This is a genomic window from Caballeronia sordidicola (genome assembly GCF_001544455.2).
In the GTDB taxonomy this organism is placed as follows: domain Bacteria; phylum Pseudomonadota; class Gammaproteobacteria; order Burkholderiales; family Burkholderiaceae; genus Caballeronia; species Caballeronia sordidicola.
Map to the genome: position 1 here is coordinate 574,387 of NZ_FCOC02000002.1, position 57,091 is coordinate 631,477.

General features: G+C 61.0%; 51 protein-coding genes, 1 tRNA gene and 3 riboswitches (2 of these 55 running past the window's edge). Of the genes, 27 read left to right on the forward strand and 25 right to left on the reverse strand.

Annotated elements, in window-relative coordinates:
• On the forward strand, positions 1–1,393 hold the 3' portion of the coding sequence (gene flhA / locus AWB64_RS05780) for a flagellar biosynthesis protein FlhA (RefSeq protein WP_060817628.1). The gene continues 704 nt to the left of window position 1, outside the view; the window shows 1,393 of its 2,097 coding nt (coding positions 705–2,097); its start codon lies beyond the left edge, outside the window; its stop codon occupies positions 1,391–1,393.
• A gap of 73 nt (positions 1,394–1,466) precedes the next feature.
• On the opposite strand, the gene AWB64_RS05785 is transcribed toward flhA, so the two are convergent.
• The 7 genes from AWB64_RS05785 to AWB64_RS05815 form a co-directional block, all read right to left on the reverse strand.
• Positions 1,467–2,699 (reverse strand): cytosine permease, encoded by a 1,233-nt coding sequence (locus AWB64_RS05785; protein WP_060817629.1) that lies wholly within the window; start codon positions 2,697–2,699, stop codon positions 1,467–1,469.
• 30 nt (positions 2,700–2,729) lie between these two features.
• Complete coding sequence (locus tag AWB64_RS05790; protein ID WP_060817630.1) at positions 2,730–3,119, reverse strand: allophanate hydrolase-related protein; 390 nt, start codon at positions 3,117–3,119, stop codon at positions 2,730–2,732.
• 68 nt (positions 3,120–3,187) lie between these two features.
• A complete protein-coding gene (arcC, locus tag AWB64_RS05795) occupies positions 3,188–4,147 on the reverse strand; it encodes a carbamate kinase (RefSeq protein WP_060817631.1) in 960 nt (319 codons plus the stop codon).
• Positions 4,148–4,165: 18 nt separating this feature from the next.
• Complete coding sequence (locus AWB64_RS05800; protein ID WP_060817632.1) at positions 4,166–5,569, reverse strand: YlbE family protein; 1,404 nt, start codon at positions 5,567–5,569, stop codon at positions 4,166–4,168.
• A gap of 10 nt (positions 5,570–5,579) precedes the next feature.
• A complete protein-coding gene (gene fdrA / locus AWB64_RS05805) occupies positions 5,580–7,136 on the reverse strand; it encodes an acyl-CoA synthetase FdrA (RefSeq protein ID WP_060817633.1) in 1,557 nt (518 codons plus the stop codon).
• 127 nt (positions 7,137–7,263) lie between these two features.
• Positions 7,264–8,151: an oxamate carbamoyltransferase subunit AllH family protein gene (locus AWB64_RS05810; RefSeq protein WP_060817634.1), complete on the reverse strand. Its 888-nt coding sequence runs from the start codon at positions 8,149–8,151 to the stop codon at positions 7,264–7,266.
• A gap of 29 nt (positions 8,152–8,180) precedes the next feature.
• A complete protein-coding gene (locus AWB64_RS05815; protein WP_060817635.1) occupies positions 8,181–8,849 on the reverse strand; it encodes a cysteine hydrolase family protein in 669 nt (222 codons plus the stop codon).
• Positions 8,850–9,379: 530 nt separating this feature from the next.
• On the opposite strand from AWB64_RS05815, the gene flhF reads away from it, so the two are divergent.
• From flhF to AWB64_RS05830, 3 genes are read left to right on the forward strand one after another with little or no spacing between them, the layout of a single operon-like run.
• A complete protein-coding gene (gene flhF, locus AWB64_RS05820) occupies positions 9,380–11,110 on the forward strand; it encodes a flagellar biosynthesis GTPase FlhF (protein ID WP_060817636.1) in 1,731 nt (576 codons plus the stop codon).
• Positions 11,091–12,038 carry a MinD/ParA family ATP-binding protein gene (locus tag AWB64_RS05825; protein WP_244163939.1) on the forward strand — a complete coding sequence of 316 codons (948 nt, stop codon included), beginning with the start codon at positions 11,091–11,093 and terminating at the stop codon, positions 12,036–12,038. The genes flhF and AWB64_RS05825 overlap by 20 nt, the downstream gene beginning before the upstream one ends.
• 31 nt (positions 12,039–12,069) lie before the next feature.
• Complete coding sequence (locus AWB64_RS05830) at positions 12,070–12,801, forward strand: RNA polymerase sigma factor FliA (RefSeq protein WP_060817637.1); 732 nt, start codon at positions 12,070–12,072, stop codon at positions 12,799–12,801.
• Between the two features lie 170 nt (positions 12,802–12,971).
• On the opposite strand, the gene AWB64_RS05835 is transcribed toward AWB64_RS05830, so the two are convergent.
• A tRNA-Arg gene (locus tag AWB64_RS05835) sits at positions 12,972–13,047 on the reverse strand.
• Positions 13,048–13,371: 324 nt separating this feature from the next.
• Here AWB64_RS05835 and AWB64_RS05840 point away from each other — a divergent pair.
• Positions 13,372–14,292, forward strand: coding sequence for a c-type cytochrome (locus AWB64_RS05840; protein ID WP_060817638.1), 921 nt, complete (start codon positions 13,372–13,374; stop codon positions 14,290–14,292).
• Positions 14,293–14,367: 75 nt separating this feature from the next.
• Here AWB64_RS05840 and AWB64_RS05845 read toward each other — a convergent pair whose 3' ends face one another.
• Positions 14,368–16,464 (reverse strand): UvrD-helicase domain-containing protein, encoded by a 2,097-nt coding sequence (locus AWB64_RS05845; RefSeq protein ID WP_060817796.1) that lies wholly within the window; start codon positions 16,462–16,464, stop codon positions 14,368–14,370.
• A 273-nt stretch (positions 16,465–16,737) separates the two neighbouring features.
• Between AWB64_RS05845 and AWB64_RS05850 the strand changes: the two genes are divergently transcribed.
• From AWB64_RS05850 to AWB64_RS05880, 7 genes are all read left to right on the forward strand, one after another.
• Positions 16,738–17,784 (forward strand): oxidoreductase, encoded by a 1,047-nt coding sequence (locus tag AWB64_RS05850; protein WP_060817639.1) that lies wholly within the window; start codon positions 16,738–16,740, stop codon positions 17,782–17,784.
• Positions 17,785–17,929: 145 nt separating this feature from the next.
• Complete coding sequence (locus tag AWB64_RS05855; protein WP_060817640.1) at positions 17,930–18,307, forward strand: hypothetical protein; 378 nt, start codon at positions 17,930–17,932, stop codon at positions 18,305–18,307.
• A gap of 107 nt (positions 18,308–18,414) precedes the next feature.
• A riboswitch (glycine riboswitch) is annotated at positions 18,415–18,529 on the forward strand.
• A gap of 43 nt (positions 18,530–18,572) precedes the next feature.
• A riboswitch (glycine riboswitch) is annotated at positions 18,573–18,706 on the forward strand.
• A 107-nt stretch (positions 18,707–18,813) separates the two neighbouring features.
• Complete coding sequence (gcvT, locus tag AWB64_RS05860) at positions 18,814–19,938, forward strand: glycine cleavage system aminomethyltransferase GcvT (RefSeq protein ID WP_060817641.1); 1,125 nt, start codon at positions 18,814–18,816, stop codon at positions 19,936–19,938.
• A gap of 65 nt (positions 19,939–20,003) precedes the next feature.
• Entirely contained in the window at positions 20,004–20,384 is a 381-nt protein-coding gene (gcvH, locus tag AWB64_RS05865; protein WP_060817642.1) for a glycine cleavage system protein GcvH, read from the forward strand.
• Between the two features lie 65 nt (positions 20,385–20,449).
• Positions 20,450–23,377 (forward strand): aminomethyl-transferring glycine dehydrogenase, encoded by a 2,928-nt coding sequence (gcvP, locus tag AWB64_RS05870; protein ID WP_060817643.1) that lies wholly within the window; start codon positions 20,450–20,452, stop codon positions 23,375–23,377.
• A 106-nt stretch (positions 23,378–23,483) separates the two neighbouring features.
• Positions 23,484–24,587: an alginate lyase family protein gene (locus AWB64_RS05875; protein WP_060817644.1), complete on the forward strand. Its 1,104-nt coding sequence runs from the start codon at positions 23,484–23,486 to the stop codon at positions 24,585–24,587.
• 29 nt (positions 24,588–24,616) lie between these two features.
• Entirely contained in the window at positions 24,617–26,005 is a 1,389-nt protein-coding gene (locus AWB64_RS05880) for an L-serine ammonia-lyase (protein WP_060817645.1), read from the forward strand.
• Between the two features lie 48 nt (positions 26,006–26,053).
• Here AWB64_RS05880 and AWB64_RS05885 read toward each other — a convergent pair whose 3' ends face one another.
• The 9 genes from AWB64_RS05885 to ahcY form a co-directional block, all read right to left on the reverse strand.
• Complete coding sequence (locus tag AWB64_RS05885) at positions 26,054–27,139, reverse strand: TraB/GumN family protein (RefSeq protein WP_060817646.1); 1,086 nt, start codon at positions 27,137–27,139, stop codon at positions 26,054–26,056.
• Positions 27,132–28,136: a peptide ABC transporter ATP-binding protein gene (locus AWB64_RS05890; RefSeq protein WP_060817647.1), complete on the reverse strand. Its 1,005-nt coding sequence runs from the start codon at positions 28,134–28,136 to the stop codon at positions 27,132–27,134. Before AWB64_RS05890 ends, AWB64_RS05885 begins: the two co-directional genes overlap by 8 nt.
• Complete coding sequence (locus AWB64_RS05895) at positions 28,133–29,128, reverse strand: ABC transporter ATP-binding protein (RefSeq protein WP_060817648.1); 996 nt, start codon at positions 29,126–29,128, stop codon at positions 28,133–28,135. The genes AWB64_RS05890 and AWB64_RS05895 overlap by 4 nt, the downstream gene beginning before the upstream one ends.
• Positions 29,129–29,130: 2 nt before the next feature.
• Complete coding sequence (locus AWB64_RS05900; protein ID WP_060817649.1) at positions 29,131–30,048, reverse strand: ABC transporter permease subunit; 918 nt, start codon at positions 30,046–30,048, stop codon at positions 29,131–29,133.
• 3 nt (positions 30,049–30,051) lie between these two features.
• Complete coding sequence (locus AWB64_RS05905; RefSeq protein WP_060817650.1) at positions 30,052–31,062, reverse strand: ABC transporter permease subunit; 1,011 nt, start codon at positions 31,060–31,062, stop codon at positions 30,052–30,054.
• 113 nt (positions 31,063–31,175) lie between these two features.
• Positions 31,176–32,810: an ABC transporter substrate-binding protein gene (locus AWB64_RS05910; RefSeq protein ID WP_060817651.1), complete on the reverse strand. Its 1,635-nt coding sequence runs from the start codon at positions 32,808–32,810 to the stop codon at positions 31,176–31,178.
• A gap of 409 nt (positions 32,811–33,219) precedes the next feature.
• Positions 33,220–34,059 carry a methylenetetrahydrofolate reductase [NAD(P)H] gene (metF, locus tag AWB64_RS05915; protein WP_060817652.1) on the reverse strand — a complete coding sequence of 280 codons (840 nt, stop codon included), beginning with the start codon at positions 34,057–34,059 and terminating at the stop codon, positions 33,220–33,222.
• Positions 34,060–34,090: 31 nt separating this feature from the next.
• Positions 34,091–34,444 carry a phage holin family protein gene (locus AWB64_RS05920; protein ID WP_060817653.1) on the reverse strand — a complete coding sequence of 118 codons (354 nt, stop codon included), beginning with the start codon at positions 34,442–34,444 and terminating at the stop codon, positions 34,091–34,093.
• A gap of 67 nt (positions 34,445–34,511) precedes the next feature.
• Complete coding sequence (gene ahcY / locus AWB64_RS05925) at positions 34,512–35,933, reverse strand: adenosylhomocysteinase (protein ID WP_060817654.1); 1,422 nt, start codon at positions 35,931–35,933, stop codon at positions 34,512–34,514.
• A gap of 33 nt (positions 35,934–35,966) precedes the next feature.
• Positions 35,967–36,107: riboswitch (S-adenosyl-L-homocysteine riboswitch) on the reverse strand.
• Between the two features lie 209 nt (positions 36,108–36,316).
• On the opposite strand from ahcY, the gene AWB64_RS05930 reads away from it, so the two are divergent.
• Positions 36,317–37,270: a LysR family transcriptional regulator gene (locus tag AWB64_RS05930; RefSeq protein ID WP_060817655.1), complete on the forward strand. Its 954-nt coding sequence runs from the start codon at positions 36,317–36,319 to the stop codon at positions 37,268–37,270.
• A 103-nt stretch (positions 37,271–37,373) separates the two neighbouring features.
• Here the strand turns inward: AWB64_RS05930 and AWB64_RS05935 are convergent, their stop codons facing one another.
• Positions 37,374–39,029, reverse strand: coding sequence for an OmpA family protein (locus AWB64_RS05935; protein ID WP_060817656.1), 1,656 nt, complete (start codon positions 39,027–39,029; stop codon positions 37,374–37,376).
• A gap of 219 nt (positions 39,030–39,248) precedes the next feature.
• Between AWB64_RS05935 and AWB64_RS05940 the strand changes: the two genes are divergently transcribed.
• Complete coding sequence (locus tag AWB64_RS05940; RefSeq protein WP_060817657.1) at positions 39,249–40,940, forward strand: isovaleryl-CoA dehydrogenase; 1,692 nt, start codon at positions 39,249–39,251, stop codon at positions 40,938–40,940.
• A gap of 37 nt (positions 40,941–40,977) precedes the next feature.
• On the opposite strand, the gene AWB64_RS05945 is transcribed toward AWB64_RS05940, so the two are convergent.
• The 5 genes from AWB64_RS05945 to fliE all read right to left on the reverse strand — a co-directional run bounded on the left by AWB64_RS05945 (position 40,978) and on the right by fliE (position 44,181).
• On the reverse strand, positions 40,978–41,328 hold the full coding sequence (locus AWB64_RS05945; RefSeq protein ID WP_060817658.1) for an EscU/YscU/HrcU family type III secretion system export apparatus switch protein: 351 nt from the start codon (positions 41,326–41,328) through the stop codon (positions 40,978–40,980).
• Positions 41,325–42,680, reverse strand: coding sequence for a flagellar hook-length control protein FliK (gene fliK, locus AWB64_RS05950; RefSeq protein WP_060817659.1), 1,356 nt, complete (start codon positions 42,678–42,680; stop codon positions 41,325–41,327). Before fliK ends, AWB64_RS05945 begins: the two co-directional genes overlap by 4 nt.
• Before the next feature lie 84 nt (positions 42,681–42,764).
• The gene (locus AWB64_RS05955; protein WP_060817660.1) at positions 42,765–43,094 is read right to left on the reverse strand and encodes a flagellar protein FliT; all 330 of its coding nucleotides are present in this window, start codon (positions 43,092–43,094) and stop codon (positions 42,765–42,767) included.
• A gap of 24 nt (positions 43,095–43,118) precedes the next feature.
• Positions 43,119–43,532: a flagellar export chaperone FliS gene (fliS, locus tag AWB64_RS05960; protein ID WP_060817797.1), complete on the reverse strand. Its 414-nt coding sequence runs from the start codon at positions 43,530–43,532 to the stop codon at positions 43,119–43,121.
• A gap of 298 nt (positions 43,533–43,830) precedes the next feature.
• Positions 43,831–44,181: a flagellar hook-basal body complex protein FliE gene (fliE, locus tag AWB64_RS05965; protein ID WP_060817661.1), complete on the reverse strand. Its 351-nt coding sequence runs from the start codon at positions 44,179–44,181 to the stop codon at positions 43,831–43,833.
• A 355-nt stretch (positions 44,182–44,536) separates the two neighbouring features.
• Here fliE and fliF point away from each other — a divergent pair, with 355 nt between their 5' ends.
• The 13 genes from fliF to fliR all read left to right on the forward strand — a co-directional run bounded on the left by fliF (position 44,537) and on the right by fliR (position 56,080).
• Positions 44,537–46,315 (forward strand): flagellar basal-body MS-ring/collar protein FliF, encoded by a 1,779-nt coding sequence (gene fliF, locus AWB64_RS05970; RefSeq protein WP_060817662.1) that lies wholly within the window; start codon positions 44,537–44,539, stop codon positions 46,313–46,315.
• Positions 46,305–47,300: a flagellar motor switch protein FliG gene (gene fliG, locus AWB64_RS05975; protein WP_060817663.1), complete on the forward strand. Its 996-nt coding sequence runs from the start codon at positions 46,305–46,307 to the stop codon at positions 47,298–47,300. Before fliF ends, fliG begins: the two co-directional genes overlap by 11 nt.
• The gene (fliH, locus tag AWB64_RS05980) at positions 47,293–47,967 is read left to right on the forward strand and encodes a flagellar assembly protein FliH (RefSeq protein ID WP_060817664.1); all 675 of its coding nucleotides are present in this window, start codon (positions 47,293–47,295) and stop codon (positions 47,965–47,967) included. Before fliG ends, fliH begins: the two co-directional genes overlap by 8 nt.
• A complete protein-coding gene (gene fliI / locus AWB64_RS05985) occupies positions 47,967–49,514 on the forward strand; it encodes a flagellar protein export ATPase FliI (protein WP_060817665.1) in 1,548 nt (515 codons plus the stop codon). The genes fliH and fliI overlap by 1 nt, the downstream gene beginning before the upstream one ends.
• 38 nt (positions 49,515–49,552) lie before the next feature.
• Positions 49,553–50,002 (forward strand): flagellar export protein FliJ, encoded by a 450-nt coding sequence (gene fliJ, locus AWB64_RS05990; RefSeq protein WP_060817666.1) that lies wholly within the window; start codon positions 49,553–49,555, stop codon positions 50,000–50,002.
• A gap of 57 nt (positions 50,003–50,059) precedes the next feature.
• The gene (locus tag AWB64_RS05995; protein ID WP_060817667.1) at positions 50,060–51,505 is read left to right on the forward strand and encodes a flagellar hook-length control protein FliK; all 1,446 of its coding nucleotides are present in this window, start codon (positions 50,060–50,062) and stop codon (positions 51,503–51,505) included.
• Positions 51,506–51,713: 208 nt separating this feature from the next.
• Complete coding sequence (gene fliL / locus AWB64_RS06000) at positions 51,714–52,205, forward strand: flagellar basal body-associated protein FliL (RefSeq protein WP_060817668.1); 492 nt, start codon at positions 51,714–51,716, stop codon at positions 52,203–52,205.
• A 58-nt stretch (positions 52,206–52,263) separates the two neighbouring features.
• Entirely contained in the window at positions 52,264–53,262 is a 999-nt protein-coding gene (gene fliM, locus AWB64_RS06005; RefSeq protein WP_060817669.1) for a flagellar motor switch protein FliM, read from the forward strand.
• The gene (gene fliN, locus AWB64_RS06010; RefSeq protein WP_060817670.1) at positions 53,255–53,692 is read left to right on the forward strand and encodes a flagellar motor switch protein FliN; all 438 of its coding nucleotides are present in this window, start codon (positions 53,255–53,257) and stop codon (positions 53,690–53,692) included. The genes fliM and fliN overlap by 8 nt, the downstream gene beginning before the upstream one ends.
• Complete coding sequence (gene fliO / locus AWB64_RS06015; RefSeq protein WP_060817671.1) at positions 53,689–54,216, forward strand: flagellar biosynthetic protein FliO; 528 nt, start codon at positions 53,689–53,691, stop codon at positions 54,214–54,216. The genes fliN and fliO overlap by 4 nt, the downstream gene beginning before the upstream one ends.
• Positions 54,216–54,992 carry a flagellar type III secretion system pore protein FliP gene (gene fliP, locus AWB64_RS06020; RefSeq protein WP_060817672.1) on the forward strand — a complete coding sequence of 259 codons (777 nt, stop codon included), beginning with the start codon at positions 54,216–54,218 and terminating at the stop codon, positions 54,990–54,992. The genes fliO and fliP overlap by 1 nt, the downstream gene beginning before the upstream one ends.
• A 26-nt stretch (positions 54,993–55,018) precedes the next feature.
• Positions 55,019–55,288, forward strand: a complete 270-nt coding sequence (gene fliQ / locus AWB64_RS06025; RefSeq protein ID WP_056356411.1) for a flagellar biosynthesis protein FliQ — start codon at positions 55,019–55,021, stop codon at positions 55,286–55,288.
• On the forward strand, positions 55,289–56,080 hold the full coding sequence (gene fliR, locus AWB64_RS06030; RefSeq protein WP_060817673.1) for a flagellar biosynthetic protein FliR: 792 nt from the start codon (positions 55,289–55,291) through the stop codon (positions 56,078–56,080).
• Positions 56,081–56,263: 183 nt separating this feature from the next.
• On the opposite strand, the gene flgL is transcribed toward fliR, so the two are convergent.
• Positions 56,264–57,091, reverse strand: the 3' portion of a protein-coding gene (gene flgL / locus AWB64_RS06035; RefSeq protein WP_060817674.1) for a flagellar hook-associated protein FlgL. Its footprint extends 426 nt past the window's final position; only the last 828 of its 1,254 coding nucleotides appear in the window; its start codon lies beyond the right edge, outside the window; its stop codon occupies positions 56,264–56,266.

A 57,091-nucleotide genomic window follows, 5' to 3' on the forward strand; every position in this document is an offset into this window, starting at 1 on the left:
CTTCGCGCACGCGGCCACGAACTACACGTTGCTGACCATCGGCGATGGTCTTGTGGCGCAGATTCCATCGCTGATTATTTCGACGGCCGCCGGCGTGATCGTGTCGCGCGTGGCGACGGAGGAAGACATTGGCACGCAGTTGACCGGGCAGTTGTTCAACAACCCGCGTGTGTTGATGATTACGGGCGTGATCATCGGTGTCATGGGGCTCATCCCGGGCATGCCGCACTTTGCATTCTTGCTGCTCGGCGGCGGTCTGGTCTATGCCGCGCGCACGATGAACCAGCGCGCGCAGGCGAAGAAGAAAGCGGCGGCCGTGACCGACATCGTGGCGCCGGCGAGCGCGCCGCTCGAGAACAGCGAGGCAAGCTGGGACGACGTCGCGATGATCGATCCGCTTGGGCTTGAAGTGGGGTATCGGCTGATTCCGCTCGTGGATCGCAATACCGATGGCGAATTGCTGAAGCGCATCAAGGGCATTCGCAAGAAATTCGCGCAGGAAATCGGCTTCCTGCCGCCGGTGATTCATATTCGCGACAACCTGGAGTTGCGGCCGAATGGTTATCGGATCGCGTTGAAGGGTGTGGAAGTAGGCGTGGGCGAAGCGTTTCCGGGGCAATGGCTTGCAATCAATCCGGGTCAGGTCACGGCAACCTTGCCGGGCAGTCCGACGCAAGATCCGGCGTTCGGTTTGCCGGCGGTCTGGATCGATACAAACTTGCGGGAGCAGGCGCAGGTGTACGGCTATACGGTCGTCGATGCGAGTACGGTTGTCGCCACGCACTTGAACCATCTGGTCGTGACGCATGCGGCTGAATTGCTGGGGCGTCAGGAAGTTCAGTCGTTGCTGGAGCGCGTTGGCAAGGACACGCCTACGTTGATCGAAGATCTCGTGCCGAAGACCATGGCGTTGACCACGCTGCAAAAGGTGCTGCAGAACTTGCTGGAAGAAGGCGTGCCTATCCGCGATATGCGCACGATTGTGGATGCGCTTCAGGAGCATGCGCCCAAGATTTCCGATGCACACGATCTGACTGCGGCCGTGCGTCTGGCGCTTGGGCGCGCGATCACGCAGCAGTGGTATCCGGGCAGTGGCGAGTTGCAGGTGATGGGACTGGACCCGGCGCTTGAGCGGGTGTTGTCGCAGGCTTTATCGACGGGGGCTAATCCGGGGCTTGAGCCTGGATTGGCGCAGACGCTGCTGAATTCGACGCAGAACGCGATCATGCGACAGCAAAATATTGGCTTGCCGCCGGTGTTGCTTGTGCAGCATTCGCTAAGGGCGATGCTCGCCAGGTTTTTGCGCAGGAGCCTGCCGCAGTTGAAGGTTTTGTCTTATGCGGAAGTGCCGGATACTCGGGGGATTAAGGTGGTGAATTTGATTGGAGGGTGAGGGGAGGTTTTTGGTGGCACCAGGGGTTAGGTGTGGGGAGCCCTAAAAAAGCACGCCCCCCGCCCGATTCCCATCAAGCCATAACAGTCCGCTTAAAAAACCTGCTAAAAACCGCATAACAGGCGCAGGCGACCAAGATCGAATCAATTGAAGGAATACTCGTAAAGGTAAACACATCCTTCACCGTCATAAATCCAACAAGTGATCCAATAATCCAGGCAACGAATGTGAGCACCTTAACCTGCGATTCGGCCACGAGCACCTTCGCGTCATACCCCCCTCGCCGATAAAGCAAAAAATCCGCAATATAAATCCCGGCAACGGGTGGCGTAGCAATCCCCAGAAACAACAGAAAGGGGATAAACCATCCCATGATGTCCATGCTTCCTACAATCATGGCGAGAATCCCCAACGCAACGGTAATCTGCCATTTCGGAAAACGCGTGAACAGCGTCGATACCACCAGCGTGCCCTGAAACATATTGCCGGCATTGCCCGTCACGGTTGCAAATATCAGGAGCAACGCGGCCGGCAAAACCGCGCCAAACACGGCCATGGAACCAAGCAGTGAATTCTGTCCCGTCATTCCGCTCGGCGTAGCGCCCGCCCAATACAACAACGGATAAGCAATCAGAAACGTCAGCGCGGCACCAATCACCGCGTGCTTGCGGTCATGCACGAAGCTGCCAAAGTCCGGCAATGTGGCAACCAGCACGATAATCGTGCCAACAACTGTCGACGCAGCCACACCAGTATTCATCTCGGCGAGACGCGCGGGTATCTCCACCTGCCCGTGCAGCGCGACATAAAGGCAATATGCAAGCATCAATGCAATAACAGGGATTGCGAACAGCGCGACCTTGCCCAGCAACTCGAATCCAAACGCAGTCGCGGACACGAAGATCACGCAACCTATTGCGACCAGAATGGGAACCGGCACATTCAGCCCATGCTGCGCCAAGAGGTCATGCACCGAATGCCCGAACATATTGGCAGTGACGGCAATCCATCCAAACAGGCTGATCGCAAGAAGGACGTTGATCGCGATCGCGCCTTTTTCGCCAAACGGATACTTCACGATCCCGTAAGTCGGCAATCGCGCTTTCTCTCCCACACAAATGGTGATGATCGACAAGATGGTCAAAATGATGCTGCCAATGATCACCACCTTGACCAACGCCGAACTGGACAGTTGACTCCCCAGACTCGACGACGAAAGCAGAACCGGCGTAATCGCAATGCCAAGCAGAATCATGGCAATGCGATACCCGGGCGCGGTATTCAAACGTTCGCTAGTTTCGCGCATACAAATAGTCCTTACAGTGTTCTCGTGCTTTTACGCGGAATAAAAATGGCCCGTGTAGGCGCGCCAGCTTCCGTGTGGGGTGATTTCTTTCTGGTTTTCCACGAGCCACGGTTCAGCAAGTACGCCGAGTACCTGCGTGCCATCGCGCAACGTGACTTTCCCAATGGATAATCCCGACGGCTCGCTCAACAAAAGTCCCGCGAGCGAGACCGGCGGCAACGCCCAGATTTCAAGCGCGACCGATGTCCCGCCTTCCGCAACGCGAATCATCCCCGGATGCCGGTCGCCGATACTCCACAGCCGATAGTGCGCATCGGTTTGATCTTCCCGAACGAAGACGCCCTGCGCGGCGATCATGTTCGGATTCAAATCGAGGCCTCGCATGAGCGTGCCGTTCACGGCGAGCAAAGTGGTTTCCATAATCGTCATGCCTCTATGTTTTGTTTAAAAATCTGGATTGCTAAACATTCAATGCGCGAATAAAAAAATTATTGAGTGATCCACGTGCCGGTTTTCTGATCGAGCGCTCGACGAATGGCTTCGGGGCTCGTAATCAGGCCTTTGCCGTTTCCGCCATTAGCCCGGCTGTGCGCGACAAAGCGCATGATCGCTTCGATTTTCGGCAGCATGCTGCCCGCTGCGAACTGGTTTTGGTCGATCAGCGTTTGCGCTTCCACGAGGCTTAATGTGTCGAGCCAGCGCTGGTCCGGCTTGCCGAAGTTGACCGCAACTTGCTCCACGCCCGTGGGAATCAACAGCAGATCCGCGCCAAGCTGCTCGGCGAGTAGCGCGGAAGCCAGGTCTTTGTCGATAACCGCTTCCACACCCGATATCTGCCGATGCTCGTCCACTACAACCGGAATGCCTCCGCCGCCGCACGCAATCACAATGCACCCTTCCTTGAGCAACCTGGCGATCACCTCGCGCTCCATGATCTCGAGCGGCTGCGGCGAAGCCACGGTGCGGCGCCAGCCACGCCCGGCGTCTTCCATCAGCGTCCAGCCGAGTTCCTGTTGACGCTTGCGCGCGGTGGCTTCATCGAAGAACGCGCCTATTGGCTTGGCCGGATCGCGGAACGCCGGATCGTCGCGGCTCACGCGCGTTTGCGTAACGACAGTCACCACGCGCCGGTCGATTCCCCGGCGGCTCAACTCGTTGCTCAACGCCTTCTGGAACATATAGCCGATAGCGCCCTGCGTATCGCCCACAGCGTAGTCCAGCGGAACCGGACGGACTTCGTCTGCGGCAAGCTCGGAACGCCGCAAGATGAAACCGACCTGTGGCCCGTTGCCGTGCGTAAGCACCAGGTCCCAGCCGGCCTCGATCATCTCTGCAATGTGTCCCGCGCTCTCGATCACGGCTTCGTATTGATCAGGAATACTATTGTGTTCGTCGTCGCGAATCAGCGCATTTCCGCCGACCGCGACTATTGCCAGAGGCTTCGTCATGATGCGTACCCGTATGATTTAAACGTACTCGGCCAGCGCGCGGATCGCGTCGATAAACCCAGGCATCGGCGCCGTGGTTATCCCGGCGCCGATCTGCCCCACGCCCGCCTGCTTGTGCGCAATCCCCGTGTTGATGATCGGCAGGATGCCGCGATCGACCACCTTGCGCGCATCGATACCCGCTGCGGTCGGCGCGAAATTCAGCGCTGGCAGCGTGAACGCGGGATTCCCGCCGATGGTGATGGCCTGCATGCGACGGCTGTTGTTCGTGGCGTCCGCCGGCGTTCCGCCCACGAACTTGACAATAGCCGGCGACGACGCCATGGCGAATCCGCCCACGCCCGCGGTCTCGGTGATCGCGCTGTCGCCAAGATCGGCCGCCGCGTCTTCCACGCCGTATCCGGGGAAGAACAGGCCTTCAACCGGATTGGCCGGCGCCTGAAACCAGCGGTCGCCGGTGCCTGACATCTGAATGCCGAAGTTCACGCCGTTGCGCGCCATGACGGTGATCATGGAACTGAAGGGAACGTTGTGGGCGGCGTCCATCATCGCCTTGCACGCCGCCATGGACAGGTTCAGGAAGAAGTGATCATTTCCCACGATGAACGCCGTCACGCGCTGGATGGTGTCGATCGGCAAGCCGCTGGACAGCAACGCGGGAATCAGGCGCTTTACGAGCAATCCCGTGGCGGCGGCATTGCGGTTATGGACTTCGTCGCCCATGTGCAGCGCCTGCGCCATCATCGGCTTGAGTTCCACTTCGCCGAGCACCTTCAGCGCGGTCTTCAATGCGGGCGCGAGTTCGTCCTTCATCCAGTGGAGGCGGTCCAGCACTTCGGCGTTGTTCGCGCCAAAGCGCAGCACTTTGCCGAGCCCTTCGTTGAAGTTGCTGAACGTGCGCCGGCCGTTGGTCTTGTTTTCGATCACCCACAGCGGCATGGACGGGCTGATGATCCCGGCCATGGGACCCACCGCGCCAAAATGATGGCAAGGCTCGAAGCGGATCGCGCCGTCCTGGGCCATTTTCTCGGCGGCTTCATGCGTGCTTGCCCAGCCTTCGAACAGGATCGCGCCGACGATCGCGCCCTTCACCGGCCCGCACATGTTCGGCCAGTCGATAGGCGGACCCGCGTGCAGGATCAGCTTTCTCTGCGACATCGCGCTGATCGCACTCGACGCGATCATCACGTCGACCAGAACCGGCTGTGCCGCGAGGTAATGCTGGAACGCCTGCTGGTTGGCCTGATCGACCAGCGGATGGCGTATCAGCGACGCCAGCGCGAGTCCCGCATCGACGTTGCCAAGCGCGGGCGGCTGCCACGTCAGGTTGATCACGTCCCCCCCGGCGAGCGCAAGGTTATCGGCAAAACTGCTTAGACCCGCATTGACCACATGGAGTGGCTGTTGAAATAGCGTATTCATCATGGTTCCGTTATTTTTGCGCCTGGGCTTGAGCGACGTGGCACGCCCAGAGCGCTGCCTGCGCGTTGCAACCCGCGACCAGCACGCGGGCTTCGCGCAGAATGTCGACCTGGCGGCTTCGGACTTGCGGATCGGCCTGCGTGCCGCAAACATGCGAGATCAGGACCGGCAAATCGCGACCGGCCGCCTGCAGCCGCGCTTGTTCTATCAGTGCGAGCAACTCGGTCGCGGGGTCCATCGACGCGCCGTAGCCGAGTACCAGGTCGAACAGCACGACGGCGGTCTGCGCGTCATTCAATTCGGCGAGAACGCGCTGGTTACGCAACGTCGGATCGATCATTGGATGCGGGCGGCCGCGCGTGAAGTCGTCGTCGCCCATGTCGACGAGTGTGTGGCCGAAGCTGTGCCAGATATCCTCGAGTTTCATATTCGATGCCACCGGCGTATTCGACGACGCCGGGAACCCGCGTTCGCGCAGCAGCAACTGGCTCTCGTAGCAGAACGTGCCGCCTGCGAACACCCCGCGAACGAAGCGGCGGATAGACGGCAGCGTGCGGCTGTATTCGTCGAGACGCGCGGCATCCGGCGCTCCCACCACGGCAACCGATTCCGGCAACGCCGCGCCTGACAGCAACGCGACGGCGAAACCGGCGGCGTCCGCCAGCGTGTGCGCGGGCGTAATGCCCGGTACGTTCATGTCGCCAGCGCGCGCGCCGAGAAAGTTCACGACCACGGGTTTGCCCGCCGCCCGTGCGCGCGCCAGGATTTTCTCCGCAACCGCCGGCGCGGGCGGCTTGGAGATCAGCACGATTACCTTTGTGTCCGGATCCTGCGCGAGCGCGTCGAGACCGTAAAGCATGGAAATGCCGCCGATCTCCTCGTGCAGGTCGTGTCCGCCGGTTCCGAGCGCTTGGGAAATCCCCGCGCCCAATTGATCGATACGGCTCGTCACTTCCTGCAGCCCCGTTCCCGAGGCGGCCACCACGCCGATCGCTCCGCGCCGGACCACGTTCGCGAACCCGAGCGGCATGCCGTTGATAATGGCGGTGCCGCAATCCGGTCCCATCACCAGCAGGTTTTTATCCCGGGCGAGGGTTTTGATCGCGCGTTCGTGCTCGAGGCTGACGTTGTCGCTGAATAGCATTACCGACATGCCCAGATGCAGCGCCTTGGTCGCCTCGGCCGCGGCGTAGTCGCCCGGCACGGAGATCAGTGCGAGATTCGAGGCGTTTTCCTGCTCCGCCGCCATTTCGAGGCTGACGAGCGGCGGCGGCCGGATGCCATCGCCGCCCGATTCCTGCGGCTTCGCGGTGAGGGCCTCTTCTGCCAGCGCGAGCGCGGCGTCGCAAGCCGCATCCCCGCCGCGCACGGCGATGACCAGATCGTTCGGACCGGCCTTCACGCCGTCGTCGAGATTGGCATCGCGTAACTGGGCGAGGTTCGTCTCGGTGCCCATGGCGACCGACGCCTGCTCGATATCCGGCAACGCGCTGATCCGGGCCGAGATTTGCATCAGGGAGACGGAGTCCTGATACATGTTTTTGAAAACTTTCGTTCTTATGCTCATTTCCAATTCCGGTGATCGTTACACCCGATGCTTCAAAAGCGGCCGAATGCGGGCCTGGCGAATCCGGCGTTGCATACGCCGAATGCCATCGAACCGATGAACAGATATTTGCTTGATCTTTATCCGATCAGCGAATTTCTTCTTGCGCTACGGTTTCGAGCGACCTGATTCCATGCAGAAAACCTCCCAGACAATCCACGCCAGAAGACGCACCAAACTCCATCACCTTATTCGCGGAAAGCGCAATATCCGCCGCCGGGCATTTTCGAGTCAAAATACTGATCAAATAATCGACAGGTTCCGAATAATGTCCTTGAAGCGCAAGAGTCAGATAATGCCGGCTGATACTCGTGGTCCGGTGAAGCTGACTTTTGATTGTGGACTCCAATAATTTCAAATGCGCCGCGATGACGTCAATATGCTGCCAGGACTGCAACGCCGCGAGATAACCCAGCAGATAATCGTCGCCATCGGGCGTCAGCCCCGTTCCGAAGCCGATCAACTCGGATACGCTCCCGTTGAGCGCCGATGCATCGTCGCTTACATTCAGCCGTGGCGCGCGTCCATTCGCAGGCCAGCCCGGCAGCAACTGAAGGCTGCTTCGCACTTCGCGCTGCCGGCAGTAAGCAACTAGCTGGCTGGCAAGCGCTGGATAGACGCCGACGAAGGCGTCGAGCGAGCAGGTGTCCCGCGCTTTTTCCGCCTTCGGCCGCCAGCATGGCGCGCGGCTGAGATCGGCGCGCCAGCGTGCGGCGTGCAGCACGTTGCCTTCGAGCACGACGGGTTCGCGCGGCCGGGACTGGTGGCGCCAGTCCCAACCCGGCGGCGTGACAATCCTGATGGCAGTCGGCAGGTTCTGAAAACGCGGGCTGAGCAAGGTCAGCAATTCCCCGTTTGCCGATGACAGGTTCAACGCATGCTGGAAGTGACTGTGCACCCAGAACCGCAGCGCCTCGCGCGGGCCGTGCTCGGCGAGATAGCCAATCGAGGACACTTCGAACGAGATGAGCGCCATGGCCGGATGTCCGGGGAATCAGCTTGAAGTTAGCCGCGCAGTCCGTCGATAACCGCTGTTGCGTTGCTCACCCAGCCAAAAATCGCGCCCTGCGCCTTGATCATCTCCAGCGCCGATTTCTGGAATTCGGGGAAGTAGGAACCTACGCAATCCGCCGGGATGATGCATTCATAGCCGCGATCGTTGGCTTCGCGAACGGTGGTGGTGACGCAGACTTCGGTGGTGACGCCGCACACAATAAGCGTCTTGATGCCGTGGTTTTGCAGGATGAGCTGCAAGTCGGTTTCATAGAACGCGCCCTTGCCGGGTTTGTCGATGATGGGTTCGCCGAGCGCCGGATAAAGCTCGGGAATGATGTCGTGGCCCGCTTCGCCGCGCACCAGGATGCGGCCCATGGGGCCGTCTGTGCCAATGAAACGCTTGCCGCCGCGCGTGAGTTTTGCCGGAGGACAATCGGCCAGATCCGCGCGATGGCCTTCCCGCGTATGAACGACGAGCAGCTTGGCGTCCCGGGCGGCCTTCAGCAATTTCCTGCAAGGCTCAATGGCGCTGCGTACCAGTGATACGTCATTTCCCAGCGCCTCGCCGAATCCGCCCGGCTCAACGAAATCACGCTGCATGTCGATCATGACCAATGCTGTTGTTTCTGCATTGAACGGTAATGGAAATGGCTCAGCCTGAAACAGTTTTTGTGGCATTTCAAATTTCCTTGAAGAATGTCAGGGGACGAAATGTTGAGTCAGATATCGCGATTCATGTGAATAACCGGTCGATTTATTATATGGAGGTTCTTTCCAGCGGACGACTGATATTTGATGGATTTCAAGATTATTCATTAATTGGCAAGGTTAATTCCATTCGTTTCCAAAAATTAATAAAGCCTTTATCACGAACGAATATGAATGTTATTGCGCGACGATAAATTGCTCAGCGGCATAATGGCGCGCCACGAATAAATAATCGAGATCGAACGCCGAAATCCGCATTTGGGCACTGCGGGGCGGCCTCAATCATCTGATGTTTGAGGGCTTGGTTTCCGCATCGGCGAGCCCCGCGCCGAACCCTCGAATTACCCCGCTTTCCCGGCTCTTATCAGCCAATGGCGCATTGGCCGCCCAAGCAATAATTCACTCACTGGATAACGGCGCGTCGCTTGAGCGTAAGACAAGTCAACCGCGACCGTTCAACCGCAATAAAACAGCGTGGGCGCAAGCTCAACGGGGGTCAAATGAACATCCGCAAATTCATCGGTGCTTCAAGTCGGGATGCGTTCCGGCTCGTGCGCGAGGCATTGGGTCCTGATGCGGTGGTCCTGTCGAATCGGGTGACGGAAGACGGCAGCATCGAGATCGTGGCCGTGGCCGATGGCGACCTGGCAAAGATCTCCCCGAAAGCCGCGGCGCAGCAACGCGAACTGAAACTCAAGGCGTCGCCGGCCGGCCCGAGCGCGGCGCCCGCGGCTTCCCAAAACACTCCCAATCACAACCCGTACGCCAGCGGAGACGTCTTTTCATCCGTGTTCGGCGCAAATCCCGAACCGCTCGAAGACCTCGAACCTGAAGCTCAGGCCGATCCGTTGCCGTTATCGCGCCGCCCGCGCGCAACGCCGGAAGAATCCTCCCGCACGATGGCCGAATCGAATCCCTGGTTGATCGAACACGCGCGCCGCGTGGCGCAGTCAGTCACCGAAGGCATGCCGCAGCGTTCGCTGAGTGCATCGGCGGCGATTGCAAAGGGACTTGGCAGCCCCGTTACCGTCACGCCGCAGCAGACCGACGCGCCGGACGCGCCCGAATGGACGCGCGAAGCGGCTCAACTCGCCGCTCGCCGCGCCGAGCAGAAGCTCGCGCAGGCACAGGCCGCCGCGTCGCCGGTCCAGTCGCCAGCCGCCAGCATGACGCAGGAAGGGGCGTTCGCAGGACTGCCGGCATCGGCGGCGGCGGCCGTCACGGAAGCCATTCGCGTGCGCATGGAGCAGGTCGTCAACGACACCGTCATGCACGAACTGTCGTCCATGCGCGGCATGATGGAAGAGCACTTCGCCGGCTTGCTGTGGGGCGACCGCCAGCGCCGCAGTCCGAACCACGCAGCGTTGACCAAGCGCCTGTTCGCCGCCGGATTCTCGGCGCAGCTCGTGCGCATGCTGATCGACAACATGCCGGAGATCGAACACGCGGAAAGCTCGATGCAATGGGTTCAGCAAGTCCTCGAGAACAATCTGCCCGTAATGGACAGCGAAGAGTCGATGATGAGCCGCGGCGGCGTCTTCGCGCTGATGGGCCCGACAGGCGTCGGCAAGACGACGACTACCGCCAAGCTCGCCGCGCGCTGCGTGATGCGCTTCGGCGCAAGCAAGGTCGCGCTGCTGACAACCGACAGCTACCGGATCGGCGCGCACGAGCAACTGCGCATTTTCGGCAAGATCCTGGGGGTATCGGTGCATGCGGTGAAGGACGCGGCCGACCTGCAACTCGCGCTTTCCGAACTGCGCAACAAGCACATCGTGCTGATCGATACCATTGGCATGAGCCAGCGCGACCGCACGGTGTCCGATCACATCTCCATGCTTTGTGGCGCCGGGCACCCGGTGCAGCGCCTGCTGCTGCTCAACGCCACCAGCCACGGCGACACGCTCAACGAAGTCGTGCAGGCCTACCAAAGCACGCCGGACCAGCCGCCGCTCGCGGGCTGCATCCTGACCAAGCTCGACGAAGCCACGAACCTGGGCGGCGTTATCGACACCGTGATCCGATACAAACTGCCCGTGCATTACGTATCGACGGGACAGAAGGTTCCGGAAAACCTGTACGTCGCGACCAAGCGATTTCTGATTAAAAGCGCGTTCTGCATTCCGCGCGACGGCTCGCCATTCGTGCCGCAAGACGACGACGTGCCGCCGCTCCTGTCCGCGCTTTCGGCGCGCGCTTCCACCGAACTGCATGAGGTTCACTTTGGATAAGTTCGCGTCCGATCAGGCTGAAGGCTTGCGGCGTCTCCTGACGCGCAACCGCTCGCGAGTGGTCACGGTGTGCGGCGCACCGGCGGGCGGAATGGGCGGAACCGGCAATACGTCAACGGTCGTCAATCTCGCGGCCGCGCTTGCGGCGCAGGGCAAGGACGTGCTGGTTATCGATGAACGGCAGAACGCGTTGTCGGCGAGCCGCCTCGCGAAGGTGCCGTCCACGGGCGCGCTGGGCGCGGTGTTGTCCGGCAAGCGCTTCCTGCAGGACGCGGTGACGCGCACGCCGTTCGGCTTCTCGATGATCGCCGCGCCTCGCGACGAACGCATCAGCCACGACGCCGCCCATTGCCGCGTCTTGCTCGATGGTCCCGCTGATATCGTTCTCATCGATACACAGCCGGATCGCAGCGGCGCGCTGTCCACGCTTGCTGCGCAGGCGCACGACTTCGTGATCGTGACCCGCGTCGCGCCGGCCGCGATCACCGAGGCGTATGCCTGCATCAAGCGCCTGCATTACGCGCACGCCATTTCGCGCTTCCGGATCGTGGTGAATCACGTGAAGAACGCCGCCGATGCGCAAATCGCCTTCGACAACCTCGCCGGCGTAGCAAGCCGCTATCTCGCCGTGAAGTTGATGCCCGCCGGCTGCGTGGCTGAAGACGCGCGCGTGGCGAAGGCGCATGAACTGTCGCGCTGCGCCGTGGAAGCTTTCCCGACCACCGCCGCCGCTCGCGACTATCGTCATATCGCGGCCGATTTGCAGTATTGGCCGATGCCAGAAAGTTCGCACTTCGAATGGCCGGCGCAAGCCGCTTCCATGGAAACGCCGCGCAACATCGAGCGTTCGATCAACCCCGGGGCTGGTTTGCGCCGCACCGAATCGCCGTTGGCGGAGCTTGCGATGCGCAGCCCGGCGTCGGTGTGACGAAGCAAAAGAAGGAACAAAGGTGAATGCGATGTATAACGCCCAGGGAAAACTGTCACAAGCCGAGGTCCTGACCCGCTACGCGCCGCTCGTGCGCCGTCTGGGTCTGCAACTGGTCGCAAAAATGCCGGCCAGCGTGGATCTCGACGATCTGATTCAGGCCGGCATGATCGGCTTGCTAGACGCCGCGAGCCGCTATAAAGAAGATCAGGGCGCGCAGTTCGAGACCTACGCCAGCCAGCGGATTCGTGGCGCGATGCTCGACGAATTGCGGGCGAACGACTGGCTGCCGCGCAGCATGCGCAAGACGTCGCGCGAAGTGGAGTCGGCGGTGCACAAGGTCGAGCAAAACCTTGGCCGTTCGGCGAGCGAGCAGGAAGTCGCCGAGCATCTCAACATGCCGCTCGGCGAATACCAGACCATGCTGCAGGATCTGCACGGCAGCCAACTGATCTATTACGAAGACTTCGACCGGTCATCGGACGACGAACCGTTTCTCGACCGTTATTGCGTCGATAAAGCCGATCCGCTGTCTGCGTTGCTGGATGGCAGCTTGCGCTCGGCGCTGGTGGAAGCCATCGATAAATTGCCGGAACGCGAAAAGCTGCTGATGAGCCTTTATTACGAAAAGGGGTTGAACCTGCGCGAGATCGGCGCCGTGATGGAAGTCAGCGAATCGCGCGTGTGCCAGTTGCATAGCCAGGCGGTTGCGAGGTTGCGGGCCAAGTTGCGGGAACAGGCCTGGTCGGGGGTTGAGGCTTGAGGGATTGGGTTTGCGGTTGGCGAAGTTTCGGGGCGCCGGCTTTTGCGCTTCGACTTCGCTTGGCGTTGGTTCCGGTCCAGTACATCGGGATTAACGATGCCGTCAGCAAGCGCGACATTGAAAGCAGCGCCGTTGCGCGCTCTCTACCTTCTGCGAGCGTGTGCTGTTCTTGGTGCGCCCGGCTGGGATCGAACCAGCAACCCCTGCCTTCGGAGGGCAGTACTCTATCCATTGAGCTACGGGCGCATATGAGCGAGGAGTACCGCGTTCCATATACAAAATCATGGAGGCAGGACTGCTGCGAGTCCGAAACAATACCTGTTTTCGGCCGATTCGTCCATCGCAAGGGCTTAAACGTCTAACGCCTGCATCTTCCAAAGCCTCTGCAAAACCTCCAAGAATCCGGGTTAACACGCGCTGCGACAAGCCTTTGCAGGCATGCCGCCACGTAAACGTTCCGTCTATAATCGACCGTGCTGGCGAAAACGTTTAAAACCATTCGAGAGAATCGCCGTTGCTGTCACGCTGTCGCTGTACCGACTCACATATAAAAAGGGAGACGAGACGAGCATGAGTGAAGCACCCCACGGAGTCCCGATCAAAACGCCCGGTCAACTCATCGCGGCAATCGTCGCCGGGTTCGCCATTCCAATCGTCGTGATCGTCCTGCTGGCCGTCTACGTCAACAACACGACACGCACCGGCGCCGGCACCGATTCCCTCTCGGATGCCGCCGTCGCGCAGCGCATTGCCCCAGTCGCGCAAGTCGATATCCGCGACGCCAACGCCCCCCGCGTCTACAAAACAGGCGAACAGGTTTTCAAAGCCGTGTGCACGACCTGCCACACCGCTGGCGTAGCCGGCGCGCCGAAGTTCGGCAATGCGGGCGACTGGGCACCGCGCATAGCGGAAGGCTATGACACGCTGCTCCACAACGCGCTCAATGGCAAAGGCGGCATGCCCGCTCGCGGCGGCACCAGTCCCGACGACTATAGCGACTTCGAAATTGCCCGGGCAGTCGTCTATATGGCCAACGATGGCGGCGCAAAATTCGCCGAACCCGCGCAACCGGCGCCTAGCGCGGCAGCGGGTGCATCGGCGGCTGCCGCCCCGGCGAGCGGCGCAGCAGCCGCTTCTTCAACCGCCGCTTCTTCAACCGATAACGCCCAGGCCGCAGCAGCAGTCGCCGCCCTGGCAAACGTGCCGCAGGCAAGCTCCGCACCGGCGGCAGGCGCGCAAAGCGCGGATGCATCGCAAGCTGGAAAGGCGTTGTACACGCAGGTTTGTCAGGCGTGCCACGCGGCAGGCGTGCTCGGCGCGCCAAAATTCGGCGATAAGGATGCCTGGGCCCCGCGCCTGAAAGAACCGATGGACACCGTCTATGGCTACGCGCTGCATGGAAAGGGCGCAATGCCGCCGAAAGGTGGATCGAATGCATCCGATGCCGACGTGAAAGCCGCCGTCGATTACATGGTTGCCGCGTCGAAGTAGACGGTTTCAGCAGACCAGCGAAACACAAACCCCTGCGCAAAAACGCAGGGGTTTCGTTTTCATACCGCTCAATCCTCAAGCCGGCTTCTGCAACAACTCCTTCAGCCGTGCCATCCGATCCTTCGGCGACATCGGCGCTTCCTCTTCCGTTGGCGGCGGGGCATCGTCCAAAAGCATTTCCGGGATAAACCGCGACGCCTCGCACACCACCGTTTCCCGCGCCCGCTTGCGTTTCTTGCACCAGTTCAGATGCAAGCTGCGCTGCGCCCGCGTGATCGCGACGTACATCAGCCGCCGTTCTTCCTCGATCCGGCCCGTGTCCACCGGCGCATCCGCATCGGCGTCCGGATTACCCCGGTGCGGCATGATTCCCTCTTCCACGCCGACCAGAAACACATGCGGATATTCCAGTCCCTTCGATGCATGCACCGTGGACAACCGCACGGCATCGGGATTCTCGTCCTTGCCTTCGAGCATCGACATCAGCGCGACCGTCTGGATCAGGCCGAGCAAGTTCTTGCCTTCGTCGCCGAAACCGTCGGCATTGTCGTAGCCGGTCGCCTCCGCATCCGCCACTTCCGGCTTCGTGCCCTTTTTCTTCAGCCACTCGCAGAATTCAAGCACGTTCTGCCATTTAGACTGAGCCTGCCGTTCGTCGTGGGCATCGTAGAGATACGCCTCGTAATGAATGGCTTCCATCATGTCGTTGAGCACTTCGGTTGCCGGATCACGCCCCGCGCGGTCAGACAGACGCTGCATCCAGTCGCAAAATGCGCGCAACGGCTCGACCTGGCGCGCCGACAACCGCGCCTCGATCCCGCCCATGAACACCGCTTCGAACAACGAAACCTTCGCCTGTCCCGCGAACGCACCAAGCGCCTCCAGCGTCGTGTTGCCCACGCCACGCCGTGGCGTGGTGATCGCGCGGATGAACGCGGGGTCGTCGTCGGGATTCGCGATCAGCCGCAAATACGCGACGATGTCCTTGATCTCGGCTTTATCGAAAAAAGACTGTCCGCCGGACAGCACATACGGAATCCGCTCGCGCCGCAAAACCTGCTCGAATATCCGCGCCTGAAAATTCCCGCGATACAAAATCGCATAATCCCGAAACGCCGAGCGCCGCTCGAATTTATGCGCCGACAAGCGGAACACGACCGACTCGGCCTCGTGCTCTTCGTCGTTGCACGCGGTCACGGTAATTGAGTCACCCATGCCGTGCTCGGACCAAAGCTTCTTTTCGAAGAGCTTCGGGTTGTTCGCAATCACGTTGTTCGCCGCGGTCAGGATGCGAACCGTCGACCGGTAGTTCTGCTCCAGCTTCACCACATGCAGCTTCGGGAAATCCTTGCCCAATTGCGCGAGGTTTTCGAGCGTCGCCCCGCGCCAGCCGTAGATGGCCTGATCGTCGTCACCCACCGCCGTGAACGCGGCGCGCGGACCAGCCAGCAGTTTCAGCAATTCGTACTGGCAGGCGTTCGTGTCCTGATATTCATCGATCAGCAGGTAGCGCAGGCGGTTCTGCCACTTTTCGCGAACCTGCTCGTTCTCTGCGAAAAGCTGCGCGGGCTTCAGGATCAGGTCGTCAAAATCGAGCGCCTGATACGCGTGCAGCGTCGCCACATAGCTGCGGAACACAATGGCAGCCTGCATCTCGTCTTCGTTCGACGCCATCGCCGACGCCTGATCCGGCGACACCATGCCGTTTTTCCACAGCGAAATGATCGACTGGACCTTGCGGATCAGGCCCTTGTCTGTGGTTCCGAGCTGCTCCTGGACCATCCCGAAGCAATCGCTGGAATCCATGATCGAGAATTGCGGCTTCAGCCCGACGTGCTCGGCTTCCTGCCGCATGATCTGGACGCCAAGCGAATGGAACGTCGAGATGGTCAGCTGGTTCACCGGCACACGGCGGCCTTCCTTGCCGGGCGCCGTGAGCGTCTTCCCTTCGAGCAGTTTTGCCGTGCGTTCGCGCATTTCGAGAGCGGCCTTGTTCGTGAAGGTCAGCGCGGCAATGTGCTTCGGCTCGAAGCCCTTTCGCTCGATCAAATGCGCGATTTTTTGCGTGATCACGCGCGTCTTGCCGCTGCCGGCGCCGGCGAGCACGAGACATGGACCATCGAGATAGCGCACCGCTTCGGATTGCGCGGCGTTCATACCTGCTGCGGACATCGTTCGGACACTTTGAGATGCGCAAATCACGCGACGCCTGCGGCCGCTGGAATTACGCGTTGTGAGCGGGAAAGCGGGCGAAATCACGCGCTTGAAGATCAAATTCAGGAGCGGCCGCGATTTCGAGAGCGCGATGTTAACACGGAAGAAACTGTCGGCCGAAGGCATTGGTTCTGACCCTTTCGCCATGAAGAACAGGCGTTGCGCGGTGCTCCGGGCTGAAACTTGCCCGTGCCACAATACCGGCGTCGCCAACACAAACAGGATGCCTGCATGACAGCACTTCTAAAAGTCGGCCTGATGGGCTATGGCTTTGCCGGCGAGACCTTCCACGCGCCGGTGATCGAACATTGCGGTCGCGCGACACTCGCCGCCATTGCCACGGGCAAGCCCGAGCGGGCGCTGGCCGATTATCCGAACGCCACGATCGTCGCCGATTTCGACGCGTTGCTCGCGCTCGGCGACCTTGAATGCATCGTGATCGCGACGCCGAACGACACACACTTCGACATGGCGAAAAAGGCCCTTGAAGCGGGCAAGAACGTGGTCGTCGACAAACCCGTCACACTTTCCGGCGCGGACGCCAAAACGCTCGCCGATCTTGCCAGAGCCCGCGGTTTGCTGTTCGCGCCGTTCCACAATCGCCGATGGGATGGCGATTTCATGACCGCGCGCGCCCTGATTGAAAGCGGTCGGCTTGGACGCGTCACGCATTACGAATCGCATTTCGACCGGTTCCGGCCTAAAGTGCCGCAGCGCTGGCGCGAGGAAGCATCGCGCGGAGGCGGGTTGTTGTTCGATCTGGGACCGCATCTGATCGATCAGGCCTTGGCCCTTTTCGGCGCGCCGCAGACCGTGTTCGCGACCGTCAAGGCACAGCGCGACCACGCGAGCGCGCCGGATTACGTCCATTTGCTGCTCGGCTATCCGGACAAGGAAATCGTGCTGCATGCGAGCGCGCTTGCCGCGCTGGAGCCGTCGCGCTTCGCCATTCACGGCACGCGCGGCAGTTATGTAAAGACCGGGCTCGATGTTCAGGAAGACCAGCTCAAAGCCGGTTTGCGCCCCGGCAACGCGGAATTCGGCAAGAATCCGCCCGGCCTCTTGCGCGAAGTCGACGGCGACCACGATCTGCGCCAGGAATTCGCCACGCGCGACGGTGCTTATGCGGAGTTTTATCGGTCGCTGGCGGCGTCGGTGCTCGATGGCAAGGAGTTTCCAATCGCGGCGCAGGATGCCGTCGACGTCATGACGATTATCGATATCGCCATCCGCAGCAACGCCAAAGGACGCCGCATCGACTTCAAGCGACTGCAATAGGCGGCGCTGACAACCGCCTCACGCCTGTCTTTCAAACACACAGCGTTACATTCGCAGGCCGCTCTCGCGTCAGCCAGGGTGGTCTGCGAACCGTTCTTCTCCGGTCGTCCGCTCTTATCTTAAAAATCACAAGGGGAGAACTTTCATGCTGACATTCAAGCAAAGTTGCGCACGCGCGCTGATTGGCGCTGCGCTCGTGGGGTCGCTTGCGGCGTGTGTTGTCGAGCCGACGCGGCAAGTCGATGTCGTCCGGGAAACGCCCGCGCGTCCCGATCCGCATGCCGAAGCGGTGCACAGAATGGATCAGGTCAACGGGCGGATCAATTCGATGTGGCGCCATGTCGATCAGCGCGTGAACCAGGGCTTTTATCCGCCGCCACAGGGCGATGCATTCCATCATCGGCTGGATGTGATTCGCCAGGAATCACGCGATATGGCTTCGCAACACGGCGGCGGTTTGTCCGGCGAAGAACAGCGCACGCTGAATGGCGAACTCGACGGCGTGCAGCACGCAATCCAGTAAGTTCGATCGGCCCGGCGGGCGTTGCCAGCGAGCGCCCGCCATTAGGCTTTCTCATGCCGCTATCAGCAAACCTCGTTTGACATTCGTATATCGGTCGCGTAAATTCGCCGCACGCGTCGGGAGAGCGCGCTGATCCTGTTTGTCGATTGACACAGCAAACGAAGCAGCGCCGCCGAAGGGGCACACCCAAAAACTCTCAGGCAAAAGGACCGGCTGCGTCGAAGTTCCGTTTATGTGCGAAGCCTTTAATCAGGCGCAAAACGGAAATTCGCACTCTGGAGAGCGGCATCGGCTGAAAGAAATACCGGCCAGTTGCCCACCGAAGGGGCGCGCGTTGTAAGCCGAAGCATCGGCTTGATGGCGTGCAATCTCTCAGGTACCGAGGACAGAGGGGTCATGTACAGGATCGCTACGCGGTTTGGGCTTTGCGCTTGCAAACGCCAAACTCCGAGCGGGATTGCTGCATGGCCTTTTTTTGTTTTCGCGAACGCCCGAGGCCCCGCTCCATGTCTGATCTTCAACACACGCCCTTGCACGCCACGCACATCGCGCTCAACGCGCGCATGGTCGATTTCGGCGGCTGGGACATGCCCGTCAACTACGGTTCGCAGATCGACGAACACCATGCGGTGCGTACCGATGCCGGCATGTTCGACGTGTCGCACATGCGCGTGGTCGATTTCACCGGCGACAAGGCGCGCGAATTCTTCAAGTATGCAATCGCAAACAACGTCGACAAGCTGACCGTTCCCGGCAAGGCGCTCTACTCCTGCCTGCTGAACCCGGAAGGCGGCGTGATCGACGACTTGATTGTCTATTACTTCGCCGATGACAACTTCCGCGTCGTTGTGAACGCCGGCACCGCCGAGAAAGACATTGCATGGTTCGGCCATTTGAACGCTGAAGGCGGCTTCGGCCTCACGATCACGCCGCGCCGCGATTTCGCGATCGTCGCCGTGCAAGGTCCGAACGCGCGCGAAAAGGTCTGGCAAGTGCTGCCGGAAACGCGCGACGCAACCGCCGAACTCAAACCCTTCAACGCCGTGCAGTTCCCGGAATCGTCATTAGGCGGCGTGATGATCGCGCGCACCGGCTACACGGGCGAGGACGGCTTCGAAGTCGTTGTCCCGGCCACGCAAGTGGAGAAATTCTGGAACGCGCTGGTGGCGCTTGGCGTGAAACCGGCGGGCCTCGGCGCACGCGACACGCTGCGTCTGGAAGCCGGCATGAATCTCTACGGCCAGGACATGGACGACACGGTCTCGCCGCTCGACGCGGGACTTTCGTGGACCGTCGATCTGAACGATAAAAACCGTGCTTTCGTAGGACGTGCGGCGCTGGAAGCGAACGGATCGAAGGCGCGCTTTGTCGGCTTGATCCTGCAGAAGGAAAACGGTCGCGCCGGCGGCGTGCTTCGTGCGCATCAGAAAGTCGTCACGGCCGACGGCGAAGGCGAAATCACAAGCGGGACTTTCTCGCCCTCGATGCAGGAATCCATCGCGTTCGCCCGGGTGCCGGCGAGCGTGAAACCGGGCGATCAAGTGCACGTCGTCATCCGCGACAAACAACTGCCGGCAAGCGTGGTAAAACTGCCGTTCGTGCGCAACGGCAAGGTTCTGACGGCGCTTTAAGCACTTCCGAACGCTCGCGAAAAAGCCACGCACGTCCACCCTCAAAGACAAACTGGAGCATCCGAATGAGCATCCCGGCCGACCTCAAATACACCGAATCGCACGAATGGGTGCGCACCGAATCCGACGGCACCTTGACCGTAGGCATCACGGATCACGCGCAGGAAGCATTGGGCGACGTGGTGTTCGTCGAATTGCCGCCGATCGGCAAGACCGTTGCCGCAGGCGACGCCATTGCGGTCATCGAATCGGTGAAAGCCGCCTCCGATATCTATGCGCCCGTCTCGGGTGAAATCGTCGGCGCGAATGACGCGTTGACGGGCACGCCGGACCAGATCAACGGTTCGCCGTATGAAAGCTGGCTCTTCAAGATCAAGCCCGCCGCCGACGCCAACACGGATCGGTTGATCGACGCCGGTGCTTACGGCACGTCGATCGGCGAGTAAAACTTCTCTTTCGACCGTGCGGCGTGTTTGCCCATGAAAAACACGCCGCACCAGCAGGAATTCTCATGAAGCTCGAACACCCGGATCGCCTGATGAACCGTTCATCCTTGTCCCTCGCCGCGCTCGAATGCCACGACGCCTTCGCCCAGCGGCACATTGGCCCGGATGCGGCCGACCAGCATGCCATGCTCGAGGCGCTTGGTTTTGCGTCGCGCGCGGCGTTCATCGACGCGGTGATTCCCGAAGCTATCCGGCGTCACGAAACGCTGCCGCTCGGCGCGTTCACGCAGCCAAAGAGCGAGGCGGAAGCGCTGGCTTCGCTGAGGAAGCTGGCGGATCAGAACCTGGTGTTCAGAAACTATATCGGCCAGGGTTATTACGGCACGCACACGCCTGCGGTGATCCTGCGTAACGTGCTTGAAAACCCGGCGTGGTACACGGCTTACACGCCGTATCAGCCGGAGATTTCGCAAGGCCGGCTGGAAGCGTTGCTGAACTTCCAGCAAATGGTGATCGACCTGACGGGCCTCGCCATGTCGAACGCTTCCTTGCTCGATGAAGCCACCGCCGCCGCCGAAGCCATGACGCTGCTTCAGCGCGTGGGCAAGCCGAAATCGAACGTGTTCTATATTGCCGACGACGTGTTGCCGCAGACCATTGAAGTCGTGCAGACGCGTGCGAAACCCGCGGGTATCGAAGTGAAAGTGGGCCCCGCCGCCAACGCCGCCACGGCGAACGCGTTCGGCGTCTTGCTGCAATATCCCGGCGCGAATGGCGACGTGCACGATTACCGCGCGTTGACGGAAGCCGTCCACGCGGCTGGCGGCTTCGTGATCGCGGCGGCGGATTTGCTCGCGCTCACGCTGCTCACGCCGCCGGGCGAATGGGGTGCGGACGTGGCTATCGGCAATACACAGCGCTTTGGCGTGCCGGTCGGTTTCGGCGGTCCGCACGCGGCCTACATGGCCGTTCGCGATGACTTCAAGCGCCAGATGCCGGGCCGTCTGGTCGGCGTGACCGTCGACGCCCAGGGCAAGCACGCGCTGCGTCTCGCGCTGCAAACGCGTGAACAGCATATTCGCCGTGAAAAGGCGACATCGAATGTATGTACGGCGCAGGCGCTGCTCGCGATCATGGCCAGCATGTACGCCGTGTATCACGGGCCGCAGGGCCTGAAGACCATCGCGTTGCGCGTGAATCGCGTGGCGTCCATCTTCGCGGCCGGCGTGCAGAAGCTCGGTTATACGCTCGCGAACGAAACCTTTTTCGATACCGTCACCATCGTCAGCGGCGCGAACACCACGGCGTTGCATCAGGCGGCGTCGGCGGTGCATGTGAATCTGCGCCATATCGATGCAACGCATGTAGGCGTTTCCGTCGACGAAACCACATCGCGCGACGACCTGCTCAAGCTCTTCGCGTTGTTCGCGGAAGTGGCGGGCAAGACGGAAACGTTCGATATCGACGCGCTGGATTCCGACGCCCAATCCTCGTTGCCGAAAACGCTGGAACGCACGAGCGAATATCTCACGCATCCGGTGTTCAACCGCCATCATTCCGAGCACGAAATGCTGCGCTATCTGCGCAGTCTCGCGGACAAGGATCTGGCGCTCGATCGCACCATGATCCCGCTCGGTTCCTGCACGATGAAACTGAATGCAACGTCGGAAATGCTGCCCGTGACGTGGCCGGAATTCGCGCAGATTCATCCGTTCGCGCCGGCTGAGCAGACCGTCGGTTACAGGACCATGATCGATCAGCTCGAACAGATGCTGGTCGCGTGTACCGGCTACGCGGCGGTATCGCTGCAACCGAATGCCGGCTCGCAAGGCGAATACGCCGGCTTGCTGATCATCCACGCATATCACGCGTCGCGCGGCGAAGGGCACAGGAACATCTGCTTGATTCCGTCGTCGGCGCACGGGACGAATCCAGCGTCTGCGCAAATGGCGGGCATGCAGGTCGTGGTCGTTGCGTGCGATGAACAAGGCAACATCGATATAGCCGACCTGAAAGCCAAAGCCGAAAAGCACGCTGCAAATCTCGCGGCGATCATGATCACGTATCCGTCCACGCATGGCGTGTTCGAAGCGAACGTGCGCGAAATCTGCGAGATCGTGCATGCGCACGGCGGCCAGGTTTATGTGGACGGCGCGAACATGAACGCGATGGTCGGCCTGACCGCGCCGGGCCAGTTCGGTGGCGACGTGTCGCACCTGAACCTGCACAAGACGTTCTGCATTCCGCACGGCGGCGGCGGACCGGGCGTAGGCCCGGTTGCGGTCGGCGCGCATCTGGCGAAGTTCCTGCCGAACCAGCATTCCACCGGTTATCAACGCGACGCAGCCGGGATTGGCGCGGTATCGTCGGCGCCTTATGGATCGGCCGCAATCTTGCCGATCTCATGGATGTATATCGCCATGATGGGCGCGCAAGGTCTGACGGCCGCGACCGAAAGCGCAATCCTCGCCGCGAACTATGTGGCCAAGCGCCTCGCGCTGCATTACCCCGTGCTGTACAGCGGCGCGGGCGGTCTGGTTGCGCACGAATGCATTCTCGATCTGCGTCCGCTGAAAGAGACGAGCGGCATTTCCGTCGAAGACGTCGCGAAGCGCCTGATCGATTACGGTTTCCACGCGCCGACCATGAGCTTCCCGGTTCCGGGCACGCTGATGGTCGAGCCAACCGAGTCGGAATCGAAGGAGGAACTGGATCGGTTTATCGATGCAATGATCGCCATTCGCGACGAAATCCGTGCGGTCGAGGAAGGCAGGTCGGATCGCGAAGACAATCCGCTGAAGCACGCGCCTCACACGGCGGCGGTCGTTGTCGCGGACGCATGGACGCACGCCTATTCGCGTGAGACGGCGGCGTATCCGGTGGAGTCGCTGGTTACGCGCAAGTACTGGCCGCCGGTTGGCCGTGCGGACAACGCATATGGCGACCGCAACCTGTTCTGCTCGTGCATTCCGTTATCAGAGTACGGCGAATAAAGCACTTGCTTCAACCGTGTGGCTTGGCCGAAGCTGCACGGTTTTGCCGGATTCACGCAACACCAGATACCATCTCACCCGAACGAAGCCAATCAGGGAGTTTTGCATGGCGCGACAGGTGCGGATGGTGAACAAGACGTGGCGTGTTCCGGCGATTGTCGCGGCCCTCGCAGCGACGGCGTTGAGCGCGCAGAGCGCGAGCGCTGCAATGAATTTTTGCGCCGCGCCCGCGATGCAGAACAGCGAGCGCACGAACGCCGATCCGGGCGTGAAAGCGTTGGTAAAGATGGTGCAGGCGCATTTGAACGAGCAGCCGAAGGCGCGGGCAACGTTGCACACGGAAGGCACGTTGCCGCATCAGGGCATTCGCGACGAAAGCGAGCAGGCGGAAAAGGATTTGTCGTTGATGCGCGATGCCGCGCTTGCCTGGCGCGCGACAGGAAACGAAGCGTACTTGCGTCTTGTCGACCGGTTTCTGTTTGCGTGGGCGACGATTTATCAGCCGAGTTTCAATCCTATCGATGAAACGAATTTCGAGTCGCTGATTCTGGCCTACGACCTGACCGCGAGCGCGCTGCCCGTGAAGACGCGCAACGCCGCGAATGCGTTCATCACGAAAATGGTGACGGGCTACATTGCGGATATCGATAAACAAAAGCGGCCGCTCGCGGGCACATACCGGAACAACTGGCAGAGTCACAGGATCAAGCTGATCGCGATGGGCGCGTTCACGACCGACGACCGCAAGCTCATCAACGCGGCGCAGCGTCTCTATGTGGAACATATTGGCGACAACATTGCGCCCGATGGCTCGACCGTCGATTTCGCCGAGCGCGATGCGCTGCATTACGTGACCTACGATCTTCAGCCGCTGGTGACGGCCGCGCTCGCTGCACGCCGGCACAACCGGAACTGGCTTGGTGAACGCGCGCAATCCGGCGCAACGCTGGCTGGCGCGTTGAACTGGCTGACGCCGTATGCGCTGGGCACGCGCACGCATGACGAATTCGTGAATTCCAAAGTGCCCTTCGACGCCAGCCGCCGTGAAGCCGGCCTGCCCGGTTTTTCCGGTCAATGGGATCCCAAGAACGCGGCCGAATTGTTTCATCTGTCAGCGCGGCTCGACGGGCGCTATACGCCTATTGCGCTGCGCCTCGCGCCCACGCCGCCCGCGTGGCTGGCGGTTTGCCTGCCGCTGCCGGCGCGATGATTTCTTAGCGGCACTTTGCAGGAGCAGTCATGGCAGTCAGCGTTTTCGACCTTTTCAAAATCGGCATCGGTCCGTCCAGTTCGCATACGGTCGGGCCTATGCGAGCGGCCTTGATGTTCGTACAAGGGCTCGAACGCGATGGTTTGCTCGACGCAACGGCTTCCGTGAAGTGCGAGTTGTATGGGTCGCTTGGGGCAACGGGCAAAGGGCACGGCACGGATCGCGGCGTGATGCTCGGCTTGATGGGCGACGCGCCCGACACCGTCGACGCCAGCACGATCAGCCCACGGCTCGAAAGCGTGCGCACGACCAAAAAGCTTGCGTTGCTCGGCCGGCACGAGATTCCGTTCGTGCAGAAGGATCACATTGCGTTTTTGCGGCAGGCGCTTGCAGAGCATCCGAACGGCATGAAACTCCATGCCTTCGATGCCGCTGGCGCGTCGTTGCGCGACGCCACGTATCTTTCTGTTGGCGGCGGGTTTGTGGTGACGGCGGGGGCATCGAATGCGAAGGTGCTGACTGCTATCGAACAATTGCCGTATGCGTTTCAGTCCGGCGACGAACTGCTCGCGCTCTGCCGCGATACCGGCAAGTCCGTAGCGCAATTGATGTGGGACAACGAGCGTGTCTGGCGCAGCGAAGACGAGATCCGGTCGGGTTTGCTGCGCATTTGGGACGTGATGCAGTCGTGCGTGAAGCGCGGTTGCGGTATCGATAATCCCGATGCGGACGGTTGCCTTCCTGGGCCGTTTCAGGTCAAGCGGCGGGCGCCGGTTTTGTATCGCGCGCTGGTTGGGAAGCCTGAGCAGGCGTTGCGCGATCCGCTTTCCATGATCGACTGGATCAATCTTTACGCGATTGCCGTGAATGAGGAAAACGCTGTGGGCGGGCGGGTGGTGACGGCACCGACCAATGGCGCGGCGGGCATCATTCCGTCCGTGCTGCATTACTACGACAGGTTCATGCCGGGGTCGAGCCAGCAGGGCGTGATCGACTTTTTGCTGACGGCGGCGGCCATTGGCATTCTGTACAAGATGAACGCGTCGATATCCGGCGCAGAAGTTGGGTGTCAGGGTGAAGTGGGTGTTGCCTGTTCTATGGCTGCGGCAGGTTTGGCGGCGGTAATGGGCGGAACGCCGACGCAGGTTGAGAACGCGGCTGAAATCGGCATGGAACACAACCTTGGGCTGACCTGCGATCCGGTTGGCGGGATGGTGCAGATTCCGTGCATTGAACGCAACGCAATGGGATCGATGAAAGCCGTCAATGCGGCGCGCATGGCAATGCGCGGGGATGGCAGTCATTATGTTTCGCTTGATTCCGTTATCAAGACCATGATGCAGACCGGCGCGGATATGAAGACGAAGTATAAGGAGACCTCGCGGGGTGGGTTAGCGGTGAATATAGTCGAGTGTTGATTGCTGCGCTTTGGGGTTCCTGACCTCCCCAAATGCCAATGCCCCGCCTTAGGCCCCTTCGACCACAAACCCGCGCTTCCTCAACAACGCCAGCACGCCTCGCTTCCCCCCTAAGTGCAATGCCCCGATAGCCACAAAAATCGGCTTATTCGGCGCCGCCAGCAAAACCGCCCTCGCCACAAACCGATAATTCCGGTCATAAACCAGGCGGTTATCGATTTGCGCCGCCAGCACCTTTGACCGTGCGATCTTCTCCGTCTTCGCATCGTCCCAAGCCTTCAACGCGTCCGCATCGCCAATGCGCCACAACCGATGCAACTCCTTCACATCAGCAATATTCTCCGCAGGAGTCTGCGCCAGATCCTGCGCAAGCATTTCGCGCTGCTGCGCCTGCGTCAGTCGCGTGAACGCCGATATCTGCTCGCTAATGGTCTCAAGCCCAACCACCCGCCCGCGCGGCCGCAAATACACATTCTGCAACTGCGTCTCGGAACCGTACTCGGTCTGAAAACCCGCCTTCAGTGTATCGACGGTTTCAACCAGCATCGACGCAAGCCAGGGCCGCGACCGGCTGATATCGGCGAGCATGGCCGGGTTGCCGCGCAAGCGCGCTTCCAGACGCTTCCACAACGCATCGGGCAACGCGCGCTGCAAGCAAGGCACGCGGCACGTCCCATACTTGCTGACCTCATCCTGCGATACCAGCAAATCATCGGGCGAGATTTCGAGCGCCAAAGTCGGCGATGCATCGAGCGCGCCAAGAATAGGCTTGCGAAACGGCATGCTGGCCGGATAATCGTCCGGATACCCCACATGCAGCGTGCCAAGCAAATAGATGGTGGTCTGGCCGCGCGTGGCCACGTAGAACGGCATGTGCGCCGGTTGCGCCCGAACCGGGCCGCTCGCGGTGGTGCCTTCGGACCGGTCGGTGATATCGGGCGCGGTTGCACGCGGCGTCGGCACGCGCAAACCGGGCAATGAGGCAGAAGGCGCCGCAGATGGCGTGGGCGGCGCCGCCACGCCCGTCAGCGCAAAGGCGGCACGTGCCAGAAAACACGAAGCCGCAACCACCGCAACAACAGCAAGCACAACACCGCGGCGCGCAACCTGCCGCGCCGCCGTTGCGTCAGGCATCGACTTCCCCAACCTCCTCGGCGCGGTGACACGACACGTGCCGCCCATCGACGAAACGCAGCGCCGGTTCTTCCACGCGGCATTTATCGATTGCATACGGGCAGCGCTGGTGAAATGTGCAACCTGATGGAGGGTTCAGCGGCGACGGCATTTCGCCTTGCAGCCGGATCTTGATGCGCCGGTCTTCTTCGAACAAAGCAGGTGTCGCCGACATCAGCGCCCGCGTGTACGGATGCCGCGGCCGCGCATAAATCGTCGCTTTGTCCCCAAGTTCGGCAACACCGCCAAAATACATCACCATGACGTCGTCGGCGATATGTTCCACGACCGACAAGTTGTGCGAGATGAACACATAACTCGTCCCGAACTGCTGTTGCAGATCCATGAACAGGTTCAGGATCTGCGCCTGAATCGATACATCCAGCGCCGACACAGGTTCGTCGGCAACAAGAATCTGCGGGTCGAGAATCATCGCGCGCGCAATCGCCACCCGTTGCCGCTGGCCGCCCGAGAACATGTGCGGATACCGAGCCGCATGTTCGGGCCGAAGCCCGACTGTGCGCATCATGTGCGCGATCCGCTCGGCGCGTTCGGACGCCGACAACTTCGTGTTGATCGCAAGCGGCTCGCCGAGCGTCTGTTCCACGGTCTTGCGCGGATTCAGCGACGCAAACGGATTCTGAAACACCATTTGCACGCGTTGCCGCAAATCGGCGACTTTCGCGCGATTCGCGTCCGCCACATCCTCGCCATCGATCAACAATCGTCCCGACGTGGGCGCCTCGATCATGGTCAACTGGCGCGCCAGCGTCGATTTGCCGCAGCCGGATTCGCCCACCACGGCAAGTGTCTTGCCCCGCTGGAGCGAGAACGACACGCCGTTGAGCGCTTTCACCGTGCCGTGCGCGAACATGCTGCGTTTGACGTTGTAGTGCCTGGTGAGTTTATCGGCGACGAGAACCGTATCTTGAGCCGTTGCTTGAGGAACTGCGTTCATTGCGCGCCTCCGTGTTCTGCCACGAGTTCCATGTTCAGCGGCTTGATGCATCGTGCGCGCACTGCAGGATCGTTCGGAGCGAGTTGAAAGAGCGCGGGACGCGCGCGGCGGCAATCATCGACGGCGTATTTGCAGCGCGGCGCGAACAGGCATCCGGTCGGACGATCATCGCGGCCCGGCACCATGCCCGGCAGCGCGGCAAGACGCTCCGCCCCGCGGCTGTGCTCCGGAATCGCCGCAAGCAACGCTTCCGTGTACGGATGATGCGGCTCGCTGAAGATCGTCGGCACGTGATTCGTTTCGATGATTTCGCCCGCGTACATGACGGCCACGCGCTGCGCGACTTCCGACACAACCGCCAGATCGTGCGAAATCAGCACGAGCGCCATGCCGCGTTCCTTCTGCAACTTCACCAGCAGCTCCATGATCTGCGCCTGGATGGTGACGTCGAGCGCGGTCGTGGGTTCGTCGGCGATCAGGAGCTTCGGGTTGCACGCAACGGCCATCGCGATCATCACGCGCTGGTTCATGCCGCCGGACATCTGATGCGGGAACGCATCGATACGGCTTTTTGCATCGGGAATCCCGACTTGATCGAGCAATTCCAGCGCACGTTGATGCAGCTTCGATCCGCGCAAACCTTCGTGAAGCCTTAAAACTTCCTTGATCTGATAACCGACCGTATAGCTCGGATTCAGGCTGGAAAGCGCGTCCTGGAAAACCATTGCGATGTCCTTGCCGATGATCCTCCTGCGCTGCCGCGCCGACGCCTTCAACAAGTCGGTGCCATTGAACGTGATCTGATCGGCGGTGACGATTCCGGGTGCGTCGATCAGGCCCATCAGCGCCATCATCGTGACGCTCTTGCCCGAACCCGATTCACCGACAACGCCAACCACTTCGCCGGGTTTCACGGAAATATCGATACGATCGACGGCAGGCAAGCCGTTAAAGCTGACGGCGAGATTGCGGATAGTGAGAAGGTCTTCCATGGTCACGCCATCCGCTTGAGTTTGGGGTCGAGCGCGTCGCGCAAACCGTCGCCGAGCAGATTGATCACCAGCACCGAAATCAGGATGGACAAGCCTGGCATTGTCACGATCCACCACGCGCTTTCAATGTAGTCTCGCGCCGACGCCAGCATGGCGCCCCACTCGGCCGCGGGCGGCTGAACGCCCAGGCCGAGAAAGCCGAGCGCGGCGGCATCGAGAATCGCGGATGAAAAGCCAAGCGTCGCCTGCACGATCAACGGCGCGGCGCAGTTCGGCAGCACTTGCGAGAACATCAGCCGCACGGTGCCGGCTCCCGCCACGCGCGACGCCGTCACGTACTCGCGCTGCAATTCGCCAAGCGCGGCGGCGCGCGTCAGACGCACATAACCCGGCAACGCAACGATCGCGATGGCGAGCATGGTATTGACCAGCCCCGGTCCGATGATCGCGACCACCGCAACCGCCAGCAACAGCGAAGGCAACGCGAGCAGCACGTCCATGACGCGCATGATGGGTGTATCGGCCCATTTCTGGAAGAACGCGGCGATCAACCCGAGCACGATGCCCGGAATCAGCGCCAGCACGACCGACACGAAACCGATCCAGAACGACAGCCGCGCGCCGTACATCAGGCGCGAGAGGATGTCGCGGCCGGCTTCGTCGGTGCCGAGAACAAAGTGCCAGTTTCCGCCTTCGAGCCACGCGGGCGGGATCTTGACGTTATCGCGATATTGCTCGATAGGACTATGTGGTGCGATCAACGGCGCGAAGATCGCGATGAAGATCAGGATCAACACAATAGCGCCGGCCACGACCGCGCCGCGATTGCGCGAAAAGTTGGCCCAGAATTCGCGGCCCGCCAGAAAGCGGCCGGTGGGAATGGGCGTCAATGCGCCGGGATTGTTTTGGATATCGGCCATTGCTTACCTCGTGTGTCGAATGCGCGGATTGAGCACGCCGTACAACAAGTCGACGACCAGATTCACGAGAATGACAAGCGTCGCAATCATCAGGATACCGCCCTGCACGACGGGATAATCGCGCCGGCTGATGGCGTCGATCAGCCATTTGCCCACGCCCGGCCATGAGAACAACGTCTCGGTCAGCACGGCGCCCGCGAGCAGCGTGCCGACTTGCAGGCCGATCACGGTGACCACGGGAATCAGCGCGTTACGCAACGCATGCACGACCACCACGCGTCCCGGCGCAAGACCCTTGGCGCGCGCCGTGCGAATGTAGTCCTCGCGCAAAACCTCGAGCATCGAAGAACGTGTCATGCGCGCGATCACCGCGAGCGGAATGGTGCCCAGCACGATAGTCGGCAGGATCAGGTGACTGACGGCGGACTTGAACGCGCCTTCGTCGTCGGAGAAGAGTGCATCCCACAACATGAAGCCGGTGCGATGCGGAATGTCGTATTCCACTGCAATGCGCCCGGAAACCGGGGTCCAGCCGAGCTTTGCCGAGAAGAACATGATGAGGATCAAACCCCACCAGAAAATAGGCATGGAATAACCGGTGAGCGCCGTGCCCATCACGCCGTGGTCGACAACCGTGCCGCGCTTGAGCGCCGCCGCCACGCCAGCGGGCAGCCCCACGACCAGCGCGAAGATCATCGCGCAGATCGCAAGTTCCAGCGTTGCCGGAAAGCGGCCGAGGAACTCGCCCATTACGCTGGTATTGGTGATGATCGACATGCCGAGGTCGCCTTGCAGCGCGTGTCCGACATAGTGGAAATATTGAACAGGCAGCGGCAGGTCGAGCCCGAGCCGCTTCATGGCTTCGGCGTGCATGGCCGGGTCCACGCCGCGCTCGCCCATCATCACTTCAATGGGATCGCCCGGGATCAGGTGGATCAATGCGAAAGCCAGGATCGTGATGCCGATGAACGTCGGAATCACCATGCCTATGCGCCGCAAAACGAATCGGAACATGGTTCGTCTCTTTGGGGAGGAAAAATGCGACCGGCGACGCGGGCTTGTGACCCTTGTCGCCGGACCTTTTCGACTAGTTATAGTTTTCGTGCAAGAAGCGTACCGCTAAAAGATTACTGCACGCCGACGCCATCGAAACGCAAGTAGCCCAGCGCCTCGATCTTCATGCCCGTCACCTTCTTGCTGGTCGGCTGATAGACCGTCGAGTGAGCGATCGGAGAGAACGGCAACTGGTCCGCGAAGATCTGCTGCGCCTGCGTGTATGCCTGCGTGCGCTGCGCCTGATCCGACGTGTTGCGGCCCTTGATCACCAGGTCGTTGAACGGCTTGTAGCACCAGTGCGAGAAGTTGCTGCCGTTGACTGCGTCACAGCCGAGCAACGTGCCGAGCCAGTTATCCGGATCGCCATTGTCGCCCGTCCAGCCAATCAGCATGGCGTCGTGCTCGCCAGCGTGAGCGCGCTTGATGTACTCGCCCCACTCGTAGGACACGATATTCGCCTTCACGCCGATCTTCGCCCAGTCGGCCTGGATCATCTCGGCCATCAAGCGTGCGTTCGGGTTATACGGGCGCTGGACCGGCATGGCCCACAGCGTCATCTCGAAACCATTCGGGAAACCGGCCTTCGCGAGCAGCGCCTTCGCCTTGGCGGTGTCGTACGGTTGCGCTTTCAGGTTCTTGTCGTAGGACCACTGCGTCGGCGGGATGGGCGCGACTGCCGCCTGTCCCGCGCCCTGATACACCGATTCGATGATCGCCTTCTTGTTGATCGCCATGTCGAGCGCGCGGCGAACATCGACGTTATCGACGTTTTTCTTCGTCACGTTGTACGCCACGTAACCTTCGTTGAAACCCGGCTGCGAAGGGGTATCGAGATTGGCATCCGCTTTCAGCGGCGCAATGTCAGCCGGGCGCGGATAGCTCATCACCTGGCATTCATTGCTTTTCAACTTCTGCACGCGAACGGCGGCGTCCGGCGTGATCGAGAAAATCAGCTTCGAGATTTTGACGGCGCCCGCTTTCCAGTAATCAGGATTGCCGTCGAAACGGATGGTCGCGTCTTTCGTATAGCTGCGGAAAATAAACGGGCCCGTGCCGACCGGCTGTTGATTGATATCCGATGCCTTGCCGGCTTTCAGCAGTTGCTGCGCATATTCATCCGATTGAATCGATGCATATTCCATCGCCATGTTCTGGATAAACGGCGCATTTACTTCTTTCAGCGTGAACTTGACCGTGTACGGATCGACCTTTTCGATCTTCGTGATCAGCTTGTCGAGACCCATGTCCGTGAAATACGGGAACGACGCCGGATAGGCCTTCCGGAACGGCTGATTCGGATCGAGCATGCGGTTGAACGTGAAGAGCACGTCATCCGCGTTGAATTCGCGCGTCGGCTTGAAGAAAGACGTGGTCTGGAACTTCACGCCGTGGCGCAGATGGAACGTGTAAGTGAGTCCATCGGACGACACTTCCCACTTTTCAGCCAGGCCCGGTTCCACTTTCGTGCCGCCGCGCTCGAATTCCACGAGGCGGTTGAAAACCGTGAACGTGTTGGCGGTGAAATCGGTGCCCGTGGTGTACTGGGCGGGATCGAAACCGGCCGGACTGCCTTCCGAGCAGTAGACGAGCGTTTTGTTGGGAATGGGTGCTGCGTGGGCGACGCTCGCAGTTACGAGCGATGCCGCGATGGCGGCGCTGACGGCCATCGACAGATGGGCAGCTCGCAACAGGCCAATTTTTTTCATGTTTCCTCCAGGATCTGTGCCGGCTAAAACCAGCGTAGCGCGATCTTACTGAGCTTTGCCAGGGTGAACAAGGCGACGAAATTCCTTAAGGGAATTCACTTTTTCGCTTGTTTCCGGTGTGTCGATTAAATGACTGAAAAGGCCGTGTTTTGCGTGATTCCGACGCGTTATCGGAGAGATTTCTTACGATCTGGCGCGTTTTTATTGGAATGCGCAATATCGGCGGAATCAGGCGCCACGGCGAATTCGGGCGCTACCGTAGCACGAAGAACGCGTCAGGTTAAGTTAACAATTTCATGGATGGCGGCGGAGAAAGCAGGCGTGCATCAAGTTTCGTTATGCACAATGTTTCGATGTGATTGAAAACCAAGAACCACGCGGCGAACGCCGCGCGGGTATATCTGAATTTTTACTTTCCCTGCAACTTCAACCGCTCGCAAATCGTCTTGCTCGCCGCCGCGCCGTTCAGCGTATAAAAATGCAGTCCGGGCGCGCCTTCCTTCACCAGCCGTTCACACAAGCCCGTCACTACATCCAGCCCGAACGCGCGGATCGTTTCTTTGTCGTCGCCATAACTTTCCAGCCGACGCGCAATCCACTTAGGCACTTCCGCGCCGCACATCTCGGAGAAACGCATCAACTGCGAGAAATTCGTGATCGGCATGATGCCCGGCACGATAGGAACATCCACGCCAAGCTTCCGTGCGTCATCGACGAAACGGAAATACGCGTCTGCGTTGAAGAAGTACTGTGTGATCGCCGAATTCGCGCCCGCTTGCACCTTGCGCACGAAGTTGTCCAGATCGGACTTCGGCGAGCGCGCCTGCGGATGGTATTCCGGGTACGCGGCGACTTCGATGTTGAACCAGTCGCCATGTTCGGCGCGAATGAAACCCACCAGTTCCGACGCATACCGCAATTCGCCGACTTCGCCCATGCCCGAAGGCAAGTCGCCGCGCAACGCAACAATATGCCGAATTCCATGCTCGCGATACGCGCCGAGAATTCCGCGCAAACTATCCTTCGACGACCCGATGCACGACAAATGCGGCGCCGCCTCGAGACCTTGCTTCATCATCTCGAGGACCGTGTCGAGCGTGCCTTGCTGGGTGGAACCGCCCGCGCCGAACGTCACGGAGACGAACTTCGGATGGAGCGTCTTGAGCTGCGCGCCGGTAGCGCGCAATTTCTCGATTCCTTCCGGCGTTTTCGGCGGGAAGAACTCGAATGAGAGTTCGATCGGTTTCATGATGGAATTTAAACGGGCGCGCGGCAGCCGCTTACCCGAAACTGCGCTGACCAAGAATCAGCGCCGACAGCAGCCAGGACACGATGCTGTAAAGAATCGAGCCGAAGAACGCCGACCAGAAACCCGATACCTCGAAGCCCTTCAGCAAGGACGCACACAGCCAGAAGCACAGCGCATTCACGACCAGGATAAAAAGCCCGAGCGTGAGAATGGTCACCGGCAACGTGAGCAGGACCAGGATCGGACGCAGGAACGTATTGATCAGCCCGAGCACGATCGCCACGATCAGCGCCGTGCCAAAACTGCGAATGTGAATCGATGGCACGAGGTAAGTGATGATCAACAGCGCGAGCGCGTTGATCAGCCAGGTCAGCAACACGGACATCGATGGTCTCCTGGAACTTGAAATCAGAAAGCGCATGGGGCAATAAAACCCATGCGCGGGCTCACGATTAGTAGCGGTAGTGATTCGGCTTGAACGGCCCCATCTTGTCCACGCTGATGTACTTCGCCTGGAAGTCGGACAGCACGGTCAGTTCTGCGCCGATACGACCCAGATGCAGACGCGCGACCTTTTCATCAAGGTGCTTCGGCAACACGTAGACCTTGTTTTCGTACTTGTCGCCATGCACGAACAGTTCGATCTGCGCGATCGTCTGATTCGTGAACGATGCCGACATCACGAACGACGGATGGCCGGTTGCACAACCCAGGTTCACGAGACGCCCCTCGGCCAGCAGGATGACACGCTTGCCATCGGGGAAAATGATGTGATCGACTTGCGGCTTGATGTTTTCCCACGTGTACTGGCGCGTGGAGGCAACGTCGATTTCCGAGTCGAAGTGACCAATATTGCAGACGATCGCGTTGTTGCGCATCGCCTTCATGTGGTCGTGGCCGATCACGTGGAAATTGCCGGTAGCCGTCACGAAAATGTCGGCCTTGTCGGCGGCATATTCCATGGTGACCACGCGATACCCTTCCATTGCTGCCTGCAACGCGCAGATCGGATCGATTTCCGTGACCCACACCGTTGCGCCCAGACCCCGCAGCGATTGCGCGCAGCCCTTGCCCACGTCGCCGTAACCGGCCACGACCGCGATCTTGCCGGCGATCATCACGTCGGTTGCGCGCTTGATGCCGTCGACCAGCGACTCACGGCAGCCATACAGGTTGTCGAATTTCGACTTCGTGACCGAATCGTTCACGTTGATGGCCGGGAACGGCAGGCGGCCTTCCTTTTCCATCTGATACAGACGATGCACGCCCGTCGTCGTTTCTTCCGTTACGCCCTGAATGTGCACGAGGCGCTTGGAATACCACGTCGGATCGACGTCGAGGTGAGCGGCAATCGACTTGTACAGCGCGACTTCCTCTTCGTTTTCCGGCTTGGCGATAACCGAACGGTCCTTTTCAGCCTTCGAGCCGAGAATCAGCAGCAACGTGGCGTCGCCGCCGTCGTCGAGGATCATGTTGGCGAATTCGCCGTTCGGCCATTCGAAGATGCGATGTGAAAATTCCCAGTATTCGTCGAGCGATTCGCCCTTGAACGCGAACACCGGCACGCCGCCTTGAGCGATGGCGGCCGCAGCGTGATCCTGCGTCGAGAAGATATTGCACGAGGCCCAGCGCACGTCAGCGCCAAGAGCCGTCAGCGTTTCAATGAGCACGCCGGTCTGGATAGTCATGTGCAGCGACCCGGCAATGCGTGCGCCCTTCAGCGGCTGTTGCGTCTTGTATTCCTCACGCGTTTGCATGAGGCCGGGCATTTCCGTTTCTGCAATGTTCAATTCCTTGCGGCCCCAGGCAGCAAGAGACATATCGGCGACGAGGAAATCCTGGTTGTTCTTTGAATCGAGAACTACGGCGTTCATCACGCCCTCCTTTCTAAATGGAAACATAGAAATTTGACGTGAGCGCCGTTCGATGCGGTGGTTCAACAAGCGCTTGAGATATTGCCCCGCGCTGGTCGCTCCGTCCGATTGAATGCTTCGAGCCTGGCGGATTCCGGGGTGAGAATGGAAACCGTCGCAACGCTCCTCGAAGCGAACTGCGATTGTAGCAAAGGTTCCCGGTTCGCACGCGAGGGTTTGGGAGGCTTCGCCATATGAATGCCGTGCGCGGTCGCGTCAAACAAGAGGCCGAGAGCGACCGCTAATAAGGGTTAACCCGTCATCGAGCTTGGCATTGCTTTCAACATAATTAAGATGACTTAGACTTATCGATTGCATTCCAACGTGGAATCAAAGGGACGGGTATGGAATTGCGATCGTTGCGGTATTTCGTCGAGGTCGTGAAGCAAAAGAGCTTCACCGCTGCGGCGGAAAAAATGTTCGTCACGCAGCCGACCATCAGCAAGATGGTGAAGTCGCTCGAGGATGAGATTGGCTCGCCGCTGCTCCTGCGCGAAAGCCGCCAGATGGTGCTCACCGACGCTGGCCAAATCGTCTATCAGCGCGGACTCGAAGTGCTGGCGGCGCACGCGCAACTCGAAGCCGAACTCAACGATCTCGGCAAACTCGGGCGCGGCACGCTGACCATCGGCATTCCGCCCATGGGCGGATCGCTGTTCACGCCCGCCATTGCCACCTTCAAAAAGCGCTTTCCCAAGGTGGAGCTGAAACTGTTCGAGCGCGGGTCCAAGGCGATCGAGGCTGCTTTGATCGATGGGGAGCTGGAACTCGGCGGCGTGCTGGAACCCGTCGATCTTGCCACTTTCGACGTGTTGCCCGTCAGCCGGCAATTGCTGTGGCTCGTCGCGCAGAAGGGATCGCGCTGGGACGCCATGAATGACGTGCCGCTCGCCGATCTCGCGCTGGAATCGTTCGTTTTTTACGGCGAAAGCCTCGCATTATCCGATCTGGTACTGAACGCGTGCCGCGAAGCCGGGTTCGCGCCCACCATTGTCAGCCGCAGCGGACATTGGGATTTCATGGCGGCGCTGGTGCAGGCCGGCGTTGGCATTGCGTTGCTGCCGGCGCCGTACTGCCGTCGACTGGATGTCAGCGCGTTCACCTGCCGCCCCGTGGTCGATCCGGAGATTCACTGGAATATGGCAGTAGGGTGGCGACGCAACGGGTATTTGTCGAACGCCGCTCGTGCTTGGCTGGAAGTCGCGCGCCAGGCATTACCCGCGAATCTCGGCGACGACTTCCTGCAAGGCCCGGCAGCCCGGTTTCCAGCGCGGGTTCGCGACGCTTCGTCAAGATAGCGTTTGAACCCCGCACAAAACAAAACACCCGGCCGCGCTTCTCGCGCGACCGGGTGTTTCTTGTTGCTTTACTGCCCGGACTCAACTACGTCCGGTCACGCAATTACTCCTGAACCGCGAAGTCGATACGGCGGTTGGCGAAACGGCCGCTTGCCGTCGAGTTATCGGCGATCGGATGCTGGTCGCCGTAACCTTGCGCCATCAGAGAGTCAGCGGAAACACCGTGCTTGACCAGGAAGGCACGCACAGCTTCAGCACGCTTCTTCGACAACGCCAGGTTCGAACTCGCCAGGCCAACGTTGTCCGAGTAGCCACCAATGTTCAGCTTGACCGCCTTGCCTGCGTCCTGGCACGACTTCAGCATCTGAGCAGACTTTGCCAGCGCCAGTTGTGCGTCTTGCGGCGGCACGTCCGAGCCGGTGCGGAAGTTGATGACTTGCAGGTTCAGCACCTTGGCGACATCGGCCGGAGCGCAATCGCTATTCAACGAAGAGAACGCGCTCATGAAGGATTCCTTCGCGCTTTCAACTGCTTGCTTGACGTCGAAAGTACCAACGGTGAAACCGGCGCCAAACAGCGACTTCAGCTTGTCCATCCAGCCGTTGCGCGCGTCCGCTGCCGAACCGCTCAATTCAATCTTTTCACCCGACAACTTCGCTTCCGCGCCCGGCAATTGCATCAGCGGCAACAGGCCGTCGAGCTTGTCGAGCCAGCTTGCGGGCTTGGTGTCCGGATCGACCGTGATCGTTGCGTTCAGATGATCCGCGCCAAACTTCGCCGTCAATGCGGCGAGCAACTTGGCCTTCTCTTCTTCGCTGCCGACCGTGGCATGAATGGTCGGTGCGCCAAGTTTGTCGACGGTGAACGTCAGCAGCGCGTCCTTGGTCGGTGCGGGTGCTGCAACAGCCGCAGGAGCGGAAGCAGGTGCCGAGGCCGGCTCGGCGACTGCCGGTGTGGACGTGACTACAGGTGCTTCAGCGGGCGCGGTCGTCAGCGATTGCTGGTTCGTGCAGCTACGTCCGAACAGCAATGCCAGCAACGCGAGCGCGGCGGCAACTGCCAGCCACCACCATTTCTTCGATCTTGCTTTCTCTTCCACCACAATCTTGTCGAGCGACGGGTTCGTAGCCGACGACGTGCCACTGGAAGTCGAAGGATGTTCCAGATGCGACGACACCGCTTTCAACAGTGCTGCCACGCCGGACAGGAAAGTACCCGCGCCGCCAAGACCCAGCGCGCTGGAGATGTCTTCCGACATGCTTGCCTTGACCATGGGCAACTGATGGCCAAGCAGCGTGGGCAACTGGCCGACGTTGCCGCTGGACCGTGTGAAGTAGTGTTTCAGCACGCCGAACAATGCGGTCGTGACAATGCCGCCCAGAGCGTGCGTTGCACCTACCGATACGCCCGTCTTCGCCGCAACGGCGTTGCTCATTGCATTGATGCGATCTTCGGACGCAACGCCCGTTGCGAGCCGCGTTCCCGAAGCGAGCAATGATTGCAGGCCGTCGCCGTGCACGAGCTGCGGCAGCATCTCAACGATGTTCGCGTTCGAATCCGGCGACATGATGGATGCGAACAGACCGCGCGCGCCTTCAGGCGACGACGCCTTGTTCATGAGCGAGCCGACCATAGCCGGAGCGATCATGCCGACCACACGTTTTGCCGCTTCCGGCGCAACGCCGAGTTTAGTGGCGAGTTGCTGCAACACGCTTTCGGTCAAAGCGCCTTGTACTAGCTGAATAATGTTGATGCTCATTTGATTTGCCTTTCCTTACTTGCGTGATGTCGCCAAACGCCCAAAATGGGATTCGGAATTATAGGTTCGCGTTTAAAGAGATAAGGACTTCCGACTAAAAATCGGAATTACCTCAAAACAGATGATCTAAGGGGATTCTCAAGACATCTTGTTTTAATTGGCGCAATCCCAACGCACGCATTTTTGAGAGCAAAATGTTTGCTTCGACGGAGGTAATCGATGAACCCATCCACCTACGGCCAGACGCACGAAATCATCAACCAGGCGCCGCCGCTCGAGCGCTATAACGCGATGACCGCGGACGCGGTCCTCGTCGCGGCGCTCGATCGCGAAGGCGCAAGCTGGCATCTCGATGCGCTCATTCGGGATGGCCTCGCGCTGACGCAGCCGGAGGTCCTCGCTCTAGCCGATCTCGCCAACCGGCATACGCCCGAACATCATCCGTTCAGTGCGCGCGGGGAGCGGATCGACGCGATCGAGTTTCATCCCGCGTGGCATGCGCTGCTTTCAATGTTGCGCGAGCAGGGGCTGCACGCATTGCCGTTCGAATCCGTTGCTCCGAAGCCCGGCGCCATGGCCGCGCGCGCCGCGGGTTATTTTCTCCATGCGCAACTGGAAAGCGGATCGTTGTGTCCGCTGACCATGACCTTCGCCAGCATTCCGGTGTTGCAGCAGGAGCCCGCACTTTACGCTCGCCTTCAGGCGCAATTGCTTTCCCGCAAGCACGATCCACGCGATATCCCGCTCGACGCCGGCAAGCAATCCATGATGGTCGGCATGGGCATGACCGAGAAGCAGGGCGGCTCGGACGTGCGCAGCAACCGGACGCGCGCGGTGGCGCTGGGCGCGGAGGGACGCGGCGCCGAATATCGGTTGATCGGGCACAAATGGTTTTTCTCCGCGCCACAATGCGACGCGCATCTCGTGCTCGCGCGCACGGGCGAAAGCGCGGACGAAAAAGGGCCGATCTCCTGCTTTTACGTGCCGCGCTTCGCGCCTGATGGATCGAAAAACGCGGTTCAGGTTCAGCAGTTGAAGGACAAGCTCGGCAACCGTTCGAACGTCAGCAGCGAAGTGGAATTCCTCGATGCCTACGGCGTGATGATCGGCGAGGAAGGGCGCGGCGTGCCGACGATCATCGAAATGGCGAACTTCACGCGCCTCGATTGCGTGATTGGCAGCGCCGCGTTGATGCGCGCCGCGCTGATCCAGGCCATTCACCACGCGCGGCATAGAAGCGCGTTCGGGGCCCGGCTGATCGATCAGCCGCTGATGCGCAACGTTCTCGCCGATCTTGCGCTGGAGTCGGAAGCGGCAACCGTGCTGTTCATGCGGCTCGCGGGCGCGTTTGAACATTCATCGGCGCCTGAGGAGCGCGCGTGGCGGCGCATCGTGACGCCAGCGGCCAAATTCTGGGTCTGCAAGCGCGCGCTCGAATTTACCGGCGAAGCCATGGAGGTCTGGGGCGGCAATGGCTATGTCGAGACGGGGCCGATGGCGCGGTTTTATCGTGAGGCGCCGGTGAATTCGATTTGGGAAGGCTCGGGGAACGTGATGTGCCTTGACGTGCTGCGGGCAATCGAGCGCGAGCCCGAAGCCGCGCGCGCATTGCTCGATTCGTGGCACGCAGTGGCGCATCGGCATCCGGCGTTGGACGAGGCGTTGAAAACGCTGCTGTCCATGCTTCAGGGAGAAGCATCTTCGCGCGAGGCATCGGCGAGGCGGATTGCGCAGCAGCTCGTGCTGACGGCGCAGGGCGTGTTGCTGGCGCAGCACGCGCCGGCCGAAATATCGGCGGCTTTTATGGAAACGCGTCTGGGCGATGCACGCAGCGCGACCAATCGCGTCTACGGCACACTGCCGGCAAGGTTCGATTTTGCGGCGATTATCGAGCGGGCGTTCGCGGGGTGATGTGTGCGCTGATCCGGGCCATGAAGCCGAACGGTTTCTACGCCGCTGGCGAACTGCCCTTGCGGCTCCCCGGCATCCCGGCGACCGGGGCGACCTCCGGCGCCGGTCCTTCATCGATACCGTTTTCCAGCCGGTAGAACCACGCGAGCAATTCCGCGACCGCCTGATACAACGCGGGCGGGATGCGGGCATCGAGATCGACCTGCATCAAGAGCGACACCATGTCCGGCGATTCGTGCACATACAAACCCGCGTCCTTCGCGCGCTGCACGATCATCTCGGCGACGAGTCCGTAGCCTTTCGCCACAACGCGCGGCGCGGCGTCGGGTTTGTTCGTGTCGTAAGTGAGCGCGGTGGCTTGCTTGCGCGCATCGTTTTGCTGGGTCAAGTCGAACTCTCCGCGCCGATCTCCGGCGAATTGACGACTGACTCGGCAACTGACTCGGCGAGCGAGTCCATTGCGCGGACGGTGAGGCTGGCAAGTTGCAACCCGGCGGCTTCGAGCTGCTGCTGGAAATGTGCGCCATCGCGGGCAAGCAGCAGCGCGCCGTCCGCGCTTGCATCGAGCCGCACGACCAGATGCTGCCCGGTGAGCATGAGATTCGCGTCCACGCTGCCGAGCGTCGGCAATGTCAGCGTGACGCGCGTGTACCAGCCGCGTTCGTCGCCTGAAGGCAGGCTCGCCGCATTGTCGTGAATGGCATCGCGGCCATGCGCACCGCGCTCTCGCGGCTGGATTTCCCAATCGACCTTCGCGCCAGGCCATGCTTCTCCGGACCAGCGGAACTGGCCGGTCGCGAGCAGGTCAAGCTGCTGGCGCACCAGCGCAATTGTCGACGGATGAATGCCCGCATTGATCGATGCCTGCACGGCCGCATCGTGTAGATCTGTATCGGACGCGTCAGATGCGGATCCGGCAGCGGAGGCCGATCCTCGTGGGGAAAACACGTGCGGTGGCACAGCGCGCACGGACGCCGCCAGCGCCGCGGCCTGCCCGGGCGTGAGCGGCATCGGAACCAGGCGCACGGTGTTCACTGCGCCGGGTGTATCGGCGGAAAAGGTGGGTGGCAACAGGGTTTCATCGATCCACACGTCCGTGGGCGCGTCGGGCTGTGGTTGCGGTTGCGATTGCGGAGCATCAAACGGCAGACCCGCTGTCAGCTTGTCGGCGTGCGCTTGCGGTTCGTTGTTCAGCGACGCCAGCGAACGTTGTCCCGCAAGCCATTGCGCGATGTGACTTTCGTAGAAAAGGCCGCTTTCGCTCACGGTTTTAGCCAGCACCGACGCCAGCGCAGCAGCAGGCAAAACGGGCGGCGGCGCATTGACAGCGGTGGTCTGGGCGGTCGAAGGCGCGTTGATATAAGCCGAAGTCTCCGGCGTGGAAAACAATGACCCGGATAACGTGGCAAACGCGCTCGCGGCGAGCGCCGGGCGCGGTGCGGTGGGCCACAACGGAGTATCGCCCGACATGGGCGGCGTCTCCTGGCCGCCGAACCGGGAAATGGCGTCGAGCGTGCGCGCGACGTTGCTAAGCGCGGTCTGCGCGGAAGCGGGCGGCAGTGTATTCGGCGCGCTGGCGGGCGTCGGAACGGCGAACGGGGGGGTATCGACGAGGAGTTGCGACGTGCCGGCTTGCGCCGCCGCGCCCGAGGTCGATCCACCCTGCGGGCGCAGCGCCGAAAGCAGCATGTCGGCGCGGCTCGCAAGCAGCGCAGCAATGGCGGAGTCCAGACCAGGCATGCCGGTTTCCTCGGGTCACCGGTCTGGACGAGCAGCCCGTCGCCGGTTTTCGGCGGGCTGCAAACACGAACGATAAAAACGTGCTTAACGCAGCCCGATCATTTTTTTCAAAACTCGCGCCGGCCTGTTCACCGCGAACAGCGCCGACAAACGCGCGAGGCTGGGTGCGCTCAAGTCGCGAATGGCGGCGTCGTCGGCGAGAATCCGGCGCACCAGCTCAAACTTGCGGGCACGCGCGCTGTCGTCCAGTTGGGAACCGGCATCGACTTCTCTCAGTCCGTCGATCAACTCGCGATACGCGCCCTGCATGATCTTCAACTCACTCCAGTCTCCGCCGCGCGCCGCGGCCAGCATGCGCGCAGAAAGTTCAGCTATTGCTTCGTAGTGAGAAAAATATTCTTGTGTTGTTTTCATTATGTGCAGACATATTTCGCAACGTCACGCCGCCGCCATTTTTGCTGCGTCGGGCGCAATTGCAATCCAGGCGTCTTCGAGAGTCGCCAACAAGCCATCGACTTCCACCAGCATCTGCTCGCTTTGCTGCACGTTCGCCTGCAGGAGGCGATGCGACATATACGTATAGAGCGCATCCAGCCGCGCCGCGATTTCACCGCCGGCATCCTTGTTCAGAGCCTGCTGCAAACCGCTTTCTACAATGCCGATCGCCTTCGTGATCGCTTCTCCGCGCGCCGCGATGTTGCCCTGCTGCAGGTGCATCCGCGCCTGGGCGATAGCCTGGCGCGCTCCCTGATACAGCATGACGACGAGTCTGTGCGGACTGGCGCCCATTACTCCGGTTTGCACGCCGACGCGTGCGTATGCGTTGGCTCCCGCGTGTCCCTGGGAAAACATCCGACCTTCTCCTTTGTCAGCCGGAATCAGCGCTTCTCGCGCCTCGCTCCGGCCCCATGCAACAAGTTGCTGGCGTTTTTCCGCTTGGCGCTTGATTGCGGAAAAACGTGATGAACCGATGCAGGCATTCCGATCCAAACTCGTTTATTTGTCTGACCGTTTGCCGTGCTGTTATCTGGGTTATCGGAGAAAGCAGCGAAAGCTTTAGGAAGGCTTTTGCGTCACAACGGGTTCCGGAAAGAGCAATGTTCGCGAGCCGGCGTTCAGATGCCTGTGGTTCGGGTCTTCATCGGGCGGCTCAGACGGAGATGTTCATGATGTCGTTGTAGGCGGACACCAGCTTGTTGCGCACCTGCAGCCCGAACTGAAGCCCCACGTTGGCCTTTTGCATGTCGACCATGACGTCGTTGAGCGAAACGTTTGGCGCACCGATTTCGAACGCGTGCGCTTCGCTCATCGCGCTTTTCTGGGCGCCGCTGATGTTATCGATGGACGATTTCAGCGCATCCGCGAAACTGCCCGCGCTCGCCGCTCCCGATTCGGGCACGACACTGCCGCCCGCGACATTGCCCGCGCCGCCGGCTGCCTGCGTCGCCATGGACTGAAGTTGCTGGAGCGCCGAATTCAGCGGGCTGATGGAAGCATTCATGGTGTCTCCAGAAGGATCAAAAGCGGTAGTCAAACGTGTCCAAAATTGCGGTAACCGGCGGCATCGCATGGTGGGCGGCGCTGCTGGGACATCTCGAACCGGGGCCTGTCCCGGGCCTGAAGGCAGGTGTCTGCACCGGAGCCTGGGCGGTTCGCCATGCGGCCTGACCGATTACGAAAAAGTCTAGCAGCGGCGTTGTTTCGCAAAGCCGGGAAAGAGCGCCAAAAGCGGCTTCTGTTCGCCCAATCGACTTACGCGCGCTTACGGATAATTCCTCTCATGAAAGAGTCTGCGATTGCGCCCGGTTTTGCCCGGACGCCCCGCGGAAAACGCAAGATTCGGAGAGCTTCCACGCATGGATTCCACCAACAACCTGATCAACCCGGACGCCCGCATGGGTCTCACAGGCGCGCCGACGAGCGCAGCCGGGTCGATCGCGGCAGGTGCGGGCGGCGCTGGTTTTACCGGCGGTTCGGACTTCGGCGGCAATTTCGGCGGCCGCATGCCGATGCTCAACCAGTTTCGCAATAACCCGCGCATGCCGCTGATCATCGCCGTGGCGGTGCTCGCGGTAATCATCGCGGGACTCGTGATGTGGTCGCGCCAGCCGGATTACCGGGTGCTTTTCAGCAATCTCTCGGATCGCGATGGCGGGGCGATAGTGGCGGCGCTGCAGCAAGGAAACATTCCCTACAAGATCGCCGAATCGGGCGGCGCGATCCTGGTTCCGAGCGAAACCGTGCACGAAACGCGTTTGCGGCTGGCGTCGCAGGGATTGCCCAAGAACGGTTCCGTCGGTTTTGAATTGATGGACAACCAGAAGTTCGGCATCAGCCAGTTCGCCGAGCAGGTCAACTATCAGCGCGCGCTGGAAGGCGAGCTGGAAAAGACCATCGCGTCCATCTCTTCAGTGCGCGAAGCCCGCGTGCATCTCGCCATTCCGAAGCCGACCGTGTTCGTGCGTGAAAAGGAATTGCCGACCGCGTCCGTCATGCTCAATCTCTACCCCGGCCGCGCGCTCGACGAAGCGCAAACGCTTGCCATCCAGCACATGGTCAGTTCCGGCGTGGCGGACATGCCGGTAAAGAACGTGACCATAGTCGATCAGGACGGCAACCTGCTCACGCAGCAAGGCAGCGGGCCGAACGGTCTCGACGCATCGCAGCTCAAGTATGTGCAGCAGATCGAGCGCAATACGCAATCGCGTATCGATGCAATCCTGGCGCCGCTGTTCGGCGCGGGCAACGCCCATTCGCAGGTGAGCGCGGATATCGATTTCTCGAAGCTCGAGCAGACCGCCGAAAGTTACGGCCCGAATGCAAACCCGCAAAACACGGCGATCCGCAGCCAGCAATCGAGTGAATCGAAGGAAGAGGGCGCGCCAAGCGTGGGCGGCGTGCCGGGCGCGCTGTCGAACCAGCCGCCGGCGGCAGCGTCGGCGCCTGTTGATGCAGCCGCGAGCGGCGCCGATGCCGCGAAAGCCGCGCCGGTCAACCTGCACAAGGACACCACGACGAATTACGAAGTCGACCGCACGGTACGCCACTACGAACAGCCGATGGGCGGCATCAAGCGGCTCTCGGTCGCCGTGGTCGTGAATTACCAGAAGCAGGTGGACGCCAAGGGCATTGTGACAATGCAGCCGCTGCCCGCCGACAAGCTCGCGCAAGTGCAGCAGCTTGTAAAAGACGCGATGGGTTACGACGAAAAGCGCGGCGACTCGGTCAACGTGGTGAACAGCACCTTCCTGGTCGATACGAACGTGATTCCCGATGTGCCGTGGTGGCGCACGCCGGACATGATCGCGCGCGGGATTCAGTTGGCGAAGTACGCGGGTATCGGCCTCGTGGCGATGTTCCTCTATTTCGCGATGGTGAAGCCGGCGCTGCGCCGCGCGTTTCCGCCGCCTCCGCCGCCCGCGCTCGGCGCGCCGGATGACCTGTCGCTGCTCGACGGTCCGTCCATGCCGAAACCCGCAATCGATGAAGACAAGGATGCCGAAGTCAGCTTGCTCGGCAACGAAAGCAACAAGGCCAAGTTCGAACGCAATCTCGACTACGCGCGGATGATCGCGCGCCAGGACCCGAGAATCGTCGCGACGGTCGTCAAGAACTGGGTGTCCGATGAACGCTGAAGGCCTCAATAAAGCCGCGCTCCTGCTGATGTCGATTGGCGAAACGGAAGCAGCGGAAGTCTTCAAGTTCCTCGGGCCGCGCGAAGTCCAGAAGATCGGCGCGACCATGGCGCAACTGAAGAACGTCACGCGCGAGCAGCTCGATCACGTGATGACCGAGTTCGTGCAGGAAGCCGAGCAGCACACCGCGCTTTCACTCGATTCGAGCGAATATATCCGCACGGTGTTGACGAAGGCGCTGGGCGAATCCAAGGCGGGCGCGCTGATCGACCGGATTTTGCAGGGCAGCGACACAAGCGGCATAGAAGGCCTGAAGTGGATGGATTCCGCCGCGGTCGCCGAGCTGATCAAGAACGAGCATCCGCAGATCATCGCGACGATTCTCGTGCATCTGGATCGCGATCAGGCGTCGGAAATCGTGGCGCTCCTGACGGAACGCCTGCGTAACGACGTGCTGCTGCGCATCGCGACGCTCGACGGGATTCAGCCGGCCGCGCTGCGCGAACTCGACGACGTGCTCACCACGCTGCTTTCCGGCAGCGACAACCTCAAGCGCGCGCCGATGGGCGGCATTCGCACGGCGGCGGAAATTCTCAACTTCATGTCGACGGCGCACGAAGAATCGGTGATCGAAAACGTCAAGGAATACGACGCAGAACTGGCGCAGAAGATCATCGATCAGATGTTCGTGTTCGAGAATTTGATCGATCTCGACGACCGCGCCATTCAGATGCTGCTCAAGGAAGTGGAATCGGAGACGCTGATTGTGTCGCTGAAAGGCGCGCAGCCGCCGCTGCGCCAGAAGTTCCTTGCGAACATGTCGCAGCGCGCCGCCGAACTGCTTGCCGAAGACCTCGATTCGCGCGGTCCGGTGCGTTTGTCGGAAGTGGAAACGCAGCAGCGCAAGGTCCTGCAGGTCGTGCGCAATCTCGCTGAAAGCGGCCAGATCCAGTTAGGCGGAAAGGCAGAGGACGCATATGTCTGACGCGGCAGAAACCGAAAAGAAGGCGCGCATGTCCGCGTATCAGCGCTGGGAAATGGCGTCGTTCGATCCGGTTCCCGTTGATCGCACCGCCGCCGACCAGGCTGCGCTCGAAAAGCATTTGCGCCGCGTGCGCGACGAAGCGCATGCACAAGGTCTGGCGCAGGGCCACGTCGCCGGCCAGGCGATGGGTTATCAGGCCGGTTACGATCAGGGTTATGCAAAGGGCGAGGAAGAAGGCCGCCGCGACGCACGCGCGGAAGCGGCGCGGCTCACGTCGATGGCCGATGCCTTCAAGACCGCGCTGCAAGCCGCCGACGCCGTGGTTGCCGAAGCGCTGACCTCGCTGGCGCTGGACATTGCGCAGCAAGTGGTGTCTCAGCATTTGACGCTCGATCCCACCGCCGTGCTCGCGGTCGCGCGTTCGGTGATCGCGGCCGAACCGGCGCTTTCCGGCGCGCCGTATCTGATCGTGAATCCGGCGGATCTGCCGATTGTGGAAGCTTATTTGCTGGAAGAATTGCAGGCGGCCGGATGGACGTTCCGCACCGACCCGGACATAGAACGCGGCGGCTGCAAGGCGCACGCGGCAAGCGGTGAAATCGATGCAACCAATGCCACCCGCTGGGAGCGCGTGGCGGCGGCGCTCGGGAGGTCGCAACCGTGGTAATGCAGGCTCATAACGCCACGAGCGCGGCGCGGCGCGTGACGCAGGAAGGCTTGAGCGAGCTCGAGCAGGAACTCGCGCGGGCGTCGTTCGGACCGCTTGCCGATCCTGACGCCACGCCCGAGCCGACGCTGGAAGACATGGCGGCGCAGACCATTGTCGAGCTTGCGGGCATGGTCAACAATCCGCATCTCGATGGCTGGCGCGCACAGTTGGAAGCCAGCAAGGCGCGCAGCCAGATATCGAAGCCCTTGCGCGCGTGCGGCCGCCTGACCCGCGCGGCGGGACTTGTGCTCGAAGCCGTTGGACTGAAACTCGGCGTGGGATCGGAATGCATGATCGAGTTGCCTGCGGGCAGTTCCATTCCGATGGCCGAGGCCGAAGTCGTCGGTTTCTCGGGCGACAAGCTGTTCCTCATGCCGACCACCGAAGTCTCCGGCCTGCTGCCCGGCGCGCGGGTTTATCCGCTGGAAAGCGCGCCCATCAATGATCCGATGGCCGGCGCCAAGCGGCTGCCGGTCGGCTGGGAAATGCTTGGCCGCGTGGTCGATGCCTCCGGCCGTCCGCTCGATGGACTCGGACCGCTCGGCGCCAAGCGCGATGCGCCGCTCTCCGCGCCGACCATCAATCCGTTGAATCGCGAGCCGATCCACAAGGTCCTCGACGTCGGCGTGCGCGCGATCAACGCGTTGCTCACCGTGGGACGCGGCCAGCGCATGGGCTTGTTCGCGGGTTCGGGTGTGGGCAAATCCGTGCTGCTCGGCACCATGGCGCGCTACACCAGCGCCGAAGTGATCGTGATCGGCCTGATTGGCGAACGTGGCCGCGAGGTGAAAGAGTTTATCGAGCAGATTCTGGGCGAGGACGGACTCGCGCGCTCGGTCGTGGTCGCCGCGCCCGCCGACGTTTCGCCGATTCTGCGCATGCAGGGCGCAACCTACGCAACGTCGCTTGCCGAGTATTTCCGCGATCAGGGCAAACACGTGCTCTTGCTGATGGATTCGCTCACGCGCTACGCCATGGCGCAGCGCGAGATTGCGCTCGCAATTGGCGAACCGCCCGCCACCAAAGGCTATCCGCCCTCTGTGTTCGCCAAATTGCCGGCGCTTGTGGAACGTACCGGGAACGGGCCGGAAGGCGGCGGATCGATTACGGCGTTTTATACTGTCTTGACGGAAGGCGACGATCAGCAGGATCCTATCGCCGATTCCGCGCGCGCGATTCTGGACGGACATATTGTGCTGTCACGTTCGCTGGCCGAAGCGGGGCATTATCCGGCCATCGATATTGAAGCGTCGATCAGCCGCGCAATGACGGCGCTTATCGACGATAAACATCTGGATCGCGTGCGCTTGTTCAAGCAGATGTTGTCGCGTTATCAGCGCAACCGGGACTTGATCAACGTGGGCGCGTATTCGAGCGGGCGCGACGCGCTGCTGGATCGGGCGATTGCGTTGTATCCGCGTATAGAAGCGTTTTTGCAGCAAGGATTTCGCGAGCAGGCAATGTTCGAACCGAGTTTGGCCAAACTCGACGAGCTGTTCGCTTAAAGACCCGATAAAGATAATCAGGAAGGAATCGAACCTCCATGTCAAAGCATCTGCCGATCAACACGCTGATCAACCTCGCAGAAGAAGAACTCGAAGCCGCGACGAAAAAGCTCGGCAAGCTGCAGCAGGAACGCAACGAAGTGGAGACGCAGTTGAATTCGCTCGTGACCTATCGGGACGAATATCACGCGCGGTTCACGGCGTCGGCGCAGGAAGGCACGACGGCGCAGACCTTGCGCAATTTCCAGGCGTTCGTTGACACGCTCGATTCCGCGATCAACCAGCAACGCGCGCTGCTGGTGGCCGCAAACGCGCGGCTGGAAGCCGCGAAGCCGGAATGGCAGCAAAGAAAGCAGAAGCTGGGTTCATATCAGGTGCTTGCCGCGCGCGCCGACGCCACGCAGGCCAAACAGGATGCCCGGATCGAGCAGCGAGATTCAGATGAGCACTCTGCGAAGATCTTGCGGATGCGCGCTGAACGGGCTTGAAGTTGGGATAAGGTTTTAACGCGGGTTTTATCTCGCACAAGATACACGAGGTCATTCATGTCGTCAGTCAATTCCGCTGGTGCGTTGCTGGATTCATCGAGCATATCGGCTATTTCGCGCAGTGCCGCGGCGGCGTCCGCACGCGATGAAGCGGCGGCATCGTTCGGGTCGACGCTGCACAACATTACCGTGAAGGCTAATGAGCGGGAGGCGGCGCAAGCCAAAGCCCAGGAACGCGCACAAGCCGATAAAGCCGCCGCGAAGGCCGCCGCGGCACGAGGCAGCGTGCACGATGCATCCAAAGTCGACGCCGCGAATTCAACCGATCAGGATAAAACGGCGGACGGCGCGGACCAGGTCGCGGCTGCGGATCAGACGGCTTCATCGGCAATCGACAAGTCCGCTTCCGCCGATAAAACCGCTAACGCGACCAAGGCCGCGCCGGGTACGCCGGAGGCGATTGCCGCAGCCGCAGCGGAAAAGGCCGCGCTATTGAAGGCGCGTGCTGCCATCGCCGGCAAAACGCCTGCGGATCTGGCCGATGCGGCAGCAGCCAGCACGGACGCGACATCGACCGATGCCACCGACACAACGGCAACCGATACCCCGTCGCCCACCAAATCCGCCGACGCCAAGGCCGCAGCCGACGCGCTGCAAGCCTCTCTGACGGCGGCGAATGCGCAAACCCCGGCCACGCCGCTCAATGCAGCGGCCGCAGCCGCGATGGGCGCAGCGCACGCGGGCACGATGAACAACGGCGCGCCTTCAGGAACTGCGGGCGGCACAGGCACGAAGACAAGCCGCGACACGCCGCTGACAAGCCTTTCCGCCAATGGCAAAAGCCAGGGCGGCGCGGCGACGGCAGCGCAGCAAGGCGGCGCAGTGGCCACGCAACAAGCCGATGCAACCGCGCTTGCCACTCTGACCCAACCCGACGATGGCAGCGCCGCCTACAAGGCCACCGCCGACGCGACTGCACACGCTGGCGTGCAGCAGGCGGCATCGGCGGCGACCAGCGGCGCGACATTGCAGGGCGCAGCGACCGCAGCCGACAGCGCGGCGATTGCACCGCACGTTGGATCGAGCGGCTGGGACGACGCCTTCAGCCAGAAGGTAGTGTTCCTGTCGAATGCGCATCAGCAGAGCGCTGAATTGACGTTGAATCCGAAGGATCTCGGACCATTGCAAGTGGTGCTGCAGGTCGCGGGGAATCATGCGCATGCGCTGTTTGTATCGGATCATGCGCAGGTCCGCGCGGCCGTGGAAGCCGCGTTGCCGACCTTGCGCGAAGCGATGCAGGCAAATGGCATTGGTTTGGGCAGCACGAGCGTCAGCGACGGATTTGCCGGCAAGCAGGCGAGTTCGGGTCAGCAGGATGGTGGCGGGCGTGGGGCGTGGAGTGGGTCGGGGAATGGCGGTGGCGTGGGCGCGATCTCCGATGCGGCAAGCACCACGAGTATGCCGCTGCGTCGTCAGGTTGGATTGGTCGATACGTTCGCGTAAAGCCCACCCAAGCGTCACCGCTGCAAAAAGCCGCGCGAGCCTCAACGCCGCGCGGTTTTTTCATGTCCGCCATCCCGCGCGCATCGCAAACGTAAAAACACGCTCTTTGCGCAAACTCCCGAGTAAGCCCTAATAACCCCTTCTGTTCGACCCATCGCGCGGCCCTGCTTTCGCCAACAATTCAGGCTACAGAAAGAGGTCCGCAACCATGGCAAGCACAGCAACAGCGCAACAACCCATCGCCCCGGCTAAAACCGGCAAGCTCAAACGCATCCTCCTGATCGTCGCGGGCACCATCGTCCTGCTGGGCGCGGGCGGCGCAGGCGTGTACTTCTGGCTTCATAAAACCGCGACACACGAGCCGGCGAAACCCGCGCCCGCCGCACCGCCGGTGTTCTATCCGCTCGACTCCATGACCGTCAATCTCCAGTCGGACGACGGCATGCATTACCTGCGCATTGGCCTCACGCTGAAACTCCCGGACCAAAAGGCGCAAGCCGCGCTCGCCGAACGCATGCCGGAAGTGCGAAGCCACATCCTGATGCTGCTCTCGGCGAAACATCCCGACGACCTTGCCGGTATCGAAGGAAAACGCGCGCTCGCCAAGGAACTGCTGAGCACGGTCAACACGTTCGGCGGCTCGCCGGAAGAACCCGCGAACGTGCAGGAAGTGCTGTTCACGGAAATCGTCGTCCAGTAACGCGCCGTCGCCAGCAAAGCCGACCGGACAAGCGCAAGACAGGAACCAAGGAAGACTCATGGGCCACGAAGAGTTCATGTCGCAGGAGGAGGTCGATGCCCTGCTCAAGGGCGTCACCGGGGAAGTCGACGTTGTCGCCGACGACACGCGTTTCCAAGGCGTGCGCCCCTATAACCTCGCGACGCAGGAACGTATTGTCCGGGGCCGGATGCCGGGCCTGGAAATCATCAACGACCGCTTCGCGCGTCTGTTGCGCGTAGGCATCTTCAACTTCATGCGGCGTTCGGCGGAGATTTCCGTCGGCCCTGTGAAGGTGCAGAAGTACAGCGAATTCACCCGCAACCTGCCGATCCCGACGAACCTCAACCTCGTCCACGTGAAGCCGCTGCGCGGCACGTCGCTGTTCGTGTTCGATCCGAACCTCGTTTTTTTCGTCGTCGATAACCTCTTCGGCGGCGACGGCCGTTTTCACACGCGCGTGGAAGGCCGCGAATTCACGCAGACCGAACATCGCATCATCAGCAAGCTGCTCAACCTCGTTTTCGAACAGTACGCGGCGTCGTGGAAAAGCGTGCGCTCGCTCAACTTCGAATTCGTGCGCTCGGAAATGCACACGCAGTTCGCAAACGTCGCGACGCCCAACGAGATTGTGATCGTGACGCAGTTTTCCATCGAGTTCGGGTCGACCGGCGGCACGCTTCACATCTGCATGCCGTATTCGATGATCGAACCGATCCGCGACGTCCTTTCGTCACCCATACAAGGCGAGGCGCTCGAAGTCGACCGTCGCTGGATCCGCGTGTTGTCGCAGCAAGTGCAGGCCGCGGAAGTCGAAGTCACCGTCGATCTCGCGCAGATCAACACGACCTTCGAGCAGATCCTGAACATGCGCGCCGGCGATGTCCTGCCGATCAACGTGCCCGAACAGGTCACGGCAAAAGTGGACGGCGTGCCGGTGATGGAATGCGGCTACGGAATTTTCAATGGTCAATACGCGTTGCGCGTCCAGAAGATGATCAGCGCAACCGACACGATGAAGGAAGGTGGATATGAGTGACGTAACCGAACCGGGCACGCTGCCGTCCGACCCGCTGAAAAGCGAGGACTTCGGCATGGACGACTGGGCAAGCGCGCTGGCCGAACAGAACGGCAACGAGACGCCGGCGGCGACAGCATCGGCGGGCGTGTTCCAGCCTTTGTCGAAAGTCGCGGCGCCTGCAACGCGCAATGACATCGACATGATTCTCGATATCCCCGTGCAGATGACGGTGGAACTCGGGCGCACGAAGATCGCGATCCGCAACTTGCTGCAACTGGCGCAAGGGTCGGTGGTGGAACTCGACGGGCTCGCCGGCGAACCCATGGACGTGCTGGTCAACGGCTGCCTGATCGCGCAAGGCGAAGTGGTGGTCGTGAACGACAAGTTCGGCATCCGCTTGACGGACATCATTACGCCATCCGAACGCATCAGGAAGTTGAATCGATGAAACGCTTCGCCGTCGCTTTCCCGGCGCTCGCCCCGGCATGTTCGGCTTTGACGGCCCATGCCGCGGACATGAACGCAGTCAATCACGCGGCGCAGATCGCTTCGGGCGTGGGCGCGGGGACCGCCGTGCCGTCGCTTGGCTTCGGCGCTGTGCTGCAGACCTTGCTCGGGCTGGCGATCGTCATTGCGTTCGTGTTCGGCTGCGCGTGGCTCGCACGGAAGTTCGGCGTGGCGGGTACGAAGCGCACGGGCCTCGTGAAGGTGATTGGCGGTGCGTCGCTTGGAAACAAGGAGCGCGTGTCGGTGGTGGAAATCGGCGATACATGGCTCGTGCTGGGCGCGGCTCCCGGCAATGTGCGGCTCTTGCACAGCATGCCGGCGGGATCGGTGGAACTCGATGGCGTTGAAGCGGGTCCACGGTCGGAAGGACAAACGCTGCAAGGCAGTTTCGGTCAACGTTTTCGCGATGCCCTCGCCGGTGAAGCGACCAAACGTCTGCAAAAGTTCGCGGGCGGGAGCAAGTAATGCGGGTATCGCAGGTTCGGTTTATTGCACGGTGGGTGAAGCTGCTGGCGCCGGTCGCACTCACGGCTCTTCCCTACATGGCCTTCGCACAAAGCACGGCGGGTTTGCCGGCTTTCAACACCAGCCCCGGTCCCAACGGCGGCACGACGTATTCGCTCAGCGTCCAGACGATGCTGCTGCTCACCATGCTGTCGTTCCTGCCGGCAATGGTGCTGATGATGACGAGCTTCACGCGCATCATCATTGTGTTGTCGCTGCTGCGTCAGGCGCTCGGTACGACCAGCACGCCGCCCAATCAGGTACTGGTCGGACTGGCGCTGTTCTTATCGTTGTTCGTGATGTCGCCGGTTCTCGACCGCGCCTACAACGACGCCTACAAGCCTTTCTCCGATGGCACGATCACCATGGATCAGGCGGTCACGCGGGGCGTTGCGCCCTTCAAGCAGTTCATGCTGCGCCAGACACGCGAAGCAGATCTCGCGCTCTTCGCCAAGATTTCCAAGGCCGCGCCAATGAACGGTCCCGAGGACGTACCACTCTCGCTCCTGGTGCCGTCGTTCGTGACGAGCGAACTCAAGACCGGCTTCCAGATCGGCTTCACCATCTTCATTCCGTTCCTGATCATCGACATGGTGGTGGCGAGCGTGCTGATGTCCATGGGGATGATGATGGTGTCGCCGTCGACCATCTCGCTGCCGTTCAAGCTGATGCTGTTCGTGCTCGTGGATGGCTGGCAGTTGCTGATTGGTTCGCTCGCGCAGAGCTTCGTTTCGTAAGCCTTCAAAGCATAGAGATACACACGATGACACCCGAATCCGTCATGTCGATCGCGCATCAGGCCATGTACGTGGCGCTGTTGCTCGCGGCTCCGTTGTTGCTGGTCGCGCTGGTTGTCGGCCTGGTGGTGAGCCTGTTCCAGGCCGCCACGCAGATCAACGAAAGCACGCTCTCGTTCATTCCGAAACTGCTTGCGGTCGCCGTCACGCTCGTGATCGCCGGCCCGTGGATGATGGAAACGCTGCTCGACTACATGCGCCACGTGTTCACCATCACGCCCGCCATCACCGGCTAGATGTTTTCCGTCACGTATGCCCAGCTCAATGTCTGGCTGACGTCTTTTCTCTGGCCGTTCACGCGCATTCTGGCGTTGATCGCGACCGCGCCGCTGCTTAGCCATCTCGCGATACCGGTGCGCGTCAAGGTCGGGCTCGCGGCGTTCATCTCGTTGATCGTTGCGCCGACCATCGGCGCCGTGCCGCAAGTCACCGTGTTTTCCGCCGATGGCGTGCTGATCCTCATCAACCAGTTCATGGTCGGCGCGGCGCTCGGCATGACCATGCAGATTGCCTTCGCCACGATAGATGCCGCCGGCGAATTCATCGGCCAGCAAATGGGCCTTGGTTTCGCGATGCTCTACGACCCGCGCCAGGGCGGCAACGCGGTGGTGATATCGCGGTATCTGAATACCATCGCGTTCCTTGCTTTTCTCGTCTTCGATGGTCACTTGCAAATGATCAGCGCCCTCGTGCAGACGTTCCAGAGCGTGCCGGTGAGCGCCAACGTGCTCGGCGCAATGGTGCACGCGCGCGGATGGCAGACGGTTGCGACCTACGGCGTGAGCGTGTTTTCGACGGGCCTGCTGTTGTCATTGCCGGTCGTGGCCGCGTTGTTGATCGCGAATCTTGCGCTCGGCATTCTGAACCGCGCCGCGCCGCAGATCGGGATTTTCCAGGTTGGTTTTCCGGTCACCATGCTCGTTGGGTTCTTGCTGATTCAGTTGATGATCCCTAACCTGATCCCGTTCTTTCAACGCATATTTGAAAACGGCATCGATCAGATGGGGCGGGTGGCGGCGGCGCTTTAGCAGCATGATCCAGACTCGTTTCCTGACAAAACGAAGCTATTCACCGCAAATCTTGCGGAGAATAGCGGTCGTAATCACCGCATTCCTTGTCTGCATTCCTTACCTCAATAAAAAAGGCCACCTGAACAGGTGGCCCAAACAACTTCCTACAACCCACATCATTCTCTGAATCCATCCGCTCGATCAATTACCGATGTACTGAAACAGCGACATCTTCTGGATCTGGGCAAACGCCTGCTGCGCGCCTTGCAGCGCGTTCTGTGTCAACTCGTACTGGCTGATCGAACTGACCAGATTGATGCTGGTCAGGTCCTGCAGCGAACTCGCGGTTTGCGTCGATGTCGTCTGCATCGCCGTCTGCGTCGCCGTGACTTCCTGCTCGCGGCCGCCAACCGATGCTTGCGTCGTCAGCACGTTGTTGTACATGTTGTTGATCTTCGTGCCGCCCGTGGTCAGCGCGTTCTGGAGCGTCGCCTGCGCGGCCGGATTGCTCGTGGTCGGCTGCTGCAACGCGCTGATCAGCGAGTCGAGCGTCGAGAAAATGTCGGTATCGGAGGGATTGCCGGTATTGGCCGGCGCGACCGTGAACGAATCGCCGTCACCCGGCGCTCCGTCAATCGCCACTTTCTCGCCGCCGCCCAGTTCAATGTCCTGCTGCGCCACGTACGGCGTCGCGGGCGTGATCGTGGCGCCGTTCTGGTCCTTGACCGTGTAGGTCGTGGTGGCCGTGGCGCCCGTACCGGTGGTCGCGAACGAAATGGTATAGGTCGATGCATTGCCCGGATTGCCACGGTCGCTGACGTTGACCGGGCCAATCGTGCCGGAACCCTTGTTGTTCGCCGCCGACGATGAAACCGGCAAGCTCTCGTTCGGCGACACGCTCTGGAACACCGTGGCGCCGTTATCGGCGACGTTGATCGAGCGGCCATCTGCGATCTGCACCTGACGCTGCCCGTTGTCGCCCGCATAGGTCGCGCCCACGCCCGATGCGTTGTTCGTGAACGGCTGCGT

What these genes read in the sequence shown, in the direction of transcription:
- AWB64_RS05785 (WP_060817629.1), bottom strand. Translation starts at nt 2,699, where the DNA reads ATGCGCGAAACTAGCGAACGTTTGAATACCGCGCCCGGGTATCGCATT.
- AWB64_RS05790 (WP_060817630.1), bottom strand. Translation starts at nt 3,119, where the DNA reads ATGGAAACCACTTTGCTCGCCGTGAACGGCACGCTCATGCGAGGCCTC.
- arcC (WP_060817631.1), bottom strand. Translation starts at nt 4,147, where the DNA reads ATGACGAAGCCTCTGGCAATAGTCGCGGTCGGCGGAAATGCGCTGATT.
- AWB64_RS05800 (WP_060817632.1), bottom strand. Translation starts at nt 5,569, where the DNA reads ATGAATACGCTATTTCAACAGCCACTCCATGTGGTCAATGCGGGTCTA.
- fdrA (WP_060817633.1), bottom strand. Translation starts at nt 7,136, where the DNA reads ATGAGCATAAGAACGAAAGTTTTCAAAAACATGTATCAGGACTCCGTC.
- AWB64_RS05810 (WP_060817634.1), bottom strand. Translation starts at nt 8,151, where the DNA reads ATGGCGCTCATCTCGTTCGAAGTGTCCTCGATTGGCTATCTCGCCGAG.
- AWB64_RS05815 (WP_060817635.1), bottom strand. Translation starts at nt 8,849, where the DNA reads ATGCCACAAAAACTGTTTCAGGCTGAGCCATTTCCATTACCGTTCAAT.
- flhF (WP_060817636.1), top strand. Translation starts at nt 9,380, where the DNA reads ATGAACATCCGCAAATTCATCGGTGCTTCAAGTCGGGATGCGTTCCGG.
- AWB64_RS05825 (WP_244163939.1), top strand. Translation starts at nt 11,091, where the DNA reads ATGAGGTTCACTTTGGATAAGTTCGCGTCCGATCAGGCTGAAGGCTTG.
- AWB64_RS05830 (WP_060817637.1), top strand. Translation starts at nt 12,070, where the DNA reads ATGTATAACGCCCAGGGAAAACTGTCACAAGCCGAGGTCCTGACCCGC.
- AWB64_RS05840 (WP_060817638.1), top strand. Translation starts at nt 13,372, where the DNA reads ATGAGTGAAGCACCCCACGGAGTCCCGATCAAAACGCCCGGTCAACTC.
- AWB64_RS05845 (WP_060817796.1), bottom strand. Translation starts at nt 16,464, where the DNA reads ATGTCCGCAGCAGGTATGAACGCCGCGCAATCCGAAGCGGTGCGCTAT.
- AWB64_RS05850 (WP_060817639.1), top strand. Translation starts at nt 16,738, where the DNA reads ATGACAGCACTTCTAAAAGTCGGCCTGATGGGCTATGGCTTTGCCGGC.
- AWB64_RS05855 (WP_060817640.1), top strand. Translation starts at nt 17,930, where the DNA reads ATGCTGACATTCAAGCAAAGTTGCGCACGCGCGCTGATTGGCGCTGCG.
- gcvT (WP_060817641.1), top strand. Translation starts at nt 18,814, where the DNA reads ATGTCTGATCTTCAACACACGCCCTTGCACGCCACGCACATCGCGCTC.
- gcvH (WP_060817642.1), top strand. Translation starts at nt 20,004, where the DNA reads ATGAGCATCCCGGCCGACCTCAAATACACCGAATCGCACGAATGGGTG.
- gcvP (WP_060817643.1), top strand. Translation starts at nt 20,450, where the DNA reads ATGAAGCTCGAACACCCGGATCGCCTGATGAACCGTTCATCCTTGTCC.
- AWB64_RS05875 (WP_060817644.1), top strand. Translation starts at nt 23,484, where the DNA reads ATGGCGCGACAGGTGCGGATGGTGAACAAGACGTGGCGTGTTCCGGCG.
- AWB64_RS05880 (WP_060817645.1), top strand. Translation starts at nt 24,617, where the DNA reads ATGGCAGTCAGCGTTTTCGACCTTTTCAAAATCGGCATCGGTCCGTCC.
- AWB64_RS05885 (WP_060817646.1), bottom strand. Translation starts at nt 27,139, where the DNA reads ATGCCTGACGCAACGGCGGCGCGGCAGGTTGCGCGCCGCGGTGTTGTG.
- AWB64_RS05890 (WP_060817647.1), bottom strand. Translation starts at nt 28,136, where the DNA reads ATGAACGCAGTTCCTCAAGCAACGGCTCAAGATACGGTTCTCGTCGCC.
- AWB64_RS05895 (WP_060817648.1), bottom strand. Translation starts at nt 29,128, where the DNA reads ATGGAAGACCTTCTCACTATCCGCAATCTCGCCGTCAGCTTTAACGGC.
- AWB64_RS05900 (WP_060817649.1), bottom strand. Translation starts at nt 30,048, where the DNA reads ATGGCCGATATCCAAAACAATCCCGGCGCATTGACGCCCATTCCCACC.
- AWB64_RS05905 (WP_060817650.1), bottom strand. Translation starts at nt 31,062, where the DNA reads ATGTTCCGATTCGTTTTGCGGCGCATAGGCATGGTGATTCCGACGTTC.
- AWB64_RS05910 (WP_060817651.1), bottom strand. Translation starts at nt 32,810, where the DNA reads ATGAAAAAAATTGGCCTGTTGCGAGCTGCCCATCTGTCGATGGCCGTC.
- metF (WP_060817652.1), bottom strand. Translation starts at nt 34,059, where the DNA reads ATGAAACCGATCGAACTCTCATTCGAGTTCTTCCCGCCGAAAACGCCG.
- AWB64_RS05920 (WP_060817653.1), bottom strand. Translation starts at nt 34,444, where the DNA reads ATGTCCGTGTTGCTGACCTGGCTGATCAACGCGCTCGCGCTGTTGATC.
- ahcY (WP_060817654.1), bottom strand. Translation starts at nt 35,933, where the DNA reads ATGAACGCCGTAGTTCTCGATTCAAAGAACAACCAGGATTTCCTCGTC.
- AWB64_RS05930 (WP_060817655.1), top strand. Translation starts at nt 36,317, where the DNA reads ATGGAATTGCGATCGTTGCGGTATTTCGTCGAGGTCGTGAAGCAAAAG.
- AWB64_RS05935 (WP_060817656.1), bottom strand. Translation starts at nt 39,029, where the DNA reads ATGAGCATCAACATTATTCAGCTAGTACAAGGCGCTTTGACCGAAAGC.
- AWB64_RS05940 (WP_060817657.1), top strand. Translation starts at nt 39,249, where the DNA reads ATGAACCCATCCACCTACGGCCAGACGCACGAAATCATCAACCAGGCG.
- fliK (WP_060817659.1), bottom strand. Translation starts at nt 42,680, where the DNA reads ATGCCTGGTCTGGACTCCGCCATTGCTGCGCTGCTTGCGAGCCGCGCC.
- AWB64_RS05955 (WP_060817660.1), bottom strand. Translation starts at nt 43,094, where the DNA reads ATGAAAACAACACAAGAATATTTTTCTCACTACGAAGCAATAGCTGAA.
- fliS (WP_060817797.1), bottom strand. Translation starts at nt 43,532, where the DNA reads ATGTTTTCCCAGGGACACGCGGGAGCCAACGCATACGCACGCGTCGGC.
- fliE (WP_060817661.1), bottom strand. Translation starts at nt 44,181, where the DNA reads ATGAATGCTTCCATCAGCCCGCTGAATTCGGCGCTCCAGCAACTTCAG.
- fliF (WP_060817662.1), top strand. Translation starts at nt 44,537, where the DNA reads ATGGATTCCACCAACAACCTGATCAACCCGGACGCCCGCATGGGTCTC.
- fliG (WP_060817663.1), top strand. Translation starts at nt 46,305, where the DNA reads ATGAACGCTGAAGGCCTCAATAAAGCCGCGCTCCTGCTGATGTCGATT.
- fliH (WP_060817664.1), top strand. Translation starts at nt 47,293, where the DNA reads ATGTCTGACGCGGCAGAAACCGAAAAGAAGGCGCGCATGTCCGCGTAT.
- fliI (WP_060817665.1), top strand. Translation starts at nt 47,967, where the DNA reads ATGCAGGCTCATAACGCCACGAGCGCGGCGCGGCGCGTGACGCAGGAA.
- fliJ (WP_060817666.1), top strand. Translation starts at nt 49,553, where the DNA reads ATGTCAAAGCATCTGCCGATCAACACGCTGATCAACCTCGCAGAAGAA.
- AWB64_RS05995 (WP_060817667.1), top strand. Translation starts at nt 50,060, where the DNA reads ATGTCGTCAGTCAATTCCGCTGGTGCGTTGCTGGATTCATCGAGCATA.
- fliL (WP_060817668.1), top strand. Translation starts at nt 51,714, where the DNA reads ATGGCAAGCACAGCAACAGCGCAACAACCCATCGCCCCGGCTAAAACC.
- fliM (WP_060817669.1), top strand. Translation starts at nt 52,264, where the DNA reads ATGGGCCACGAAGAGTTCATGTCGCAGGAGGAGGTCGATGCCCTGCTC.
- fliN (WP_060817670.1), top strand. Translation starts at nt 53,255, where the DNA reads ATGAGTGACGTAACCGAACCGGGCACGCTGCCGTCCGACCCGCTGAAA.
- fliO (WP_060817671.1), top strand. Translation starts at nt 53,689, where the DNA reads ATGAAACGCTTCGCCGTCGCTTTCCCGGCGCTCGCCCCGGCATGTTCG.
- fliP (WP_060817672.1), top strand. Translation starts at nt 54,216, where the DNA reads ATGCGGGTATCGCAGGTTCGGTTTATTGCACGGTGGGTGAAGCTGCTG.
- fliQ (WP_056356411.1), top strand. Translation starts at nt 55,019, where the DNA reads ATGACACCCGAATCCGTCATGTCGATCGCGCATCAGGCCATGTACGTG.
- fliR (WP_060817673.1), top strand. Translation starts at nt 55,289, where the DNA reads ATGTTTTCCGTCACGTATGCCCAGCTCAATGTCTGGCTGACGTCTTTT.